Source organism: Pseudomonas sp. SBB6, assembly GCF_024213215.1.
Lineage (GTDB): Bacteria > Pseudomonadota > Gammaproteobacteria > Pseudomonadales > Pseudomonadaceae > Aquipseudomonas > Aquipseudomonas donghuensis.
This window is the reverse complement of record NZ_JANAVH010000005.1, coordinates 55,617-111,980: the sequence shown is the minus strand read 5'-3', so window position 1 is coordinate 111,980 and position 56,364 is coordinate 55,617. Positions and strand designations below refer to the sequence as shown.

Annotated in this window: 53 protein-coding genes (1 of these 53 cut by a window edge); 25 read left to right on the top strand and 28 right to left on the bottom strand. The window is 63.7% G+C overall.

Translation table 11 applies throughout. The annotated features are described in order from the left end of the window. Nucleotides 1-64 precede the first annotated feature (64 nt). The 3 genes from NLX68_RS12005 to NLX68_RS11995 form a co-directional block, all read right to left on the bottom strand. Nucleotides 65-649: a DUF3156 family protein gene (locus NLX68_RS12005; RefSeq protein WP_254284166.1), complete on the bottom strand. Its 585-nt coding sequence runs from the start codon at nt 647-649 to the stop codon at nt 65-67. Then, nucleotides 609-2,111: an APC family permease gene (locus tag NLX68_RS12000; protein ID WP_254284165.1), complete on the bottom strand. Its 1,503-nt coding sequence runs from the start codon at nt 2,109-2,111 to the stop codon at nt 609-611. Before NLX68_RS12000 ends, NLX68_RS12005 begins: the two co-directional genes overlap by 41 nt. Nucleotides 2,112-2,216: 105 nt before the next feature. Next, nucleotides 2,217-2,666, bottom strand: a complete 450-nt coding sequence (locus NLX68_RS11995; protein ID WP_254284164.1) for a helix-turn-helix domain-containing protein — start codon at nt 2,664-2,666, stop codon at nt 2,217-2,219. Between the two features lie 92 nt (nt 2,667-2,758). Here NLX68_RS11995 and NLX68_RS11990 point away from each other — a divergent pair, with 92 nt between their 5' ends. Then, nucleotides 2,759-3,967 (top strand): MFS transporter, encoded by a 1,209-nt coding sequence (locus NLX68_RS11990; RefSeq protein WP_254284163.1) that lies wholly within the window; start codon nt 2,759-2,761, stop codon nt 3,965-3,967. Here the strand turns inward: NLX68_RS11990 and NLX68_RS11985 are convergent. From NLX68_RS11985 to NLX68_RS11955, 7 genes are all read right to left on the bottom strand, one after another. Then, the gene (locus tag NLX68_RS11985) at nt 3,931-4,896 is read right to left on the bottom strand and encodes a spore coat U domain-containing protein (protein WP_254284162.1); all 966 of its coding nucleotides are present in this window, start codon (nt 4,894-4,896) and stop codon (nt 3,931-3,933) included. The two genes, NLX68_RS11990 and NLX68_RS11985, sit on opposite strands and share 37 nt — an antisense overlap. Further along, complete coding sequence (locus NLX68_RS11980; protein WP_254284406.1) at nt 4,893-7,208, bottom strand: fimbria/pilus outer membrane usher protein; 2,316 nt, start codon at nt 7,206-7,208, stop codon at nt 4,893-4,895. The genes NLX68_RS11985 and NLX68_RS11980 overlap by 4 nt, the downstream gene beginning before the upstream one ends. A gap of 73 nt (nt 7,209-7,281) precedes the next feature. Continuing rightward, nucleotides 7,282-8,073: a molecular chaperone gene (locus NLX68_RS11975; protein WP_254284161.1), complete on the bottom strand. Its 792-nt coding sequence runs from the start codon at nt 8,071-8,073 to the stop codon at nt 7,282-7,284. Between the two features lie 40 nt (nt 8,074-8,113). Next, on the bottom strand, nt 8,114-8,617 hold the full coding sequence (locus NLX68_RS11970; protein WP_254284160.1) for a spore coat U domain-containing protein: 504 nt from the start codon (nt 8,615-8,617) through the stop codon (nt 8,114-8,116). Nucleotides 8,618-8,620: 3 nt separating this feature from the next. After that, the gene (locus NLX68_RS11965; protein WP_010221823.1) at nt 8,621-9,154 is read right to left on the bottom strand and encodes a spore coat U domain-containing protein; all 534 of its coding nucleotides are present in this window, start codon (nt 9,152-9,154) and stop codon (nt 8,621-8,623) included. 17 nt (nt 9,155-9,171) lie between these two features. Beyond that, nucleotides 9,172-9,699, bottom strand: a complete 528-nt coding sequence (locus NLX68_RS11960; RefSeq protein ID WP_254284159.1) for a spore coat U domain-containing protein — start codon at nt 9,697-9,699, stop codon at nt 9,172-9,174. Nucleotides 9,700-9,731: 32 nt separating this feature from the next. Continuing rightward, a complete protein-coding gene (locus NLX68_RS11955; RefSeq protein ID WP_010221821.1) occupies nt 9,732-10,190 on the bottom strand; it encodes a spore coat U domain-containing protein in 459 nt (152 codons plus the stop codon). A gap of 311 nt (nt 10,191-10,501) precedes the next feature. Between NLX68_RS11955 and zapE the strand changes: the two genes are divergently transcribed. Next, a complete protein-coding gene (zapE, locus tag NLX68_RS11950) occupies nt 10,502-11,599 on the top strand; it encodes a cell division protein ZapE (RefSeq protein WP_254284158.1) in 1,098 nt (365 codons plus the stop codon). A gap of 134 nt (nt 11,600-11,733) precedes the next feature. Here zapE and NLX68_RS11945 read toward each other — a convergent pair whose 3' ends face one another. Beyond that, nucleotides 11,734-13,623 carry a propionyl-CoA synthetase gene (locus tag NLX68_RS11945; protein WP_254284157.1) on the bottom strand — a complete coding sequence of 630 codons (1,890 nt, stop codon included), beginning with the start codon at nt 13,621-13,623 and terminating at the stop codon, nt 11,734-11,736. 140 nt (nt 13,624-13,763) lie between these two features. Between NLX68_RS11945 and NLX68_RS11940 the strand changes: the two genes are divergently transcribed. Continuing rightward, a complete protein-coding gene (locus tag NLX68_RS11940; RefSeq protein WP_254284156.1) occupies nt 13,764-15,053 on the top strand; it encodes a leucine-rich repeat-containing protein kinase family protein in 1,290 nt (429 codons plus the stop codon). Nucleotides 15,054-15,142: 89 nt separating this feature from the next. Here the strand turns inward: NLX68_RS11940 and NLX68_RS11935 are convergent, their stop codons facing one another. The 3 genes from NLX68_RS11935 to NLX68_RS11925 form a co-directional block, all read right to left on the bottom strand. After that, nucleotides 15,143-15,850, bottom strand: a complete 708-nt coding sequence (locus NLX68_RS11935; RefSeq protein ID WP_254284155.1) for a YebC/PmpR family DNA-binding transcriptional regulator — start codon at nt 15,848-15,850, stop codon at nt 15,143-15,145. A gap of 227 nt (nt 15,851-16,077) precedes the next feature. After that, complete coding sequence (locus NLX68_RS11930) at nt 16,078-17,361, bottom strand: Zn-dependent hydrolase (protein ID WP_254284154.1); 1,284 nt, start codon at nt 17,359-17,361, stop codon at nt 16,078-16,080. 45 nt (nt 17,362-17,406) lie between these two features. Further along, nucleotides 17,407-18,894, bottom strand: a complete 1,488-nt coding sequence (locus NLX68_RS11925) for an NCS1 family nucleobase:cation symporter-1 (protein ID WP_254284153.1) — start codon at nt 18,892-18,894, stop codon at nt 17,407-17,409. A 331-nt stretch (nt 18,895-19,225) separates the two neighbouring features. Here NLX68_RS11925 and hydA point away from each other — a divergent pair, with 331 nt between their 5' ends. The 3 genes from hydA (at nt 19,226) to preA (ending at nt 23,433) form a co-directional block, all read left to right on the top strand. After that, on the top strand, nt 19,226-20,671 hold the full coding sequence (gene hydA / locus NLX68_RS11920; RefSeq protein ID WP_254284152.1) for a dihydropyrimidinase: 1,446 nt from the start codon (nt 19,226-19,228) through the stop codon (nt 20,669-20,671). Between the two features lie 119 nt (nt 20,672-20,790). Further along, nucleotides 20,791-22,158 (top strand): NAD(P)-dependent oxidoreductase, encoded by a 1,368-nt coding sequence (locus NLX68_RS11915; protein WP_254284151.1) that lies wholly within the window; start codon nt 20,791-20,793, stop codon nt 22,156-22,158. After that, the gene (gene preA, locus NLX68_RS11910) at nt 22,159-23,433 is read left to right on the top strand and encodes an NAD-dependent dihydropyrimidine dehydrogenase subunit PreA (protein WP_254284150.1); all 1,275 of its coding nucleotides are present in this window, start codon (nt 22,159-22,161) and stop codon (nt 23,431-23,433) included. A 55-nt stretch (nt 23,434-23,488) separates the two neighbouring features. Here preA and NLX68_RS11905 read toward each other — a convergent pair whose 3' ends face one another. Continuing rightward, nucleotides 23,489-24,118, bottom strand: coding sequence for a LysE family translocator (locus NLX68_RS11905; protein WP_010221809.1), 630 nt, complete (start codon nt 24,116-24,118; stop codon nt 23,489-23,491). A gap of 124 nt (nt 24,119-24,242) precedes the next feature. Here NLX68_RS11905 and NLX68_RS11900 point away from each other — a divergent pair, with 124 nt between their 5' ends. Then, complete coding sequence (locus NLX68_RS11900) at nt 24,243-24,626, top strand: DUF2784 domain-containing protein (protein WP_010221808.1); 384 nt, start codon at nt 24,243-24,245, stop codon at nt 24,624-24,626. Here the strand turns inward: NLX68_RS11900 and tam are convergent. Further along, on the bottom strand, nt 24,623-25,387 hold the full coding sequence (gene tam / locus NLX68_RS11895) for a trans-aconitate 2-methyltransferase (RefSeq protein WP_254284149.1): 765 nt from the start codon (nt 25,385-25,387) through the stop codon (nt 24,623-24,625). The genes NLX68_RS11900 and tam overlap by 4 nt on opposite strands. 63 nt (nt 25,388-25,450) lie before the next feature. Further along, nucleotides 25,451-26,905, bottom strand: coding sequence for a PLP-dependent aminotransferase family protein (locus tag NLX68_RS11890; RefSeq protein WP_254284148.1), 1,455 nt, complete (start codon nt 26,903-26,905; stop codon nt 25,451-25,453). A 90-nt stretch (nt 26,906-26,995) separates the two neighbouring features. On the opposite strand from NLX68_RS11890, the gene NLX68_RS11885 reads away from it, so the two are divergent. The 5 genes from NLX68_RS11885 to NLX68_RS11865 all read left to right on the top strand — a co-directional run bounded on the left by NLX68_RS11885 (nt 26,996) and on the right by NLX68_RS11865 (nt 32,681). Then, on the top strand, nt 26,996-28,207 hold the full coding sequence (locus tag NLX68_RS11885; RefSeq protein ID WP_254284147.1) for a multidrug effflux MFS transporter: 1,212 nt from the start codon (nt 26,996-26,998) through the stop codon (nt 28,205-28,207). 34 nt (nt 28,208-28,241) lie between these two features. After that, nucleotides 28,242-28,721, top strand: a complete 480-nt coding sequence (locus NLX68_RS11880) for a GNAT family N-acetyltransferase (RefSeq protein WP_254284146.1) — start codon at nt 28,242-28,244, stop codon at nt 28,719-28,721. A gap of 77 nt (nt 28,722-28,798) precedes the next feature. Beyond that, entirely contained in the window at nt 28,799-29,620 is an 822-nt protein-coding gene (locus tag NLX68_RS11875) for a WG repeat-containing protein (protein WP_254284145.1), read from the top strand. A 44-nt stretch (nt 29,621-29,664) separates the two neighbouring features. Beyond that, complete coding sequence (locus tag NLX68_RS11870) at nt 29,665-31,398, top strand: hypothetical protein (RefSeq protein WP_254284144.1); 1,734 nt, start codon at nt 29,665-29,667, stop codon at nt 31,396-31,398. After that, complete coding sequence (locus NLX68_RS11865; RefSeq protein WP_254284143.1) at nt 31,395-32,681, top strand: hypothetical protein; 1,287 nt, start codon at nt 31,395-31,397, stop codon at nt 32,679-32,681. Before NLX68_RS11870 ends, NLX68_RS11865 begins: the two co-directional genes overlap by 4 nt. Nucleotides 32,682-32,722: 41 nt before the next feature. Here the strand turns inward: NLX68_RS11865 and NLX68_RS11860 are convergent, their stop codons facing one another. Next, complete coding sequence (locus tag NLX68_RS11860) at nt 32,723-33,343, bottom strand: TetR/AcrR family transcriptional regulator (protein WP_010221800.1); 621 nt, start codon at nt 33,341-33,343, stop codon at nt 32,723-32,725. A gap of 159 nt (nt 33,344-33,502) precedes the next feature. Between NLX68_RS11860 and dkgB the strand changes: the two genes are divergently transcribed. Then, nucleotides 33,503-34,306 carry a 2,5-didehydrogluconate reductase DkgB gene (gene dkgB / locus NLX68_RS11855; RefSeq protein WP_254284142.1) on the top strand — a complete coding sequence of 268 codons (804 nt, stop codon included), beginning with the start codon at nt 33,503-33,505 and terminating at the stop codon, nt 34,304-34,306. Here dkgB and NLX68_RS11850 read toward each other — a convergent pair. Continuing rightward, nucleotides 34,303-34,545, bottom strand: coding sequence for a DUF2790 domain-containing protein (locus tag NLX68_RS11850; RefSeq protein WP_254284141.1), 243 nt, complete (start codon nt 34,543-34,545; stop codon nt 34,303-34,305). The two genes, dkgB and NLX68_RS11850, sit on opposite strands and share 4 nt — an antisense overlap. Nucleotides 34,546-34,704: 159 nt before the next feature. Here NLX68_RS11850 and NLX68_RS11845 point away from each other — a divergent pair, with 159 nt between their 5' ends. Next, the gene (locus tag NLX68_RS11845; protein WP_254284140.1) at nt 34,705-36,135 is read left to right on the top strand and encodes a PLP-dependent aminotransferase family protein; all 1,431 of its coding nucleotides are present in this window, start codon (nt 34,705-34,707) and stop codon (nt 36,133-36,135) included. A gap of 102 nt (nt 36,136-36,237) precedes the next feature. Further along, the gene (locus NLX68_RS11840) at nt 36,238-36,675 is read left to right on the top strand and encodes a carboxymuconolactone decarboxylase family protein (RefSeq protein WP_254284139.1); all 438 of its coding nucleotides are present in this window, start codon (nt 36,238-36,240) and stop codon (nt 36,673-36,675) included. 47 nt (nt 36,676-36,722) lie between these two features. Here the strand turns inward: NLX68_RS11840 and NLX68_RS11835 are convergent, their stop codons facing one another. The 3 genes from NLX68_RS11835 to NLX68_RS11825 all read right to left on the bottom strand — a co-directional run bounded on the left by NLX68_RS11835 (nt 36,723) and on the right by NLX68_RS11825 (nt 39,681). After that, complete coding sequence (locus tag NLX68_RS11835; protein ID WP_254284138.1) at nt 36,723-38,153, bottom strand: TIGR00366 family protein; 1,431 nt, start codon at nt 38,151-38,153, stop codon at nt 36,723-36,725. A 143-nt stretch (nt 38,154-38,296) separates the two neighbouring features. Further along, a complete protein-coding gene (locus NLX68_RS11830) occupies nt 38,297-38,953 on the bottom strand; it encodes a CoA transferase subunit B (RefSeq protein ID WP_010221795.1) in 657 nt (218 codons plus the stop codon). A gap of 29 nt (nt 38,954-38,982) precedes the next feature. Next, nucleotides 38,983-39,681: a CoA transferase subunit A gene (locus tag NLX68_RS11825; RefSeq protein ID WP_010221794.1), complete on the bottom strand. Its 699-nt coding sequence runs from the start codon at nt 39,679-39,681 to the stop codon at nt 38,983-38,985. A 137-nt stretch (nt 39,682-39,818) separates the two neighbouring features. Here NLX68_RS11825 and NLX68_RS11820 point away from each other — a divergent pair, with 137 nt between their 5' ends. Beyond that, nucleotides 39,819-40,724 (top strand): LysR family transcriptional regulator, encoded by a 906-nt coding sequence (locus NLX68_RS11820; protein ID WP_254284137.1) that lies wholly within the window; start codon nt 39,819-39,821, stop codon nt 40,722-40,724. Then, nucleotides 40,712-41,539 (top strand): aldo/keto reductase, encoded by an 828-nt coding sequence (locus NLX68_RS11815; protein WP_254284136.1) that lies wholly within the window; start codon nt 40,712-40,714, stop codon nt 41,537-41,539. The genes NLX68_RS11820 and NLX68_RS11815 overlap by 13 nt, the downstream gene beginning before the upstream one ends. Nucleotides 41,540-41,630: 91 nt before the next feature. On the opposite strand, the gene NLX68_RS11810 is transcribed toward NLX68_RS11815, so the two are convergent. Together NLX68_RS11810 and NLX68_RS11805 are read right to left on the bottom strand one after the other, a co-directional pair. Further along, nucleotides 41,631-42,134 carry a putative natural product biosynthesis protein gene (locus tag NLX68_RS11810; protein WP_367949529.1) on the bottom strand — a complete coding sequence of 168 codons (504 nt, stop codon included), beginning with the start codon at nt 42,132-42,134 and terminating at the stop codon, nt 41,631-41,633. Between the two features lie 392 nt (nt 42,135-42,526). After that, complete coding sequence (locus tag NLX68_RS11805) at nt 42,527-42,907, bottom strand: DUF2946 family protein (RefSeq protein WP_254284134.1); 381 nt, start codon at nt 42,905-42,907, stop codon at nt 42,527-42,529. A gap of 268 nt (nt 42,908-43,175) precedes the next feature. Here NLX68_RS11805 and NLX68_RS11800 point away from each other — a divergent pair, with 268 nt between their 5' ends. The 5 genes from NLX68_RS11800 (at nt 43,176) to NLX68_RS11780 (ending at nt 47,144) form a co-directional block, all read left to right on the top strand. After that, on the top strand, nt 43,176-43,880 hold the full coding sequence (locus NLX68_RS11800) for a hypothetical protein (RefSeq protein WP_254284133.1): 705 nt from the start codon (nt 43,176-43,178) through the stop codon (nt 43,878-43,880). Nucleotides 43,881-43,944: 64 nt separating this feature from the next. Then, nucleotides 43,945-45,615, top strand: coding sequence for an ABC transporter ATP-binding protein (locus NLX68_RS11795; protein WP_254284132.1), 1,671 nt, complete (start codon nt 43,945-43,947; stop codon nt 45,613-45,615). After that, nucleotides 45,608-46,516: a cupin domain-containing protein gene (locus tag NLX68_RS11790; protein ID WP_254284131.1), complete on the top strand. Its 909-nt coding sequence runs from the start codon at nt 45,608-45,610 to the stop codon at nt 46,514-46,516. Before NLX68_RS11795 ends, NLX68_RS11790 begins: the two co-directional genes overlap by 8 nt. 2 nt (nt 46,517-46,518) lie before the next feature. Then, nucleotides 46,519-46,758, top strand: coding sequence for a DUF2164 domain-containing protein (locus NLX68_RS11785; RefSeq protein WP_254284130.1), 240 nt, complete (start codon nt 46,519-46,521; stop codon nt 46,756-46,758). Further along, nucleotides 46,755-47,144, top strand: coding sequence for a nuclear transport factor 2 family protein (locus tag NLX68_RS11780; protein WP_254284129.1), 390 nt, complete (start codon nt 46,755-46,757; stop codon nt 47,142-47,144). Before NLX68_RS11785 ends, NLX68_RS11780 begins: the two co-directional genes overlap by 4 nt. Nucleotides 47,145-47,236: 92 nt before the next feature. On the opposite strand, the gene NLX68_RS11775 is transcribed toward NLX68_RS11780, so the two are convergent. The 4 genes from NLX68_RS11775 to lexA are packed head-to-tail and all read right to left on the bottom strand — an operon-like array spanning nt 47,237 to nt 52,973. Continuing rightward, nucleotides 47,237-50,341, bottom strand: a complete 3,105-nt coding sequence (locus NLX68_RS11775; protein WP_254284128.1) for an error-prone DNA polymerase — start codon at nt 50,339-50,341, stop codon at nt 47,237-47,239. After that, complete coding sequence (locus NLX68_RS11770; RefSeq protein WP_254284127.1) at nt 50,317-51,732, bottom strand: DNA polymerase Y family protein; 1,416 nt, start codon at nt 51,730-51,732, stop codon at nt 50,317-50,319. Before NLX68_RS11770 ends, NLX68_RS11775 begins: the two co-directional genes overlap by 25 nt. Nucleotides 51,733-51,738: 6 nt before the next feature. Next, nucleotides 51,739-52,356, bottom strand: coding sequence for a translesion DNA synthesis-associated protein ImuA (gene imuA, locus NLX68_RS11765; protein ID WP_254284126.1), 618 nt, complete (start codon nt 52,354-52,356; stop codon nt 51,739-51,741). Continuing rightward, a complete protein-coding gene (gene lexA, locus NLX68_RS11760; protein WP_254284125.1) occupies nt 52,356-52,973 on the bottom strand; it encodes a transcriptional repressor LexA in 618 nt (205 codons plus the stop codon). Before lexA ends, imuA begins: the two co-directional genes overlap by 1 nt. Nucleotides 52,974-53,050: 77 nt before the next feature. Between lexA and NLX68_RS11755 the strand changes: the two genes are divergently transcribed. From NLX68_RS11755 to NLX68_RS11745, 3 genes are all read left to right on the top strand, one after another. After that, nucleotides 53,051-53,707, top strand: a complete 657-nt coding sequence (locus NLX68_RS11755) for an HAD family phosphatase (RefSeq protein ID WP_254284124.1) — start codon at nt 53,051-53,053, stop codon at nt 53,705-53,707. A gap of 182 nt (nt 53,708-53,889) precedes the next feature. Further along, complete coding sequence (locus NLX68_RS11750) at nt 53,890-54,609, top strand: thioredoxin family protein (RefSeq protein ID WP_254284123.1); 720 nt, start codon at nt 53,890-53,892, stop codon at nt 54,607-54,609. Between the two features lie 101 nt (nt 54,610-54,710). Beyond that, nucleotides 54,711-56,364 carry the 5' portion of a hypothetical protein gene (locus NLX68_RS11745; RefSeq protein ID WP_254284122.1) on the top strand. Its footprint extends 176 nt past the window's final position, so 1,654 of the gene's 1,830 nt are visible here — the first part of the coding sequence; the start codon lies at nt 54,711-54,713; the stop codon falls past the right edge of the window.

Genomic DNA, 56,364 nt, shown 5'->3' with positions numbered 1-56,364 from the left:
CTATGTGCGCGCAACTTGCGTCAAGCAGCCAGGGTGAAAGCAGGTTTGATGCCAGGTGGCCGGGTCAGAGCCCGGCCACTAGCGCCGGCAAGCCTTGCAGCGCGGCCAGCAGGTGCTGGCGTTGCTCGGGGCTCAGGCGAATGTAGCGACGAAAGGCCGGCAGGCGGTTGACCACCTCGCTGGCGCCGATGTGTTCGAGGCTCAGGGTCCACTGACCGTCGCACCGTTGCAGCAACAGGCGCTTGAAGTCCAGCGGCATCAACGCTTGCAGCAATGCGCTATCTGCCTGCAGGCGGCGTTGCAGTTCAGCCTGCAATGCCAGCTCGCCCTTGCGCAGGCGAACCTGCAGCCCGGTGCGCCGCAGTGACCCGCTGTGGTGCAGTTCCAGGCGGGCGTTGCCCTGCCCTGTGGCAGGCAGGGTCAGGCTGAACTCGGTCAGCACCAGGTGCATGAGCAATTGCGCTTCACAGCGCTCGCGTACCTGCACCGCCTGCCCGGCCCAGTCGAAGCAGCCCAGGCCGGGGGCGACGACCTCGAAGCGCTCCAGGCCCAGGTTGCGCCGCACCCGCTCAAGGGTCAGCCCCGGCCGATAGCCGGCCGGCGCCCGTTCAGACAGCTTTTGCCACAGTTGGCGCAGGGCAATAGCCATGAGCAGTCCCCGGTTGATGAGCGAATTCGCGCGCCAGCACCTCTTCCACCGAGGCCGGCTTGAACGGATTGACCTTCTGCACCACCAGGGTCCAGAACAGCGCGTACACCGCCGTACCGGCCAGCATCAGGCCGAAGGGCACGTAGATGTCGGCCGGGTCCATGCCTGGCGGGGTGATGAACCACATGCCCAGGACAATCCCCACGCTCGACAGGATCTGCGGCAGCGGGAACAGCGGCGAGCGGTAGGCCCGTGGCAGGTCCGGGCGGCGGATGCGCAGGATCACCACCGACAGGGTCACCAGCAAATACGCGGTACTCCAGGCACACACCGCCGCCAGCACCAGGTGCATGATGCGGTCGGTGTTGCCACCCAGCCACAGGGCATGCAGGCATGGAATCAAGGCGGCGACGAGGATGCACAGCAGCGGCGTTTTAAAGCGCGGGTGCAGGTAGGTGAAGACTTTGGGCAAGGCGCCGTCGACGGCCATGCCGTAGAGAATCCGCGGTACCCCGGCCATCAGCGTGTTGATGGTCGCAGCACCGGCGAACAGAAAGCCGATACCCAGCCACAGCGGGCCGATATCGCCCATCACCTGTTCGGCAAACCGCGGGATGGCCATGGGCGTATCCAGCAGGTGCACGCCGCTGGCGGCATCGAGCACCAGGTTCTCGACCTGGCGCTTCATCGCCGCGCCGTAGATGAACATGCACGCCGCCACCCCGAGCAGGCCCAGGGCCATGGCTCGCGGCATGCTGCGCGCCGACTGGCGCAGGTCCGGGGCCAGCGGCGTGACGAACTCGCAGCCGACGAACATGAACATCGCCATGCCCACCAGCGAGAGGATGGTCACCAGGTCCGTGCCCACCAGCGACACCCCGAACCAGCCCTCCAGCTCCACGGCCGGCGCGGCAACCAGGCCGAGCACGCCAAAGACCATCAGCGTGGTCCACATGCCGAAGGTGAGGATGATCTCGGCCTTGCCGAACGCGCTGACGCCGAAGGCATTGAGGATGGCGAAGATGATCACGAAACCCACCCCCAACAGCCACGAGCCACCGGCCGACTCGGCCAGGGTGTTGAGGTGCTCGAAGTTCACCAGGGCCATGACCCCGGCCAGCATGGTCTCGGCGGTGCCGGCAAAGACGTGGACAATCAGGTAGGCCGACAGCGTGCCGGTAATCGCGAAAAAGCGCCCCATGCCGCAGTTGATGTAGTCGTAGACCGCGCCGGTGGTCGGCAGGATCGACGCCGCCTCGGCAAAGGTGGTCGCCTGCGCCAGCATCATCACCACGGCAATCAGCATGGCCACGGCGAAGGCACTGCCGCCAATACCGAAGCCCATGGTCGCAGTGAGGATCACCGGGCTTGCCATGATCAGGCCGATGGTACTGGCAAGGGCGGTGGGAAAGCCGACCGTGCCGCGATTCAGGTGCGCACTGAGCGTGTCGTTGAGCGACATGGCAAAAGACCTCGAGCAGAAGGATGACAGTGGTCCTACTCTGCGCGTTGAGGCAATGGCCGTCTTGCCCGTGGCTGCCGTGACGGTTGTAGCTGGCTGCCAGGCTTAGCCCTGGGCCGGCAGGCGCACGCAGTCGTGCGGGCCGAGCAGGCGGCCGTCGGCGGCGCGCAGCTCCAGGGCCTTGACCGGTTGGCCGTGTTGACGGTCGACCAGCTGCGAATGGGCCTCGCCCTCGGCGAAGTAGAACGCCTCGCCCCACTGGCGCAAGCCGACGATCAACGGGAACAGGCCCAGGCCTTTTTCGGTGAGCACGTATTCCTGATAGGCGCTGCCCTCGGACACCGGCACCAGTTCGAAGATCTGGTGCTCGACCAACTGGCGCAGGCGGGTGCTGAGGATGTTCTTGGCCAGGCCGAGGTTGCGCTGGAATTCACTGAAGCGCTTCAAGCCATCGAAGGCATCACGCACGATCAGCAGCGACCACCAGTCACCAATGGCGTCGAGGGAACGGGCCACCGGGCATTCGGCGTCTTGCAGGCGGGTGCGTTGGACCATGGGAAATCTCGCCAATGAAAGTGGTTGCAATATAAAACCAGTTTATCTAGCGTACAACTGGTTTCATTATGCAACCAGAAGGATTGAACCCCATGCAGCCCGCACATCGATTGTCGTCCGCCGTCGTCTTGCTGTTTTCCGTGGCCTGCGCTTTGGCGGTGGGCAATGTCTATTACGCGCAACCCTTGCTGGAAGCCATGGCCCGGGAATTTGCCATCGACCCGGGCCTGGTCGGCCTGGTGGTGACCCTGACCCAGGTCGGCTATGGCCTGGGCCTGTTGCTGCTGGTGCCGCTGGGCGATCGTCTCAACCGGCGGCGGCTGATTGTCGGCCAGTCACTGCTGTCGGCCCTGGCCTTGCTGCTGATTGCCTGGGCACCGAGTACCCCCTGGCTGCTGCTCGGCATGGGCTTGAGCGGCTTGCTGGCAGTGGTCACGCAAGTGCTGGTGGCCTATGCCGCCACGCTGTCGGCGGCCAGCGAACGCGGCCAGGTGGTGGGGGTGATCACCAGCGGTATCGTGATCGGCATCCTCCTCGCCCGCACCTTGTCCGGGGCCATGGCCGACCTGGCCGGCTGGCGCTCGATCTACTGGCTGTCGGCGGCACTGACGCTGGTGATCGCCGCGTTGCTCTGGCGCGTGCTGCCGCGCCAGGAACCGGCGCAGGCGCCCACCCGTTACAGCGAACTGATCCGCTCATTGGCGCTGCTGTTGCGCGATGAGCCGCTGCTGCGCCGACGCTCGCTGCTGGCCCTGCTCAGCTTCGCCTCGGCGATGGTGTTGTGGACGCCACTGGTGCTGCCCTTGAGCGCCCCGCCACTGTCGTTATCGACCCGTGAAGTCGGCCTGTTCGGCCTGGCTGGAGCGGCCGGCGCACTGGCCGCGGCACGGGCCGGAGCGCTGGTGGATCGCGGCCTGGGCCAATGGGTCAGTGGTGGCTCGTTGCTGTTGATGCTGGGGTCCTGGGCGGCCATCGCCCTGACCGGCTACTCATTGTGGGCGCTGCTGCTCGGCGTGGTGCTGTTCGACCTGGGCCTGCAGGCCGTGCACGTCGCCAGCCAGAGCCTGATCTACCGCTTGCCCGAAGCCACCCACAGCCGCCTGACTGCCGCCTACATGCTGTTCTATTCAGTGGGCAGTGCCTTCGGCGCGCTGACCTCGACCCTGGTCTACGCCTGGGGCGGCTGGCTGTGGGTGTGTGCCTACGGCGCCCTGCTCAACGCCCTGGCCCTGGGTTACTGGTGGCTGACTGAAGGGGTGCGGGCTCAAAACTGCACGTCGAGTATCACGTTGTCCAGGTAGGTACCGGCTGGGGGTGTACTCTGGTCGGTGTAGACCTTGGCGTTGTAGTTGAACACCTGGCTGCCGGTGCCGGTGCCCGCGCCGGGATTGATGTCGGCATCGGTGCTGGCCCGACGGGCAGTGGTAACGCTGCCCCAGCGCACGCTGCCGGCGCTCTTGAAGATGTCATAGGCGAGGTAATTGTTGGCCGCCGATTTCATTCGCCGCCGCCCGGCGGAAACGTTCTGGCCGTCGTCCAGGCCCACGCTGTAATTGCTGCCCTTGGTGCAGGAGACGTTGACGTTGCTGTTGACCGTGCTGAAGCCGCCGACCACCGGCGCACTGCCGAAGCTGATATTGGGGCTGGTGATCTGGCAGTCATTGGTCACGGTCAGGCTCACGGTCAGGTTGGTGGTGCCGGTGAGGTTCTGCCGGCCCAGACAGATATTGCCCACGCCCAGGCCCCAGCAGTAACTGATGTCCCAGTACACCGAGAAGGTTTCTTGATAGAGACCGGCGGCGACGTTGCTGCCGGTCAGGCTCTTGAGGTAGATCGGCACCGCCTTGGGTGTGGTGCCGTTGAGCAGGCCGAGGGCGTCGATGATGCCGTTGCGGGCAAAATCGTAGGGCAGGCTGCGGGCGATCGGGAAGTTGCTGGTGTTGTTGGCGTACAGGGTATAGGTGATCACATCGCCGGTGGGCCCGAGCAAGCCGGTACTGCCTGCGGGCGGGGTGAAGGTGGCATAGAAATGATCGTCGCTGGCCAGCAGGCTCGCCAGGGAACCTGTGCATTGCAGCCCGGCATTGAGGGTCGAAGCCGACTGTACGGTGGTGCGCACCAGGGTCGAGCTGACGCTGCCAAAGCTTGCCGGCGCGGTATCGACCACCGAGCACAGCGCCTGCGCCTGCTGGCTGAGCAACAACGCCAGCAGCACGAGCAGGCGCTTCATTGGCACACCAGCGGGCCGATCAGCGGCACCTGGTCCTGCTCGGGCGCCAGCGTGAACTGCACCCGGCAACTGCCGCCATTGGCGATCTGCACCTGCAGGCTGTTGTCCGCAGCCAGCCCCTCCAGATACACCAGCCCGTCCCAACCGACCACCGCCAGCGCCCCGCTCTGCTCGTGGCGCACCTGGCTGCCCAAGGGCAGTTCCTGGTGGTGGCCATCGACCAGGACGATGCTCGCCGCCACCACCCGTTGCAGGGGGAACTCCAGCAGGTAGCCGCTGCCACGACGCACGGCCACGCGCTGCTCGACCTCAGGGGTCTGGACATTGGCCGGCAGCTCCATGGGGTCGATCTCGTACTTGGCCCGGTAGTAGGCGCTGCTCCAGGGCACCAGCAGGTGGCCGTTGCGGTCGGTGCGACCGACCAGCTGGTTCTCGTAACGCACCGGCACCTCGGCAAAGCCTTCGGTGCTGACCACCACGAAGGCATCGTCGATGCGGTTGGCGGCGAATACCCCGGCGTCCATCCACACCAGCGACCCGCTGGCATCGGCCCAGCGGGTCATGCTGGCGCTGCTGCCATAGGCGCCGGCCTGCAGTTGCACGGACTGCAGGCGCCAGGTGACGTCGGCCTGGCGATAGGCTTCGCGGTCGCCATCGGCGTAACCGAGGTTGAAACCGACCCCGCCTTCGCTGGGCACCGCGCGGCTGTAGTTGACCCGTTGCTGGCGCTCGCCGTCCTGGTTGCGCTCGACGCTGAAGCTCAGGGTGCCACGCAGGTCGAACGGGACCACCAGTTGCGCCTGCAGCGCCCACTGGCTGTCACCGATTTCACGGTTGGCCGACAGGTACAGGCTGCTATTGCCCCACAGTGGCTTGCTCCAGCTGAGGTTGAGCAAGCGGGTCCGCGAGTTGTCGCCGGCACGTACATCAAAATAGCCGGCACCGAGGCTACCGTAACGTTCCAGGTTAAGGCTCAAGGTCACCTGCTCGCTGCGCTGGCTCAGGCGCGTGTAGGGGCTGTCGACCAGCGACAGGTCGGCGTAGTCGCCCCGCCGTTGCAGGCGCTGGTAGTTAAAGCCCAGGCGCTGGCTGTTGTACTGGTAGCCGAAGCTCAGCTGCTCGCCGCTGCGGCTGTCGAAACGGCTTTGGCTCAGGGCCGTGTTGACCACGCCCCAGTTGCCCACCTGCCAGTTGCCGCCCAGCCCGCCGAGGGCCAGGGCCTCGGCCGCCTCGGCGTGGCTTTCGAGGGTGAAGCTGTCGCTCAGGCCATAGCGCAGGCTGGCGGCGGCAACCCCCGGGCCGTAGGCAAAGTCGCGAATCGCGTAATCCCGGCGCAGGCTACCGGCAGCGACCGAGAAATCCGCCAGGCCCTGCTGCAACAGGCTGCTGGTGACATAGAACGGCAAGGTGGTCGAGACCTGGCGGCCCAGGGCATCGGTGGTCACCACCACGGCCTCACCGGCACCATTGATGAACGGCACATTGGTCAGGGTGTAAGGGCCCGGTTGCAGCTCGGCGCTGGAGCTCTTGTAGCCGTTGATGAACAGGTCCACCGAGGACGGCACCGCCGCTTCACCGGCAAAGGCCGGCAACGGGTAGGTGACCAGGTCCGGGCGCACGGCAAAATCACGCGACAGTTGCAGGCCGCCCAGGCGCACCGAGCCGGTCCAGGGCAAGGCGCCACTGATCACGTCGCCGACCTCCAGGGTCAGCAGGCGCGCTTCGTCGGTATAGCGCCAAGTGCTGTCGTAGCGGCGAAAACCTTCCTGGCTGGCGGCGTAATCGTTGCCACCCAGGGACTGGCGCCACTGGCCGGTGGTCGACAGCGTGCCCCAGCTGTCGAACAGGCGCAGCTCGTTCCAGGCCGCGAGATAGCGACCACCGTCGTCGGTGTCGTTGAGGTACAGGTCATAGTTGAGCAATGCACCGAAGCTGCTGCGCGCTTCGCTGGCCGGGTACAACTGGCGGCTGCCGATGCGCTGGGTCGGCAGCCAGTTGGCCGGCACCTGCAGGAGCAGGCGCTGGCCCTGGCTGTCGTAGTCGGTATGCAGCCCGGGGATGCTGTCCAGGGCCACTTCGGCGCCGTACTCGCCAGGCAGTTCGATACCGGCCGCGTGCAAATCGGCCGTGGCCATGTACAGGCGCCCGGCGCGCTGCTGCACCGCTACCAGCTCAGGGCTGCTCATCTGGTTGACCAGCAGTTCCAGGAACAACGGCGCATCGGCAACCGCTTCGAGGCTGGCCGGGGGCGGCGGCAGTTCGCCGGCCAGCAGCGAGCCACAACCCAGCACGGTCAGGCCACAGGCCTGCAGCGCCGAAAAGAGCCTCACACACCGTATCCGACCATTACCGGGTCCTCCCTGGCCCCTTGCTGCTAGCAGTGGTTCATTGGCCCTGACTCAGGGTTTGCGCCGGCTCCTGGCCATTGACCCGGCCCTTGAGCACCGAGGCGGCGCTCATCGTCTGCGGCGCCGGCCAGCGCATGACCGCGCCGGGCAGTACATAGCCGAGCAGGCCCTCGACCAGCGGCCGGCTCTGGCCGCCCTGCTGCAGCACCACATCGGTCAGGCGAGCGTGCACCGGCCCGCTGTTGCGGATTTCCACATAGGGCTTGCCCTGCACCGACACCTGGCGCCAGCTCAGCGCCGGCTTGCCCACCCCGCTGTCGCCGCGCTGGCCGCTGGCGTCCGGTTTGCCCCACAGTCCCTCGCCATAGACAAACAGCGGTACCGAGTAACGCATCTGAAAGCGGATCGCCGCCTGGGCCTTGTCGGCGCTGGCCACCGCCGGCAAGGCCGGGGGAATTTCATCGATGATGATGCGGTAGGCCTGCTCCTGGCCGACCGGCGAGTTGCCGGTGCGGGTCAGGCGGATCAACTGCTTTTGCCCGGGGGCGATATTGGCCACCGGCGGGCTGCCGATGATCTCGCGTTGGGCCTGGTACTGATCGTCGAACTCGCCCTGGCGCCAGGCGAACACCCGGACCTGCAGGTTGGCCGGTGCGTCGCCGCGGTTTTCCAGCCACAGCGCCCCGGCTTTCTGATTGGCCTCCAGCACGGGATCGATCGGCCAGATCAGTACCGAAGTGGCCGCCTGCAACGGTGCACTGCCCAACAGGGCAACCGCGCAAGCCAAGAGCTTGTAGCTCAAGCGCGAACTGCCAGCGCCTACTCCCATGCACACACTCCTTATTGTCCAAGTCATTCAGCGGCGCGGCTCAAAAGGTCAGCACCACCTGCACCACATCGGTATAGCTGCCGGCCGGCAGAGTGCCGGTCAACTGGGCCCGGGCGTAAACCGGCAAGCTGATTGCCGCAGGGTCGCTGTAGCTCACCGCCACGCTCTGGTTGATGCCCAGGCTCTGGCTGAAGCCGGCATCGCGAAACAGTTGATAGGCCACCAGCGAAGTGCCGCTGCTGCGTTTGAGGTTGCGCGTGCCACTGGCGCTGTTTAATCCGGCATCGACGCTCATGCTCAGGCTTACCCCCGGCGTGCATTGCAGGGTCACCGTCGTTCCGCCCAGGGCGGTGCTCACGCTGCTGGTCGACAGCGCCGAATAACTGCCGAAATCCAGGTTGCCGTAGTTGCTCACCCCGCCCACCACCAGGCAACCGGAGGCCACCGTGGCACTGACCTGAAAGGTGCTGGTGGTGACCGCCGCCAATGGCAACGGCACGCTGCCGGCGACCAGGGCCAGCAGCGCCGGCAAGACGCGGTGCACGGCTCAAAAACTCAACTCGACCGCCACCGTGTCGGTGTACACCCCGGCCGGCAGGCCCGCCTTGCCTTTGGCCAAGCCATAAAGGTTGACCGTCTGCGCCGCACCGGTACTGGTCGGCAGCGTGATGGTGTCGTCGATAGCCAGCAGTTGGCTATGCCCTGAATCGGTGTAGAAGTCATAGGGCACGTAGTTGCCGACGCCGTCGTAAAGCGCCCGGCTACCGCCGGCTGACTGGCTGTCATGAGCACCGGCGCGCACCTTGATCACCGGTACCGTACCGCTGGAGCAGAGGATGCTCATGGCGCCACCGCCACCGCCGAGCACTTGCCCGGGGGCATCCGTGAACAGCGCTTCCTGGGTGCCGAAGTTCAGCGTACCGAAGTTCAGGCCGCTGGCACCGCCGCCACCGTTGACCTGGCAACTGGCGATCAGCGTCAGGGTGGCGGTGATATTGCCGGTTACTGTGGCTGCCTGGGCCTGGGCAGCAAGCGCCAGGCCGATGCCGGCGAAAATCAAGCGTGAGAGGTTCAAGTGCATGAGTCACTCCTTGCGTGCTACCAATCCAGGGTCACCATCAGGGTGTCACGGTAAATGCCGGCCGGCAGCGCCTTGGGATGGGCGACTACTGCACCATAGATCGGAATCGGAATCTGTGCGGCGCTGCTGACCGAAAAATTGCGGGTCTGGCCAATGGCGTAACGGGCCCGGCCTGAAGGGTCGGCGGCCAGCTCATAGGGAATCAGCTCGCGGCCGTTGCTCAGCCTTCGCGTGGCACCATCGCCGTTGGTACCGCCGTTGATGCTCACGGTGAAAGCCCGCACCTGCGGGTTACAGCGCACGTGCAGGTTGCCGTCACCGGTGCTGTTTTCGATGCCGGAGTGCAACGGGCTGGTCCAGCTCGGGCCCTGGCGGCCAAAGTCCAGCACACCGCCACCCGGGGTTTCCAGGGAGCCAGGGCCGGCGCTGATCTGGCAGGCGCTGCTGATCACCAGCTGGGCCTGGATATGCCCGCTCATGGCCGCAAAGGCATCGTGGCTGAGCAACAGCAGTGGGCCAACACTCAACAGCAATACCCGTTTCATCCTGCCAGTTCCTTTAGCAAGCGCCGCCCCGGCTACCAGGTGACGGTGACTTTGAGCAGATCCGAATAACGCCCCACCACCGGTACGTAGGCCAAGCGGTCGATACGCGCATACAACGGCAGCGCCACCGAGCCCGAGTCGGGCACCCGGGCGTGCTGGACGACATTGACCGGCAGCGGCATGCGCCAGGCCGGGTCCTGATACAAACGGTAGGGGATAGGTCGGGCTGTCGGCTGGTTGCTGGCCAGGTAACGCACCTCGCCGACGCCACCGTGCTGACCGCCATCGACCTGTACCTGATAGGCGGTGTCGGGGTTGCATTCCAGGCGTGGTGCACGCACGGCAACCAGCTGGCTGCTGAGCGGGCCGGCCGGGTCGTCCAGCCGCGCGGTGCGGCCGAAGTCGAGCACGCCCAGGGCCTGGGCGCCGGCATCACGGGGCTGGTGAATGAGTACACAGCCGCGTTGCACCTGCACTTTGACTTCAACCATGAAATCGGCGGCGCCTGCCGTGCTGGCTGAGAGCAACGCGAGCAGCGTTGTCAAAGAGCGTCCCTTCACCGTGTCATCCTTCAATGCAGGGTTTATCTGACCTTGAGGGTAGCAGTGAAGGAAAAACCTGCCAGTTCGCAAGGAAATGTATAAGTCGCGTACAAGATTTCTCTGTAGGCGCGAGCTAGCCCCGCGATAAACATCGCCACCTATCCCCTGTCGAGATCACTGGCCGCCTTCAATCATATTGGTTAAATTGGCCGCCCTCGCTCAAGCTGGCCCTTGAGTCCCATCGCCCCGAGGAGCCCGGTTTGCCTGCCCTGCCCCCTTCCTGGATACGTTCGCCCTTGCGCGCCTTGCGCCGCTTGAGCACGCCCGCGGCTGATCACAGCGCCCTGGCGGAGACCGTTCGTCAGCATTTTCGCACCCAGGCCACAGCCCGCGGCTACACCCTGAGCGCCGGCCAACTGCGCGTCATCGAACATATGGCCGCCCAGGCGGCACAACTTGAAACTGGCCAGGCGCGCAGCTTGTACCTGTATGGCGCGGTCGGGCGCGGCAAGAGCTGGCTGCTCGACGGTTTCTTCCAGGCCCTGCCCCAGGCCCACAAGCGCCGCCTGCACTTTCATGACTTCTTCGCCCGCCTGCATCAGGGCATGTTTGACCATCGCCATCAGGACGATGCCCTGGCCTGCACCCTGGATGAACTGCTCGAAGACTGCCAGGTGCTGTGTTTCGACGAGTTCCATGTGCACGACATTGGCGATGCCATGCTCATCACCCGGCTGTTTCAGGCCTTGTTCGCGCGGCGGATGTTTTTGCTGGTGACCTCCAACCACGCACCGCAAGGCCTGCTGCCCAACCCGCTCTATCACCAGCGTTTCGAGCCGGTGATCGGCCTGATCAACCGCCGTATGCACGTGCTTGAAGTCGGCGGCGAGCAGGACTTTCGTCGCCTGCCCAGCGCTGCTGGCCAGCAGCGTTTTACCCAGGGTCATTACTTGTGGCCGGGCAGCCGCGAACAGCGCCAGGCCTTGCAGTTGCCTGAGCCGGGTGACGCGCCGGTTTTGCTGGAGGTAGGCAAGCGCACGCTGCGCGCACACCTGAGCGAGCAGCGCACGGTGGGCTTTGACTTTGTCGAACTGTGCGAGCAGCCCACGGCGGTGATCGACTACCTGGAACTGGCACGGCATTTTGATCACTGGATCATCGACCGTTTGCCAAACCTTGAAGACTGTTCGGTCGCCGCCCAGCAGCGCTTCATCAACCTGGTGGATGTGCTGTACGACCAGGACAAGCACCTGGTGCTGATCGGTAGCCGGCCGCTGGCCGACAGCCTCGGCGGCAGCGCCAGCGACCTGGCCCGCACCCGCAGCCGCCTGGGGCAATTGCGCCAGGCTGGCTGCTGAGACCTGAACTACGAGCGCTTCGCGCTCGATCGCCGGCAATGCCGGCTCCCACAGGATTGGCAGTGTTCTCAAGGTTGGTGCAAGACCTGTGGAAGCTGGCTTGCCAGCGATGAGGCCACCGGGGTAGTACCTGCTTACCCCGCCCGCGCCAGGCTCGCCAACACCGCCTCGATCTCCACCAGCACCGCCGGATCATCCAGGGTCGAGGGCGGTGTATATGGCTGCTGATCGGCGATCTTGCGCAGCACCGCGCGCAAGATCTTGCCCGAGCGGGTCTTGGGCAGGCGCTTGACCACCCGTACCTGGTTGAAGCACGCCAGGGCGCCAATCTGCTCGCGCACGCTGGCCACCAGTTCACTCTGCATCTGCGCCTGCGGGATGTCCTGGCCGTCCTTGAGCACCACCAGCGCCAGCGGCACCTGGCCCTTGATCTCGTCGTGCACGCCGATCACCGCACACTCGGCCACGGCCGGGTGGCGGGCGACCAGGTCCTCCATCTCGCCGGTGGACAGGCGATGGCCGGAGACGTTGATGACGTCGTCGGTGCGCCCCATGATGTAGACGAAACCGTCTTCATCCAGGTAACCGCCGTCGCCGGTGTGGTAATAGCCGGGGTAGGTCTTCAGGTAGGCATCCAGGTAACGCTGGTGATCGCCCCACAAGGTCTGGCTGCAACCGGGCGGCAACGGCAAGGCAATGACGATCGAGCCTTGCTGGTTGGCGCCAAGCAGGTGGCCATCCTCGTCGAGCACCCGCACGTGATAACCCGGCACCGCACGGTTGCTCGAACCCGGCCGCGCCGCACTGCCTTCAAGACCTACGCAAGGCGCGGTCACCGGCCAGCCGGTTTCGGTCTGCCACCAGTGGTCGTGCACGGTCTTGCCGCTGGTTGCCTCCAGCCATTGATGGGTACTGGAATCGAGCTTCTCACCGGCCAGGAACAACTGCCGCAGGGAGCTCAGGTCATAGCGGCGCAGCAGTTCGCCGTCGGGGTCTTCCTTGCGGATCGCGCGCATGGCGGTGGGCGCGCAGAACAGGCCGTTGACCCGGTACTGCTCGACCACCCGCCAATAGGCCCCGGCGTCCGGCGTGCGGATCGGCTTGCCTTCGTAGAACACCGTGGTGCAGCCGTTCATCAACGGCCCGTAGACGATCAGCGAATGGCCGACTACCCAGCCGACATCAGAAATACCCCACCACACATCGCCGGCCTGCATGCCGTAGATGTGGCGCATGGCAAAACTCAAGGCCACGGCGTTACCGCCGTTTTCACGGACGATACCTTTGGGTTTGCCGGTAGTGCCGGAGGTGTACATGATGTACAGCGGGTCGGCGGCGTCCAGCGCCACCGGCGCCACCGGGCTGGCGCCGGCCACGGCAGCGAGCCAGTCCAGGTCGCGGCCTTCGACCAGCGCTGCCCGGGCTTGCGGGCGTTGCAGCACCAGCACCTGACGTGGCTGGTGCTTGGCCAGTTGCAAGGCGCGGTCAACCAGCGGCTTGTACGCGATGACCCGGTCGAACTCCAGCCCGCACGAGGCGGTCAGCAGCAGCTTGGGGCGGGCATCGTCGATGCGCAGGGCCAACTCGTTGGCGGCAAAGCCGCCGAATACCACCGAATGCACCGCGCCGATACGCGCGCAGGCGAGCATGGCCATGGCCGCCTGCGGCACCATGGGCATGTAGATGATCACCCCGTCGCCCTTCTCGACCCCAAGGCTGCGCAACAGCCCGGCCAGTTGCGCCACCTCGTCGCGCAACTGGCCGTAGCTGAACTGTTGCTGGCTGCCGGTTACCGGCGAGTCGTAGATCAACGCGGTCTGCTCGCCCCGGCCTTGCTCGATCTGATGGTCGAGGGCCAGGTAGCAGCTGTTGAGCCGGCCGTCGGCGAACCACTGGTGGGTACCATCGGCATTTTCAACAAGGGTGTGCAGGGGCTTGCGGTACCAGGCCAGGTGGTCAGCCTGTTCGGCCCAGAAGTTGGCTGGGTCGGCGATGGAGCGGGCGTAACTGTGCTGATAAGTCATCGAATGAAAACCCTGAACTTGTTGTTATTAATAAAGGGCGAACTTCGAGTATGGACCGCAGCGGCCAGTCTGCCATGGGACTTAAGTCGCATCTTGCCGGTATGATGAGCGCCGTTTATTTTTGAGCCTGCCACGCCCCCATGCATACCCTTGAAGACCTCAAAGCCGGCCGTCTGGCGGGCATTGCCCGCCTCGACCTGGCCTGCGGGCTGGAACAGTTCCCGCGGGAAATTTTCGACCTGGCCGACAGCCTGCAAGTGCTCAACCTGACCGGCAATCGCCTCAGCGATTTGCCCGAGGATCTGGGCCGCCTGGGCAAGCTCAAGGTGCTGTTCTGCTCGCAAAACCGCTTTCGCCACCTGCCCGAAAGCATCGGCCAGTGCCAGACGCTGGAGATGGTCGGGTTCAAGAGCAACCAGATCGAGCAGGTCAGCGGCGCCGCTCTGCCCCCGCGTTTGCGGGCGCTGGTGCTTACCGATAACCGTATCGAACGCTTGCCCGAGGCATTGGGCGATTGCCCGGACCTGCAAAAACTGATGCTGGCCGGTAACCGCCTGCGAGCCCTGCCAGCCAGCCTGGCGCGCTGCACCAAGCTGGAGCTGCTGCGCCTGTCCGCCAACCAGTTGCCAGCCCTGCCCGAATGGCTGCTGCAGATGCCGCGCCTGGCCTGGCTGGCCTATGCCGGTAACCCCATGGCGGCGGGTTACTGCACGCCGCAAGACCCTGGCCATTGCAACATCATTGACTGGCAGCAGATCACCCTTGAACAGGTCGTGGGCCAGGGCGCTTCCGGTGTCATCCATCAAGCCCGCTGGCAACACCAAGAAGCGCCGGTGGCGGTCAAGGTGTACAAGGGCGAGATGACCAGCGACGGCTTGCCGCTCAACGAGATGAGCGCCTGCATCGCTGCTGGCGACCACCCGCAACTGGTACGCCTGGCCGGACGCATCGACAACCACCCGCAGCACCTACCGGCGCTGGTGATGCAGCTGATCGAGCCGAGCTGGTTCAACCTCGCCGGGCCGCCAAGCCTGGATTCCTGCACACGGGATACATACCCGCCACGGCGCTTGAGCCTGGCTTGCGTGCGGCGTTTGGCCGGCGCCATTGCTGGCGTGGGCGCGCACCTGCATGGGCACGGGATTACCCATGGCGATCTGTATGCGCACAATGTGCTGTGCGATGAGGAAGGCGATTGCTTGCTAGGGGATTTCGGCGCGGCGTCGTTTCATCCGCTTGATAGCAGTGTGGCGGCCGCCGCGTTGCAGCGGATCGAGGTATTGGCGTTTGGGGTGTTGTTAGGGGAGTTGCTGGCGTGTTGCGAGGGGGATTGCGAGGGATTGAGGGCGGTGCAGCGGGATTGTGTACGGCCTGAGGTGATGCTGCGCCCCAGTTTTGACGGGGTTTGTCAGCAGCTGCGCGGCGTCTGAATCGCCGGCAAGGCCGGCTCCCACAGGTACAGCATGCACCGTACTTGTGGGAGCCGGCCTTGCCGGCGATAGGGCCCTGAAGGCTTACATCAACCCGCCAGACCTACATAAACGTTCTGCACGTCATCGTTATCGTCAATCGCCTGCAGGAAGGCTTCAACCTCGGCCATCTGTTCGTCGTTCAAACTGCTGACCGGGTTTTTCGGGGTGTAGCCGATTTTCGCCGAAACCACAGTGAAACCCTGACCCGGCAGGGCTTTCTGCACGGCATCGAGGTCGGTGGTGTCGGTGATGAACAGGGTCGCGCCCTCTTCTTCGCCTTCGGCAAAATCCTGGGCACCGGCTTCGATGGCGGCCATTTCCGGGTCAGCCTCAGGGCTGTTCGGCGTGGCCTCGATCAGGCCGACATGGTTGAAGTCCCAGGCCACCGAGCCAGAGGCGCCCAACTGGCCCTTGCGGAACAGCACGCGGATCTGCGCCACGGTGCGGTTGACGTTGTCGGTCAGGCACTCGACGATCAGCGGCACCTGATGCGGGGCAAAGCCTTCATAGGTCACAGCGGTGTACTGCACCGCATCGCCATCCAGGCCGGCACCCTTGCGGATCGCGCGCTCCAGGGTCTCACGGGTCATCGAGGCCTTTTTGGCTTGCTCGATGGCCAGGCGCAGGCGCGGGTTCATGTCCGGGTCGGCGCCGGACTTGGCGGCGATCTGGATCTCCTTGGACAGCTTGCCCATGATCTTGCCTTTGGCGTTGGCTGCTTCTTCTCTATGCTTGGCTTTCCACTGTGCGCCCATCTCGACTCTCTTGATTCAGGTGCCGGTTCAGGTAGCGACCGGCCAAAGTGGGTGCAGTTTATACGCTCTGCAAGCCATCGACAAAAAAACCCTTCAGCCCTTGTCGGCCTTGCATGCAGCGGATGGCTGGCTCTGAACCGCGGCGCGGCCATCGCTGGCAAGCCAGCTCCCACAGTGGCTCCTGCTTACCCTGTGGGAGCTGGCTTGCCAGCGATGGGGCCTTCAGCTCAAGCCGCCTCCCTGCCCCGCGCCACTGCCTGCGCCGCCGCCAGCATCGAGCGCAACAACACCGCGCAACCATCGGCCAGGTCTTCAGGCGCGGCATTCTCGATCTCGTTGTGGCTGATCCCGCCTTCACAGGGCACGAAGATCATCCCCGCCGGGCCCAGTTCAGCGACAAAGATCGCATCATGCCCGGCGCCACTGACAATATCCATGTGCGACAGCCCCAGGCCCTTGGCCGCGCTACGCACCGCCTCCACGCAACCCTGGTCAAAGTACAGCGCCGGGAAATCCGCAGTCGGTGTCAGGGTATGCGTCAACCCATGCTGCTGGCAGGTGCTGCTGATCACCGCCTTGACCTGGGCAATCATCGAGTCCAGCCGCTCCGGCTCCAGGTGACGGAAATCCAGGGTCATGCGCACCTCGCCAGGGATCACGTTGCGCGAGCCCGGATAGGCCTGCAGGCAACCGACCGTGCCGCAAGCGTGAGGCTGGTGCTCCAGGGCCACGCGATTGACCGCCGCCACCACTGCGCTGGCGCCGACCAGGGCATCCTTGCGCAGGTGCATCGGCGTAGGCCCGGCGTGGGCCTCGACGCCGCGCAGGGTCAGGTCGAACCACTTTTGCCCGAGGGCCCCCAGCACCACACCGATGGTCTTGTGCTGGTCTTCCAGGATCGGCCCCTGCTCGATATGCGCCTCGAAGTAAGCGCCCACCGGATGGCCGCTGACCGGCCGTGGCCCGGCATAGCCAATGGCGTTGAGCGCCTCGCCAACGCTGATGCCTTCGGCATCGGTCTTGGCCAGGGTTTCGGCCAGGGTGAATTTCTCGGCAAACACCCCCGAACCCATCATGCACGGAGCAAAGCGCGAGCCCTCCTCGTTGGTCCACACCACCACCTCCAGCGGCGCTTCGGTTTCAACCTTGAGGTCATTGAGAGTGCGCAGCACTTCAAGCCCGGCCAGCACGCCAAAGCAGCCGTCGAACTTGCCACCTGTAGGCTGAGTGTCGATATGACTACCGGTCATCACGGGCGGCAGTTGCGGGTTGCGTCCCGGGCGGCGGGCGAAGATGTTGCCGACGCCGTCAATGGTGACGGTACAACCAGCCTCCTCGGTCCATTTGACGAACAGGTCACGGGCCTGGCGATCGAGGTCGGTCAGGGCCAGGCGGCAAACCCCGCCCTTGACCGTGGCGCCAAGCCGGGCCAGGTCCATCAGCGACTGCCACAAACGTTCGCCGTTGATATGCCGTTGGGTCGATTGCAGAACATCCTGAGCGGTTTGCATGTGCTTCTCCTGCATCACGTGCCTGGCCTCTGCGGGCCATAGGGGTTACACGGTGGGTTTGAGGTTGGTCGCGCGGGCCGCACTGAGGCTGCCGAGGGCGTAGTAGATCAGCCCGCCCAATGCGGAGCCGGTGAACCAGCCAAAGTCGTAGAACCAGCTGAAAGCGGTGCTGTGCAGCGACAACAGGGTCAGCACCACCGGTACGCCGAAGGCGATGAAGCCGGCGGCGTTCCAGGCCGGATAGACGTCGTCGCGGTACAGGCCGGCGAGGTCCAGGGTCTGTTTGCGGATGATGAAGTAGTCCACCACCATGATCCCGGCAATCGGCCCGAGCAGGCTGGAATAGCCCAGCAACCAGTTGGAATAGAGGCTTTCCAGGCTCACATCGCTGACGATCCAGCCAAGCTTTTTCAACAGTTCATGGCCCATCAGCAACAGCCCCACCAGACCGGTGAGCAGCACCGCAGTGGTACGCCCGATCCATTTGGGCGCCAGGTTCTGGAAGTCGTTGGTCGGCGAGACGATGTTCGCCGCCGTGTTGGTCGACAGTGTGGCGATGATGATCAGGGCCATGGCCAGTGCGACCCACAGCGGGCTCTGGATATGCCCGATCAGGCTGACCGGGTCGGACACGGTTTCGCCGACCAGCGAGGCAGAAGCTGCGGTCAGCACCACGCCGAGGGCGGCGAACAGGAACATGGTCAGCGGCAGGCCGAAGATCTGCCCGAGGATCTGGTCTTTCTGGCTTTTGGCATAGCGGCTGAAGTCAGGAATGTTCAACGACAGCGTGGCCCAGAAACCGACCATGGCGGTCAGCCCGGCAAAAAAGTAGCCATACACGCTGGCGCCCTCGGGCCGCTTGGGCGGCTGGGCCATCAGCTCGCTGATCGACACATTGGGCAAGGCCCACACCAGCAGCCCGGCGCCCACCAGCACCAGCAACGGCGCCGACAGGGTTTCCAGCCATTTGATCGACTCGGCGCCGCGCAGCACCACCCACAGGTTCAGGCACCAGAACAGCATGAAGCCGATCACCTCGCCGGTGCCGCCCAGCGCCTTCCAGTCCGCCGACAGCGAACCGAGAAACAGGTGAATGGCCAGGCCGCCGAACAGGGTCTGAATGCCGAACCAGCCGCAGGCCACCAGGGCGCGGATCAGGCACGGCACGTTGGAGCCGAGGATGCCGAAGGACGCGCGCAGCAGCACCGGAAAGGGGATGCCGTACTTGGTACCGGGAAACGCATTCAAGGTCAGCGGAATCAGCACCACGGTGTTGGCCAGCAGGATCGCCAGCAGCGCCTCGCCCACCGTCAGGCCAAAATAAGCGGTGAGCACGCCGCCGAGGGTATAGGTGGGCACGCAGATCGACATGCCGACCCACAGCGCGGTGATGTGCCATTTGTTCCAGGTGCGCTCGTGCACCTTGGTCGGGGCGATGTCGTGGTTGTACCGGGGGCTGTCGAGGACGTCGCTGCCGGCGTCGAGTTCATACAAGCCGTCGCGTTCGCTCACCTGCGATCTGGTCTGCTGCATGGCCGCTCCACTGTTGTTGTGTTTTTGGGAGTTGGTTGCATTGCACTGGCATGTGGGCAATCACGGCTGCCCATGAGAAATCTTGACCATTTCCACAACCTGTCAAGAACGACAGGACCACTGGTCGTTTTTCTTGAGCCCGAAATAGTCCATATAACCCTTGTAGATCAGCCATTTAACCTATCTGTAGGTCTATAAACTAATTATTTGCCCTATCCGAAATCGCAGACTAGATTCATTTCCTGACAGCGATGACAGGTTTTCGCCTACGCTGAAAAAAGTACAAAACCTAGAACCGGTAACAACCGGTCAAGCCTGCGAGGAGCATCTGATGACGCTTATGATTCGTGGCGCCACCCTGATTACCCATGAAGAAAGCTACCGTGCCGATGTGTTGTGTGCCGACGGCGTGATCAAGGCCATCGGCAGTGACCTTGAGGTCCCGGCCGGCTGTGAAGTGCTCGACGGCAGCGGCCAGTACCTGATGCCCGGCGGCATCGACCCGCACACCCACATGCAGCTGCCCTTCATGGGCACCGTGGCCAGCGAGGACTTCTACAGCGGCACCGCCGCGGGCCTGGCCGGCGGCACCACCTCGATCATCGACTTCGTGATTCCCAACCCGCAGCAGTCCTTGCTCGACGCCTTCCACCAGTGGCGTGGCTGGGCCGAGAAGTCGGCCAGCGACTATGGCTTTCACGTCGCCATCACCTGGTGGAGCGAGCAGGTGCGCGAAGAGATGGGCGAGCTGGTAAGCCTGCACGGAATCAACAGCTTCAAGCACTTCATGGCCTACAAGAATGCGATCATGGCCGCCGACGACACCCTGGTCGCCAGCTTCGAGCGCTGCCTGGAACTGGGCGCGGTGCCCACCGTGCATGCCGAGAACGGCGAGCTGGTCTATCACCTGCAGCATAAGCTGCTGGCCCAGGGCATAACGGGCCCGGAAGCGCACCCGCTGTCGCGTCCCTCGCAGGTTGAAGGTGAAGCCGCCAGCCGCGCCATTCGCATCGCCGAGACCCTGGGCACGCCGCTGTACCTGGTGCACGTCTCGACCCGTGAAGCCCTGGATGAGATCACCTACGCTCGCAACAAGGGCCTGCAGGTCTACGGCGAAGTACTGGCCGGCCACCTGCTGCTGGACGACAGCGTCTACCGCCACCCCGACTGGCAAACCGCCGCCGGCTACGTCATGAGCCCGCCGTTTCGCCCGCGCCAGGACGGCCATCAAGAAGCACTGTGGCACGGCCTGCAATCGGGCAACCTGCACACCACCGCCACCGACCACTGCTGCTTCTGCGCCGAACAGAAAGCCGCCGGGCGCGACGACTTCAGCCGCATCCCCAACGGTACCGCCGGCATCGAGGACCGCATGGCAGTGCTCTGGGACGAAGGGGTCAACAGCGGCAAGTTGTCGATGCAGGACTTCGTCGCCCTGACCTCGACCAACACCGCGAAGATCTTCAACCTGTTCCCGCGCAAGGGCGCCCTGCGCGTCGGCGCCGATGCCGACCTGGTGCTGTGGGACCCACAAGGCACACGGACCATATCGGCCGCCACGCACCATCAACAGGTGGACTTCAACATCTTCGAAGGCAAGACCGTGCGTGGCATCCCCAGCCACACCATCAGCCAGGGCAAGCTGGTCTGGGCCAACGGCGACCTGCGCGCCGAGCGTGGTGCCGGGCGCTACATCGAGCGGCCGGCGTACCCGGCGGTGTTCGATCTGCTCAGCAAGCGGGCTGAGCATTCAAGGCCGGTTGCCGTGAAGCGCTGAAGAGCATCGCTGGCAAGCCAGCGCCCACAAGGTCCGGTGCATGCATGACCTGTGGGAGCTGGCTTGCCAGCGATGGAAGGCAAAGCCTTCCCCAAAAAATAAAAAAAGAGGAACCCACCGTGATCGATTCCCTCAACCACCTCCCCCGACCGCCCCAGAACAACGCCACCCTCGCCGAGCACTTCAGCGACCTGGCACCGCCCCTGACCGCCCGCCAGGCCGCCCTCGAAGCCTCCCGTTGCCTGTACTGCTACGACGCCCCGTGCGTCAATGCCTGCCCCAGCGAGATCGACATCCCCTCGTTCATCCGTAACATCCACCAGGAGAACGTCCAGGGCGCGGCGCAGAAAATCCTCTCGGCCAACATCCTCGGCGGCAGCTGCGCGCGGGTCTGCCCCACCGAGATCCTCTGCCAGCAGGCCTGCGTGCGCAACAACCACCAGGAATGCGCGCCGGTGCTGATCGGCTTGCTACAGCGCTATGCGGTGGACCATGCCGACTTTGCCCAGCACCCGTTCCAGCGCGCCGCCAGCACCGGCAAGCGCATTGCCGTGGTCGGCGCCGGCCCGGCGGGGCTGTCCTGCGCCCACCGGCTGGCCTGGCACGGCCACGACGTGGTGATTTTCGAAGCCCGGGAAAAAGCCGGCGGCCTCAATGAATACGGGATCGCCAAGTACAAGCTGGTGGACGACTTCGCCCAGCGCGAGGTGGATTTCGTCCTGCAGATCGGCGGCATCGAGATCCGCCACGGCCAGGTACTGGGCGACAACCTCAGCCTGGCCGAGCTGCAACAGCAGTTCGACGCGGTGTTCCTCGGCCTTGGCCTGAATGCCGTGCGCCAGCTGGGCCTGGCCAACGAGGCTGCGCCGGGCATGCTCGCCGCTACCGCGTACATCCGTGAACTGCGCCAGGCCGATGACCTCACCACCCTGCCCGTCGCCGACCGCTGCATCGTCCTCGGCGCCGGCAACACCGCCATCGACATGGCCGTGCAGATGGCCCGCCTCGGTGCCCGCGACGTCAACCTGGTGTACCGCCGCGGCGTCGAGGACATGGGCGCGACCGCGCACGAGCAACACATCGCCAAGGAAAACCAGGTACGCCTGCTGACCTGGGCCCAGCCTGAGGAGGTATTGCTCGACGATCAGGGCCGGGTGCGCGGCATGCGTTTTGCCCGCACGCACATGAGCGATGGCCGCCTGCAGCCAACCGGGGAAACCTTCGAACTGGCCGCCGATGCGATCTTCAAAGCCATCGGCCAAGCCTTCGATGACAGCGCCCTGGGTGACAGCAGCGGGCAACAGCTTGCTCGCGACGGCGAGCGTATTCGTGTCGACCAACAGCTGCGCACCAGCCTGCCCGGCGTGTATGCCGGTGGCGACTGCACCCAGCTCGGCCAGGACCTCACCGTCCAGGCCGTGCAGCACGGCAAGCTGGCCGCCGAGGCCATGCATGCGCACCTGATGCTCAATGTGGAGGCTGCATAGATGGCTGACCTGTCGATCGAATTCGCCGGCATCAAGGCGCCCAACCCGTTCTGGCTGGCCTCCGCGCCGCCTACCGACAAGGCCTACAACGTGGTCCGCGCCTACCAGGCCGGCTGGGGTGGCGTGGTCTGGAAAACCCTCGGCGAAGACCCGGCCGCGGTCAACGTCTCGTCGCGCTACTCGGCGCACTACGGGGTCAACCGCGAGGTCATGGGCATCAACAACATCGAGCTGATCACCGACCGCTCGCTGGAAATCAACCTGCGGGAAATCACCCAGGTGAAGAAGGACTGGCCCGACCGCGCGCTGATCGTGTCGTTGATGGTGCCCTGCGTCGAAGCCTCCTGGAAAGCCATCCTGGCGCTGGTCGAAGCCACCGGCGCCGACGGCATCGAGCTAAACTTCGGCTGCCCCCACGGCATGCCCGAACGCGGCATGGGCGCGGCGGTCGGCCAGGTGCCGGAGTACGTCGAACAGGTCACCCGCTGGTGCAAGACACACGGTTCGCTGCCGGTGATCGTCAAGCTGACACCGAACATCACCGACATCCGCCAATCGGCCCGCGCCGCCCATCGCGGCGGTGCCGACGCGGTGTCGCTGATCAACACCATCAACTCGATCACCAGCGTCGACCTCGAACGCATGGTCGCCCATCCCATCGTCGGCGACATGAGCACCCACGGCGGCTACTGCGGCTCGGCGGTCAAGCCGATCGCCCTGAACATGGTCGCCGAAATTGCCCGCGACCCGGCCACTCATGGCCTGCCGATCTGTGGCATTGGCGGTATCGGCAGCTGGCGCGATGCCGCCGAATTCGTCGCCCTCGGCTGCGGCGCGGTGCAGGTGTGCACGGCGGCGATGCTGCATGGTTTTCGCATCGTCGACGAGATGAAGGACGGTCTCTCACGCTGGATGGACAGCCAGGGCTATCGCAGCCTCCAGGAGTTCCAGGGGCGCGCCGTGGGCCACACCACCGACTGGAAGTACTTGGACATCAACTACCAGGTAGTGGCCAAGATCAACCAGCAGGCGTGCATCAACTGCGGCCGCTGCCACATCGCCTGCGAAGACACCTCGCACCAGGCCATCGCTAACCTCAAGCAGGCTGACGGCAGCCACCGTTACGAGGTGATCGACGCCGAATGCGTGGGCTGCAACCTGTGCCAGATTACCTGCCCGGTGCAGGACTGCATCGAGATGGTCCCGCAGGACACCGGCAAGCCGTTCCTCGACTGGCAGCATGACCCGCGCAACCCCTATCACGAAGCATCCTGAGGCCGAGGTAAAAACAACGAGGGAGGATCATTGATCCTCCCTCGTTGGCTTTCGCTCAGCGCAAATCACTGCGCCGGTACAGGCTCAAGCCCACCGCCAGCGCCGCCAGCATGCCGGCGCAGCTGCGGTTGATCCACTGCATGGTGCGCGCCGAAAAGCGCCGCATGGCGTGCCGCCCGCCATAGGCGTAAACGGCCATCATCAGCCCGTCGATCGCCGCGCTGGTGATCGCCAACACCAGGTACTGCTCGGCCACCGGTTGCTCGGGGCGAATGAACTGCGGCAGGAACGCCGAGAAGAACAGCAAGCCCTTGGGGTTGGACAAGCCGACCAACAAGGCCCGCAAAAAGGCTGAACGTCCCGTGGCGCCAGCGCTCACCGCGCTACGTTGCAAGGCGCTGCTCGGCGCCCGCCAAAGCACCCAGGCCAGGTACAGCAGGTACACCGCGCCCACCCACTTGACCACGCTGAACAGCTGCTCCGACGCCTGCAGCAACGCCCCCAGGCCGCAGCCCACCGCCGCAATCAACAGCAGGTCGGAGAGCATCGCCCCGGCCATGCCGAAACCGGCCACGCGCATGCCGTGGGACGCACCATTGTTCAGGGCCAGGAGCATCGCCGGGCCGGGAGTGATCATCACCGCGCTGGCGGCGATAACGTAGAGCAGCAGGGTCGAGGCTTGCATGGCAGGCTCCGTGGGCAGAAAGGCCCAAGCATGCCTTGGCCAAGCGGATCATGGCAATCGTAGCGGCCCGAGAATGCCTATATCATGGTGGCTAGAGGAACATATCCACGAGGAAGGAATCGTCATGCTGTACCGCCTGGGCGCCGATGGTCTGGTGCTGTTTCACCTGTTGTTCATCCTGTTCGTGCTGTTTGGCGGTTTGCTGGTACTCAAATGGCGCGGTGCAATGTGGTGGCACTTACCGGCGGTGTGCTGGGGGACCGCCGTGGAGTTCTTTCACCTCACCTGCCCGCTCACCGAATGGGAAAACCGCCTGCGCCAGGCCTCGGGCCTGGCCGGTTACGAAGGCGGTTTCATCGAGCATTACATCTGGCCGATCATCTACCCGGCCGGGCTGACGCCGGGCATCCAGCTGGTGCTCGGCTCGGTGGTGGTATTGGTCAACGGCCTGGTCTACCTGCGCGTGTTGCGCCAATGGCAGGCGCGGCGCCAGCAGCGTATTGCCTAGCGTGTGGCGACGATGAACAAGCGCGGAAACGGTAACAACACTGTGCCATCCGCCGCCGGCGGATAAGCCTGCTCCATGGCCTGCAGGTAGTACTGTAGAAAGTCTGCCTGCTCCTGCGCATCCAGCGCCGCCAGATACGGCCGCAGCGCCGAGCCCTTGAACCACTCCACCACCGCCGGCGCACCGCCCGCCAGCGGATGGTAGTAGGTGGTGCGCCAGACATCGACCCGCCGGCAATGGGGGCTGAGCACATCGTAGTAGTAGGCAGCGGTGTGCCGTGGCGGCAGCTTCAGGTCAGCGACCTTGCTGGCCCACGCGCCACGCCTTGCGATCTCGCGAATCTGCCGGTGGGCCGGTTCATCGAGGTTGTCCGGGGTCTGGATGGCCAGGCTGCCACCGGCCACCAGCTGGCGCACCAGGTGCGGGTACAGCTGGGCATGGTCGGGCAACCACTGCAGCGAGGCGTTGGCCAGGATCACATCGACGCCTTGCTCGGCGGTCCAGCTGGCGATATCGCCCACGTCGAACGCCAGCTGCGGCAAGCGCTGACGGGCGGCGGCGATCATGTCTGCAGAGCTGTCCAGGCCGGTGATCTGCGCCTCGGGGTAGCGGCTGGCAAGCACTTGCGTGGAGTTGCCCGGGCCGCAGCCCAGGTCCACGGCGCTGGCCACCGCCTGGTTGGGCAGCGCCGCCACCAGGTCGCGCACCGGGCGCGTGCGTTCGTTCTCGAAAGTGCTGTACTGCGCGGCGGACCAGGTCATCGCAGGTTCCTTGAGTGGCCTTGGGAATTCGAGCGTGGCCCTAGCATGCCGGTTACCCGCCGATTAGGAAACCTCACGCAGCAGCGCCGCGAGCTTGCGCCCGGCAAAACGCAGCTGCGCCGCTGTCAGGGCGGTGAAGCCAATCATCACCGCCGGTCTCAGGTGCACCTGCTGGCAGAAGCTGCTGATCGGCTGTAGCTGCAAGCCTTGATTGGCCGCGCGCTGGCAAAAGTCCTGCTCATCCGTCCCCTCTGGCAACCACAGGACAAAGTGCAAACCGGCTTGCTGCCCGCTCACCTCATAACCGCTCGGCGCCTGCTCGGCCAGGCACTCGAGCAACAGATCACGGCGTTGCTGATAGGCCTGGCGCGCCTGCCTCAGGTAGCGCACGAAGCTGCCATTGGCCATGTACTCGGCCAGGCCCAGTTGCTCGGTGACCCCAACCGCGCCACCGGTGCCCTGCAGGGTGGCCAGCAACGGCTCGCGCAGGCTGGCCGGCACCAGCATGAACCCTACGCGCAGGCCGGCGAACAGGGTCTTGTTGAAGCTGCCGCAGTAGATCACCCGGTCGCTGTGATCCAGGGCCTTGAGCGCCGGCAGCGGCGCATTGTTGTAGTTGAACTCGCTGTCGTAGTCGTCTTCGACGATCCAGGCGTCGGCACGCTTGGCCCAGTCCAGCAACATCAACCGTCGCGACACCGACAGGGTCACGCCCAGCGGCGACTGGTGCGCGGGGGTCACGCAGGCCAGGCGGGCATCAAGGTGGCGCTCGAGCAGCTGGTCATCGATACCCTCGGCCGTCACCGGCACTGCGACCACCTGCGCCCCGGCCCGCTCGAACAGCAACCTGGCGGTGCGGTAGCCGGGGTCTTCGACGCAGGCCTTGTCGCCTGGGCAGATCACGCTGCGCGCCACGAGGTCGATGCACTGGCGAATGCCGCTGGTGACGATCAGGTCCTGGGCATTGCAGCGTATGCCGCGATAGCTGCGCAGGTAGTTGGCAATCCGTTCGCGCAGGGCCGGCAGGCCGGCCGGGTCTGGCGAACTGAGCAAGGCTGTCGGCGCGCAGGCCAAGGCCTTGCCCAGGGCCTGGGACCAGGCCTTGACCGGGAACAGTGCCGGGTCGGCCAGGCGCGCGACAAACGGCACCCCCACCTGCACACCGGTAAGGCGCGAGGCTGTCGGCTCGCTGACCGGCTGCTGCGCCAGCGCCAGCGGCGGGCCGCTGCCGGCAGCGATGAACAGGTCAGGAACGACCGCGCAGACCCGCGTACCGGAGCCGGCCACCCGGCTGACATAGCCTTCATCGCGCAAGCGCTCGAACACCAGTTCCAGGGTGCCGCGCGACAACTGCCAGCGCTCGGCCAGGGTTCGCGTCGAGGGCAAGCGGGTGCCGGCCGGCAGGCGCTTGTCGAGTATCGCATCGCGCAAGGCGGCATAAGCGCCTTGCTGCTTACCCTGGGCCAATGCCGGTGGCAGCGGTAGATCGAGGGCGATGGCGGCTTTGCCGGTACGCATAGTGGTCCAATCCAATTCGCTCTTAATGGCGCTGCCGATTAAACCACATTGGCCGTTAAGGTCTGCGCATCGACAACAAGGAAATGTTCCATGTGCACTACCCCCTCGCCCGGCCCACGAACCTGGTTGCTGTTGCTGCTGATGATTGTCTGCCTGCCGCGGGTGGCCCTGGATATCTACCTGCCCGCCCTGCCCGATATCGCCACGGCCCTGCACGCCAGCGACGCCCAGTTGCAACTGACGCTGACCCTGTACATGGTCGGCTACGCCCTGAGCATGCTGATCAGCGGCCCACTGTGCGACCGTTTTGGCCGCCGCCCGTTGTTGCTGCTCGGCGGCACTATTTACCTGCTGGCGAGTCTGGCCTGCAGCCTGGCCAGCAGTGTCGAGGTGATGATTGCCGCGCGCCTGTTCCAGGCCCTGGGCGGTTGTTGCGGGGCCGTCATCGGCCGGGTGATGGTGCGTGACCACTTCGACCGCCAGCAACAGGGCCACCTGCTCGGTTACCTGTCCATGGGCATGGCGCTGTCGCCAATGATCGCGCCACTGCTGGGCAGCCTCATTGAAACCACCCTGGGCTGGCGCTGGATTTTCCTGCTGCTGAGCCTCAGCGCCGCCCTGAGCCTGCTGCTGATCGCCCTGCGCCTGCCGGAAACCCGCCCGCCGCACGCTGCCGGACAGCGCCACGAGCCAGTGCTGAAGGTTTACCTGCGGCTGCTTGGCGACGGCTACTTCATGCGCTATTCACTGGCGATTGCCTGCGTGTATTGCACCTACTTCCCGTTCATCGCCGAATCCTCGACCCTGCTGCAACGCAACCTGGGCCTGAGTTCGCTGCAGTACGCCGCGGTCTTCGCCGTCACCGTCGGCGGCTACCTGGCCGGCTCGCAGCTGTTTCGCCGGCGCAGTGGGCGCTACAGCGCCGATGCCTTGCTCGGCCAGGCCATGTTCCTCAACCTGGGTGGCGCGCTGCTGCTGATGCTCGCCACCCGCCTGTGGCCCGAGGCATTGCTGGCGATCGTCCTGCCGATGCTGCTGATCATGCTTTCGGTGGGCCTGGCCATTCCGGCCTGCCAATGGGCGGTGCTGCAACCCTATGCGACCATCGCCGGCAGCGCCTCGGGGTTGTTCTTCTTCATCCAGATGGCCTTCACCGCCCTGTGCAGCCTGGTCATCGGCCAGTTGTCCGATGGCAGTGCCGGGCCCTTGGCGGGCATGACCGCGCTGGCCAGCCTGGCCTTTGCCCTGGTGCTCAAGCGGTTGCGCAGCGAAGCGATTACCCTCAAGGCCAGTTCCGGCTAACATGGGCGATTACCTCACTTGCCGGAAGCCTGCCATGAGCCTGACCATCCGCCCTGCCCGGCGCGACGACGCCGCCCAGATCCTCGCCTTCATCACTGAACTGGCCGACTACGAACGTGCCCGCCACGAGGTGATCGCCTCCGTGGCCGACATCGAGCGCACCCTGTTCGATGACGGCGTCAAGGCCCTGAGCCTGATCTGCGAGCGCGACGGCCAGGCCATCGGCTATGCGGTGTACTTCTACAGCTATTCGACCTGGCTGGGGCGCAACGGCATCTACCTCGAAGACCTGTACATCACCCCCGAGCAACGCGGTGGCGGTGCCGGCAAACAGCTGCTGCGCCATATTGCCATCGAAGCCTGCGAGAACGGCTGCGGGCGCCTGGAATGGAGCGTGCTGGATTGGAACGAGCCGGCCATCCAGTTCTACAAGTCCCTGGGTGCCCTGCCCCAGGATGAATGGGTCCGCTACCGCCTCGAAGGCGCCGGCCTTGAGGCCTTCGCCCGCGGTTGAGTGGCTGGGCAAGGCCGGCGCAATCGGCTAAGGTGCGCGCCTTGCCCTGCTCTCGCCTTGCCAAGGAATGCACTGAATTGAAGGCTTTATTTCGCTCCCTCCCGTCATTGTGCCTGGGTGCTGCCCTGGCAGCCTGCAGCGCCACCCCCGCCGACCCGGTCAGTTTTGAAGAAAATGGCCTGTATGGCCTTAAAGACCCCAGCGGCAAGGTCATCGTTGCGCCGTCCATCGAGCTGCAACCGGTTTACCACGAAGGCATGGCAGCCGTTCGCATCAACAACCAATGGGGCTACATGGACCGCAAGGGGCAGTTGGTCATCCCGACCCTCTACAAGCGCCCCGGGCCGTTCAGCGATGGCCTGGCAGGCGTCTGCCTGACGTATTCCGAGTGTGGCTACATCGATACCCGGGGTCGCACCGTGGTGCCGTTCGACTATGACTGGGTAGAGGGTTTCGACGAAGCCAAGGACGGCCTGACGGTAGTCGCCAAAGGCAACCTGTTCGGCATGATCAACCGCAAGGGCGAGCAGGTGATCCCCCTGCGCTTCAGCTCGCGGCCCATTACCGAGAAGGGCTATGTGCTGCTGAATGACAACGACAGCAAAAAAAGCGGCCTGATGAACACATCCGGCAAAGTGGTGCTGCCTTTCGAATACGACGGCATCGCCTACAATACCTGGGGCGGACGGCTGATCAACGACAACCTGCTGAGCGTGGCCAAGGAAGGTAAATGGGGGTTTGTCGACCTTAGCGGCAAGGTGGTGCTGCCCTATCTCTACGACAGACCCGGTTTTTTCCGTGACGGCCAGGCCATCGTCCAACGCGACGGCAAGCATTACCGGATCGACCGCCAGGGCAATGAAACACCCTTGGAATACGAGCCGTTGAAGCTACCCTGATAGCAGTTCCGCTGATTTGAACCTGGTGCGCAGGAGCATTGCCCATGGTCGTGAAAGCCAATAGCCAGACCTTCACCATCCTCGCCCAGGACCCGGCGGTGCGTAATGCCCGCGGCGAGCTGCTGTTCGCCCGGGTCAGCGTGCCGCGGGAAAGCCTCGGCCTGGGGCCCACCGGCTACCGCCTGAAGGTGGTCGACTTCGATGCCTCGCGCAACCAGCTGTATCACGCCCACGCCTACCAGCAGGACGCGGCCAGCGGCTGCATGATCGACCCCTTCGACCCGCCCGGCGAAGCGCTGCTGGGCAATCCGGCGTTCCATTGCCAGCACGTTTATGCGGTGGTCATGCGCACCCTGGCGCGTTTCGAGATGGCCCTCGGGCGCCGGGTTGGCTGGGGCTTCGATGGTCATCAGTTGCATGTGGTGCCGCATGCCTTCGTCGAAGCCAACGCCTTTTACTCACGGGCTGACCGGGCGCTGATGTTCGGTTACTTCAAGGGCCTGGACGGCCAGCATGTGTTCACCTGCCTGTCCCACGACATCGTCGCCCACGAAGCCACCCACGCGATTCTCGACGGTTTGCGCGGCGGCTTCATGAACGCCTCGGGGCCGGACCAGGCGGCCTTCCACGAAGGCTTTGCCGATGTCGTGGCCCTGCTGTCGGTGTTCTCCCTGCGTGAAATCATCGAGTTCGCCCTGACCAATGGCGGGCGCATCGAACTGACCGTGCAGGGCGACCGGCGCCTGCTCAATGGCGATCAGCTAAGCCCGCAGAACCTCGCCGAATCGCTGCTGTTCGGTATCGGCGAAGAGTTCGGCCAGCAGCTCGAAGGCCTGCGTGCCAATGCCCTGCGCCGCTCGGTGATGCTGCCGCCGTCGACCGATTACCTTAGCGGCGAGCAGTTTGCCGAGGCCCACAACCGTGGCGAAGTCTTTGCCGCCGCCATGCTGCGCAGCATGCTCGCCCTGTGGGTGGCGCGCCTGGGCGAGCTGGGCAATTTTGGCGACAACCTGTACAACCTGCGCGAAGTGGTCGCCGAAGGCGCCAAGGCCGCCGACCAGTTGCTGACCATCGCCATCCGCGCCCTGGACTACTGCCCGCCGCTGGACCTGGAGTTCGGCGACTACCTGGCCGCCCTGCTCACCGTCGATGCCCAGGTGGCTCCGGATGACTCGCGCTACGACTACCGGCTGATCATCCGCACCACCTTCGAAGCCTTCGGTATTGTCCCGCCAGCGGCGCGCACCGACAGTGACGGCTGCTGGCACGGCTTTGCCGACAACGACCAGGTGCAGTACCGCAACAGCCACTTCGACTCGATGCTGCGCGACGACGAAGAAGTGTTCCGCTTCCTCTGGGAGAACCGTGCGGTGCTGGGCATCGACGAGCGGGCCTACACCCAGGTGGTGTCGGTGCGCCCGAGCATCCGCCTGGGCACCGACGGCCTGCTGCTGCGCGAGAGCGTTTGCGAATACATCATGAAGGCCAACATCTTTGGCGCCGAGCTCAAGAGCGTGTGCAACATCAGCCCGCGCCCGGCCTGGATCAAGACCACCGACGCCCTCACCGTCTACGGCGCCGGCACGCTGATTTTCGATCAATACGGGCGCATCAAGTACCACGTCCAGCGCCCGCTCAATGACGGCCAGTGGCAGTTGCGCCGCTTGAGCTACCTGGCGGGCCTGGACAACGGCGAGCTGGACCTGCGCAACCCGCTGGCCCAACTGCACCGCCAGCGCGCCTGGCAGGTGGGCCCGCTGCGCGAGGAGCAAGCATGAGCCCGACCAGCCTGACCCTCTATGCCTACCAGGTCGGTTTTGGCGACTGTTTCCTGCTGCGCTTCAACTACCCCGGCGCAGTGCGCCGCCATGTGCTGATCGACTTCGGTTCCATGGGCATGCCCAAGGGCGTCGCCCAGGGCCAGCGCCTGCTGGCCATTGCCGAGGACATCAAAGCCAAGTGCGCGGGCAAGCTCGATGCGGTGGTCGCGACCCACCGGCATGCCGACCATATCAGCGGCTTTGCCACCAACCGCGCCGGCACCGCCAGCGGTGATGTGATCCGCAGCCTGGCGCCGGAGCTGGTGCTGCAACCCTGGACCGAACAGCTTGAGCTGGCTGAAGACGCCAGCGCCCCCGAACAACCCGGCTTGCTCGGCGCACGCAGCATGGCCCAGACCCTCAAGAGCATGAATGCCCTGGCCAGCACCGTGGTCAAGCTGCTCGATCAGGGCAAGCACGGGCTGTCCGAGGAGCTGACCCGGCGCCTGGGGTTTATCGGCGCAGACAACATCTCCAACGCCAGCGCGGTCAACAACCTGGCGAGCATGGGCACCCGCAACGCTTATGCGTTTTTCGGCAGCGAGGACGTCCTGGCCGAGCTGCTGCCCGGCGTGCGCACGCACATTCTCGGCCCGCCCACGGTCGAGCAGAGCGCCTCGATCCGCAAGCAACGCAGCCGTGACCCGGCCGAGTTCTGGCACCTGCACCGGCAACTGCTCGATGCCCAGGTCAACCCGCCGGACGACGATCAGGGGCCCTTTGCCGACTACCCGGCGATTCGTGGCAGCAAACTGCCCATGAGCAGCCGCTGGATCGCCCGACGGGTGCGCGAAGCCCGTGGCGAGCAACTGCTGCAGATCGTCACTGCGCTGGACAAGCAAATGAACAACACCAGCCTGATCCTGCTGTTCGAAGTGGCGGGCAAGAAGCTGCTGTTCCCGGGCGATGCGCAGATCGAGAACTGGAGTTATGCCTTGAGCCACCCGGACATTCGCCAGCTGCTGGCGGATGTCGACCTGTACAAGGTCGGCCACCATGGCAGCCTCAATGCCACGCCAAAAAGCCTCTGGGGTGGTTTCAACAAGCGGGGCAAGGCCGGGACGGCGCAGCGTTTGACCAGTGTGTTGTCGACCATGCCCGGCAAGCATGGCAACCCCGAGGCTGGCACCGAGGTGCCGCGGCGGCCGTTGCTGGAGGCGCTGGGCAAGGAGAGTGAGTTGCACAGTACCGATGGGTTGGAACCGGGAGCCTTGTATGAGGAGCTGGAGTTCAGCTTCTGACGGTCAGGGCCCTATCGCTGGCTTGCCAGCGATGCTTTTGATCAGGGCTCCAACCCGATACCCCTGAGGATCACACTGGTCACCGTCTGCACCGCCCGCTCGAACTGCAGCTCCGACAATGGCTGGTGGTCATTGAGCAGCCCCACCTGGTGACTGAAATCCGCATAGTGCTGGGTCGAGGCCCAGATCATGTACAGCAAGCCCGATGGCTCCACCGGCAGGATTCGCCCATCCTCGATCCACTGGCGGATCTTCGCCTCCTTCATCTTCGCCCAGTCGTACAGCGGGTCATCCAGTGCTGCGCCAAGGTTCGGCGCGCCATGGATGATCTCGTTGGCCCAGACCTTGGAGCCATGGGGCCGGGTGCGCGAATGGTTCATCTTGGCACGGATGTAACTGCTCAGCACAATGCGTGGATCGTCGTACAGCTCGAAGCACAGGGCATCCTGTTTCCACACATCGAGCAGGCCGAACAGCACCGCCTGGTACAGCTCGGCCTTGGTGCTGAAGTAATAGTGCACGTTGCTGCGCGGCAGGTCGGCGGCCTCGGCGATGTCGGCCATGGCCGTGCCGGCGAAGCCTTTTTCAGCAAAGACCTTTTCGGCGGCAAGAAGAATATTGTCAACGTTGCGTTGACGAATGCTGAGCTTGTGCTGGGCCATGGGCGAATCCGCTGCGACTGACCCTGCAAGGCTACCACTGCCGGGGCATTCGTGCGCTGCAGGCAAAAAGGTTGTGCCGCGATGGGCATTTTTCTGCGTGTGCACAGTCGCAATACTGCACGCCTTGTTTATCAACGCCCGCACTGGAGGAACCCGCTAATGACTATTCCCGCCCTCGGCCTCGGCACCTTTCGTCTCAAGGATCAGGTGGTAATCGATTCGGTGGCCACCGCCCTGGAGCTCGGTTACCGCGCCATCGATACCGCGCAGATCTACGGCAACGAAGCCGAAGTCGGCCAGGCCGCGGCCGCCAGCGGCATCGCCCGTGACCAGCTGTTCATCACCAGCAAGATCTGGACCGAGAACCTGGCCGCCGACAAGCTGATCCCCAGCCTCAAGGACAGCCTGAGCAAGCTGCGCAGCGACTACCTGGACCTGACCCTGATCCACTGGCCATCGCCCAAGGGCGCAGTGCCCGTCAGCGAGTTCATGGGCGCTCTGGCCGACGCGCAACAACAGGGCCTGACCCGGCAGATCGGGGTGTCCAACTTCACCATCGACCTGCTGCGCCAGGCCATCGAGGTGGTCGGCAAAGACGCCATCGCCACCAACCAGGTCGAGCTGCATCCGTACCTGCAGAACCGCACGCTGGTGGACTTCATGCACAGTCAGGGCATTGCCGTGACCTCGTATATGACCCTGGGCTACGGCAAGGTCCTGCAAGACCCGGTGATCCAGCAGATCGCCGCGCAACACCGTGCCACCCCGGCGCAGGTGACCCTGGCCTGGGCCATGCAGCAGGGCTATGCGGTGATCCCGTCCTCGACCCGGCGCGAGAACCTGGCCGGCAACCTCAAGGCCCGCGAGCTCAAGCTGAGCGATGAGGACATGGGCAAAATCGCCGCCCTCGACAGCGGCCTGCGCCTGACCAGCCCCGAGGGCCTGGCGCCGGCCTGGGATTAACCGCGGTCGGTGCAGACCCGGGCCAGTTTCAGGTACTGCAGGTTGTGTTGCTGGCCAGCCGAGTCGACGTAGACCATGCTGGCCAGCACCACATCGCAGGTGTCGCTGGCCGGTTCGCTCAACTGCAGCACCCGGGCGACATCCAGGGGCATGCCATAGTGGTAGACCGGGGCCGGTGTGGCGGCCAGGGCCGTCGCCGCCAGCAACAGGCTCAGACCCGGCAGATAACGCAGGCTCATGGTGATTCTCCTGTGCACGCAAGTGGTTCGCCGCCGTGCCGGTGAACCTCGACCTTTTGAGTGTGGCGTGCCGCGGGCATTGGCGTTGCGCCGGGGGATCAACGGCGCCGAATCAGGTAACCTGAGCAGCAGACCAACGCCTGCGGACGCACCCCCACCATGGAACTCCATATCAGCCTGCAAGGCCGCAAGGGCCTGGCCGAGCAGCTTTACCAGCAGTTGCGCGACGGCATCGACAGCGGCCGCCTGGCCGCCGGCACACAACTGCCGCCCAGCCGCCTGCTGGCCGAACAACTGAGGGTGTCACGCAAGACCGTGGCCGAAGCCTATTCGCGCCTGACCTATGACAACCTGCTCAGCGGCCAGGTGGGCAAAGGCACCTTCATCACCCCGGCCACGACCCGCAGCCCCTCGCCTATCGCCAGCATCCCCCTGGCCAGCGCCGCGACCCTGGCCAAATGGCGAGCCCGCGCCAACCCGCTGGCGGACCTCAAACTGCCCACCCTGCGCTACGACTTCATCGGCGGCGCCTCAAGCAAGGTGCAGTTCCCCTTCGATGACTGGCGCCGCTGCAGCCAGTACGCCCTGCGCCAGATCCGCCACAGCAGCGCCCGCTACAGCGCCCATCAGGGCCTGCCAGAGTTGCGCGAGGCGATTGCCCGGCATATCGCCTTTGCTCGCGGCGTGCGCTGCAGCAGCCAGGATGTGCTGGTGTGCAACGGTGCCCAGCAAGCCCTGGACCTGATCGCCCGGGTGCTGATCGAGCCCGGTTGCCAGGTGGCCATGGAAGACCCCGGCTACACCCCGGCGCGCCAGTTGTTTCTGGCCCAGGGCGCCGAACTGCAGTGCGTGCCGGTCGACGCCGAGGGCATGTGCGTCGAGCAGATCGCCCAAGGCACGCGGCTGATCTATGTCACCCCGTCACACCAGTTCCCGCTGGGCATGCCGATGAGCCCGGCGCGGCGCCAGGCCCTGCTGGAGCGCGCGGCACAGCTTGGCGCGATCATCATCGAGGACGACTACGACAGCGAGTTTCGCTATGAAGGGCGGCCCACCGACTCGTTGCAAAGCCTCGACCGTCATGGCCTGGTGGCCTATGTCGGGACCTTCTCCAAGACCCTGCTGCCAGAACTGCGCCTGGGTTACTGCATCGCCCCTCAAGCGCTGCGCGAAGCGCTTTGCATTGCCAAGCAACTGACCGACTGGCACACCCCGACCCTCAACCAATGGGCCCTGGCGCAGTTCATCAGCGAAGGCTCGTTGCAAAAGCACATCCGCCGCGTGCACGAGGTCTATGCCGCGCGCCGCGAACGCATCCTGGCACGTCTGTACGGCGACCTGGCACCGTGGTTCGAGGTGGTGCCGGCCACTGCCGGTTATCACCTGAGCGCCCTGGCCAAGGGGGATCTGGATGTGGAATTTCTCATCAGCATGGCACGCAAGGTCGAGGTCGGCCTGTATTCACTGGCGCCCTTCCATGCCCGGGTACCGGTGCGCCAGGGCTTGTTGCTGGGCTTTGGCGCCATCGATCGGCTGGACATCGACCCGGCCCTGGACCGGTTGCGCGACGTCCTCGAGGCCCTGGGCTGATTGGCCTCCTGACAAAGGGCAAAATTGGCTATTCGAGCTGGCCCGACCTGGCGCTAAGGTAGCGCCATCGCCGCCTGTCGCGGACCTTACCGGAGAGCAACAATGAGCAACCGTATCGAATGGGCCAAACACGCCCCCGAGGCTTACAAGGCGATGGTCGGCCTGGAAATGGCCCTGGGCAAGTCGGGTCTTGAGAACTCGCTGCTGGAGTTGGTGCGCCTGCGCGCCTCGCAGATCAACGGCTGCGCCTACTGCGTCAACCTGCACGCCAACGATGCCCGCAACAGCGGCGAAAGCGAAGCGCGCCTGCAGACCCTGAGCGTCTGGGACGAGACCGCATTCTTCACCCCGCGCGAGCGGGCAGCACTGGCCTGGGTCGAAAGCCTGACCCGCCTGCCCGACCAGCGCGCCCCGGAGCACCAGTACCGCGCCCTGCTCGAGCACTTCAGCGAAGCCGAGGTGGTCAACCTGACCCTGGCCATCGCCACCATCAACGCCTGGAACCGTTTTGGCGTCGGCTTTGCAATGATCCCAAGCTGATCTGGGTTTGGACACAGGCTGTGGGAGCGGGCCTTGCAGTGTTTCAATCAACCCGCCGGGGTCGGCATCACCGGTGGCGTGTACTGCAAGGTAGTGCCGAGGATCCACAGCAGGAACAGCACCAGCGGCACGTGCACCAGCAACTGCACGAACGAGAAGCCGATCAGGTCGCGGGCCTTGAGCCCCAGCACGCCCAGCAGCGGCAGCATGTAGAACGGGTTGATCAGGTTCGGCAGCGCCTCGGCGGCGTTGTAGATCTGCACCGCCCAGCCCAGGTGGTACTGCAGGTCATTGGCCACCAGCATCACGTAGGGCGCTTCGATGATCCACTTGCCGCCACCCGACGGAATGAAGAACCCCAACACCGCCGAGTACACGCCCATCAACAAGGCGTAGGTATCGTGAGTGGCGATCTGTACGAAGAAGGTCGAGATATGGTGCGCCAGGCTTTGTGCATCGGCGCCCTGGACCTGGATCAGGATCGCCGCGATCGAGCCGTACAGCGGGAACTGGATCAGCACCCCGGTGGTGGTCGGCACCGCCCGGGCCACTGCGTCGAGAAAGCTGCGCGGACGCCAGTGCAGCAAGGCGCCGGTCATGATGAACAGCAGGTTGTAAGTGTTCAGCCCGGAAATCGCAGTGATCGCAGGTTTGCTCGAGAATTCGTTGTACAGCCAGCCGGCTGCCAGCGCCACCAGCAACAGGATCAGGATCGGGCTGTATTCCAGCCACTCGCCCGGGCGGGTGCGCTGGGGCGGCGGCGGCGCCGAGAAGCTCGGGTCGACGCCACAGGCTTCGGCGCTGCGGGCGCTGCTCGGGCCGGGTGCGGTGGCATAGGCCACGACCAGCGAGACCACCACCAGGGCGGCGAGCATCACCCCCGACTGCCAGAGGAAGATGGTTTCGGTGAACGGGATCACCCCGGTAATCGCCAGGATCGATGGCGGCAGGCTGGCCGGGTTGGCCTGCAATTGCGCGGCCGAAGACGACAAGCCCAGGGCCCAGACCGCGCCAAGGCCCAGATAGGCGGCTGCGCCGGCAGCACGGTAGTCCATTTTCAAATCGCTGCGGCGCGCCAGGGCGCGGACCAGCAGGCCGCCGAACACCAGCGACAGGCCCCAGTTGAGCAAGGACGCGACCATCGAGATCAGCGCCACCCAGCACACCGCCGAGCGACCGTTCTTGGGGATTCGCGCCAGGCGGTCGATGAGCTTGACCGCAGGCGGCGAGCTGGCCACCACATAACCACCGATAACCACGAAGGCCATTTGCATGGTGAACGGGATCAAGCTCCAGAAACCGTCACCGAAAGCCTTGGCAGTGTCGGTGGGCTTGGCGCCCATGGCAATGGCGGCGAGCGCTACCAGCACCACGGCCAGCGCGGCGAACACCCAGGAGTCGGGGAACCAGCGTTCGGCCCAGTTCGAACAACGCAGGGCAAAGCGGGCGGAGCGGCTGTCTTGAATATCAGCGGCCACGGAAATTTCCTTTTATTGGCTTTATCGAAACGGCACAAGGCCCCATCGCTGGCAAGCCAACCCCCACACGGTCGTCTGTACACCGAACCTGTGGGAGCTGGCTTGCCAGCGATGAGGCCAGCAAGGTCTACACGAAACTCAAATCAGAAGGTCATCTCTTTGACATCGTCCGCCACAATCAACTTGCCAGCGGTCTTCTCGATGATCTCTTCAACCGACACCCCCGGCGCGGTTTCGCGCAGGATGAAGGCGCCGTTTTCGATCTCAAGGTAAGCCAGGTCGGTCAGCACCTTGCGGATGCAACCGGCACCGGTCAGCGGCAGGCTGCAGCGCGGCAGCAGCTTGGACTCACCGTCCTTGGAGGCGTGGGTCATGGTGACGATGATGTTGTCGGCACCGGCCACCAGGTCCATCGCACCGCCCATGCCCTTGACCAGCTTGCCGGGGATCATCCACGAGGCGATATTGCCTTCCACGTCCACTTCAAAGGCGCCCAGCACAGTGAGGTCGACGTGACCGCCGCGGATCATGGCGAAGGACTCGGCCGAGTTGAAGATCGAGGCACCCGTGCGGGCGGTCACGGTCTGTTTGCCGGCGTTGATCATGTCGGCGTCCAGTTGCCCTTCGGTTGGGAATTCACCCATGCCGAGCAAGCCGTTTTCCGATTGCAGCATCACGTCCATATCGGTCGGGACGTAGTTGGCCACCAGGGTCGGGATGCCGATGCCGAGGTTAACGTAGTAGCCGTCCTTGAGTTCGCGGGCTACGCGTTGTGCCATTTGTTCGCGGGTAAGTGCCATGGTCAGGATCTCTTTATTGTTCTATCGGGTCAGGCTTTGACGGTGCGTTTTTCGATACGCTTCTCGAACGTGCCGACGATGACCCGGTCGACATAGATGCCCGGGGTATGGATTTCGCTCGGCAACAGCACGCCCGGTTCGACGATCTCTTCGACCTCGACCACGGTGATCTTGCCGGCGGTGGCGGCCAGCGGATTGAAGTTCTGCGCGGTGTTGCGGTACACCACGTTGCCGTAGTGGTCGGCCTTCCAGCCCTTGACGATGGCGAAGTCACCGGTGATGGCTTCTTCGAGGATGTACTTGCGGCCGTTGAACTCGCGCACTTCCTTGCCGTCGGCCACCGGGGTGCCGTAGCCGGTGGCGGTGAAGAAGGCCGGGATCCCGGCGCCGCCGGCGCGCATCTTCTCGGCCAGGGTGCCTTGCGGGGTGAGTTCCACTTCCAGCTCGCCGCTGAGCAACTGGCGCTCGAACTCGGCGTTCTCGCCGACGTAGGAGGCGACCATCTTGCGGATCTGGTGGTCTTCGAGCAGCACGCCCAGGCCAAAGCCGTCGACACCGCAGTTGTTGGAGACTACGGTCAGGCCCTTGACACCACGGCGCTTGATTTCGCCGATGAGGTTTTCCGGGATGCCGCACAGGCCGAAACCCCCAGCCAGTACCGTCATGTTGTCGGTCAGGCCTTCAAGAGCCTGTTCATAGGTTGCTACGCGCTTGTCCAGTCCGGCCATGCTGATCCGCCTTTTGTAGTTGTTGATCCGACAGGGGTGTCGGCGAGCGTTTGCGCCATCTTCACCCCTGGGCACTTATTTGTTAATTTTGTTTTTATGATCGTTTAATAAATTTTCCAAAACAATAGTCCAGTCCGATGAACGTCAAACAGTTGCGCGCTTTCGTTACCGTCGCCAAGTACCAGAGCTTTGCCCAGGCGGGCGAACGCCTGCACCTGTCGCAGCCGGCCTTGAGCCTGACCATCAAGGCCCTGGAGGACAACCTCGGCGGCGCCCTGCTCAGCCGCACGACCCGCAGCGTCAGCCTGACCCCGGAGGGCGAAGTGTTGCTACCCCTGGCGCGGCAACTGCTGGCCGACTGGGACAACACCGAAGAACTGCTGCGCCAGCGCTTTACCCTGCAGCTTGGACGGGTGTCGATTGCGGCCATGCCGGCCTTTGCCGGTAACCTGCTGCCAGCGGCGCTGAAGGTGTTTCGCCAGCGCTACCCACGGGTCAACGTCACCGTGCACGATGTGATCAACGAACAGGTGCTGGAACTGGTCCGCCACCGACGCGTCGAACTGGGCATCGGTTTCGAGCCTGAAGCCAGCGAGCCACTAAGCTTCAAGCCGCTGTACCTGGACCGCTTCGTCGCCGTGGTACCGGCCGACTCGCCGCTGGCGCAACAGGCCCAGGTGAGCTGGCGCGAACTGCTGGCCGAAGACTTCATCGCCCTGCAACGCCCCTCGGCAGTGCGCTTGCTGCTCGAACAGCACCTGGCCGCTGAACACGGCAAGCTGGCGGTGGCGTTCGAAAGCCACCAACTGTCGACCATTGGCCGTATGGTTGCCAACGGCTTGGGCGTGAGTGCCGTGCCGGCGCTGTGCATCGGCCAGATGCAGGAGCTGGGCGCGCGTTGCGTGCCGCTGGTGGAGCCGAGTATAGAGCGGCGCATTGGCGTCACGATGTTGGCCGACCATAAACTCTCGGCAGCGGCCCAGGCGCTGCTGGACGTATTGCTTGAACATATCCGCCCACAGGAGGTGACATGCGTACCGTGAAACTTGCCGAACACAACGTCCCGGCCATCGGCCAGGGCACCTGGTACATGGGCGAAGACCCGGGCCGGCAGCCCGCCGAAGTCGCCGCCTTGCAGCACGGCATCGAGCTGGGCCTGAGCCTGATCGACACGGCCGAGATGTATGCCGAAGGGGGTGCGGAAAAGGTCGTCGGCAAGGCCATTGCCGGGCGTCGCGACCAGGTGTTTCTGGTCAGCAAGGTGTACCCGCACAACGCCAGCCTCAAAGGCATTCCGGCAGCTTGCGAACGTAGCTTGCAACGCCTTGGCACCGATCATATCGACCTGTACCTGCTGCACTGGCGCGGCCAGTACCCGCTGGCGGAAACCGTCGAAGCCTTCGAGCGCTTGCGCGTCGAGGGCAAGATCGGCCGTTGGGGGGTGTCCAACTTCGATGTCGATGACCTGCGCGAGCTGTATCAGGTGAGCCGCGATTGCGCCGTCAACCAGGTGCTGTACAACCCGGCCCAGCGCGGCATCGAATACGACCTGCTGCCCTGGAGCCACAAGCGCCAGCTGCCGACCATGGCCTACTGCCCGCTGGCCCAGGCCGGGCGCTTGCTCAAGCACCCGACCCTGGCCGAGATTGCCGAGCGCCATGGCGCGACGCCGGCGCAGGTGAGCCTGGCCTGGGGGATTCGCCAGGACGGTGTGATCGCCATTCCCAAGGCGGTGAACCTTGAGCATGTGCGCCTGAACGCGGCGGCGGCCAACCTGGTACTCAGCCATGAAGACTTGCGGGCGATAGACCGGGCCTTTGCGCCGCCGACGCGCAAGCAGCATCTGTCGATGGTTTAAGGTACTTCTCAGCACCTCGTCGCTGGTGACCCAGGGTATCGGCTTCATCATCGTGGGTTATCCGCCGACGAACCAGGAACCAGCGGCACATTTATCCAGGTACGGGTAACCATCGACGAAAACCGGCGCCGCCCCTACCCGTCAGCGGACTCCAGGAGAAGTTCCAGGGGGGCGCAGGTAGCCCTTCACTGTCATCGATAACCGCCTTCCCCCGCGCCCCCGCCTTCCACTCGATAATCAGCGTCGACATCGGCTGCCAGGCAAGCACCAGTCCCCGGGCCTCGGAAACATCAGTGGCCACCCACATCGCAGCGGCCGCCACCATGAAAGCTTCAATATGCTCGGCCGTCACACGGTCGCGGTAGGGTGAAGTCAACAGCCAGCGGCAAACGCTTACATAGTAGGTCCAGTCCAATGCTGGATGATTCCGATAGGCCCAGATCATGAAGCGCCGAAACAGCTCAAGGCCTTCTGGCGGATCGACTTTCAAAAGTCCCGGGCATATATCGAAGAGTGTGTGCCAGTACGGCAACAAACCTGCGTCCAGACGCACGAAACTGCGGGCATTGCAGGGGTAGTCCGGAAATGGCAGCAAGCCCCCCCTGCTACACGAGGAACGGTAACGAACGCCCTTTGAAGCTGCCAACACGGGGACAGTTCCGGAGTTCAAAGCGCGAGGCATCTCGTGCTTCCCTCCAGAAGTAATGGTTGTGCACGCAAGCTTGCGAGACAGCGCCCGGTCACCAGCCCATCTTGTGCAACGTGCCGCACCAAACGGTTGCGAATTCTTGAAAACCGCTCAATAGCGATCGACAGCTTCCTGACTTCCATGCCAGGGCCCTCCAGCCAACAGTCCCGATTTTTTAGTGCACGTGACGTTGCCGGGCCACCAACGTCCGGAGTATCAGACGTGGCAGACAGCGGGCATGCGCGCACTCTCCTGGGAACCAGGCGTAAACCGGCCCCAGCAAACAACCGCAGGTACGATCAGCGTGGAGACGCGCGAGGATTGGCCGAAGGCCATGAATAGCGGGGAGGAGGCTCGAAGCGTAAATCACGGAAAAAACGCCGACGGGACACCCTGGACAATAACCCTGCCAGTCCGATCAGAAAGAGCACGCTGAGGAAGTTGGCCACGCAGCATGGGCAAACATACTGGCCGACCCCACTGTTATCGGACATCAAGGCGATGCCCTTGTTCTCAAGCGCTGAGGTATCTGTGCTGGTAGTGCAAAAACCACCCCCTATGCTGTTGAGTCCCAGGCCAAGCATTTGCCCGTGGCCCAGGCCACAGCAAACTACATTGAACAGGACGCTGAAATACAGCGCCCAGGCAATAAGGGGACGTCGCGATGGAGGCAGGTTCATGGCGGCGACTCTAGCACCGAAATTCACCCGGTAGAAGCCTGAAGCCCAGGGAAAGAACCCCTTGCCTGCGACATTCTACCGCACCCCCTGCGGGCTCCAGCAGAATAGGTGTACGGGGTACCCGTCTGCGGCAGATTGTCGCACTGAAGGTTTTTTTTCACGCTTGCTAGCATCCACTCGTTGAATGCAGACAAGCCATTATTCTGCACTTGCAAGTTCCGGCTCTGTGTTAACAAAAACAAATCACTCGAACACCCAGGAGTTACAAATGTTGCAACAACGGATGCTGAGCCAGGTCAACCATGGGCCACTGAAAGTAGCTTCCTTGCACGATGTTCTTCAGTACCAGAACAGCGACATTACCTTGAAATTCTGCAAGGAGTGGGACGTCAGCCGAAGCGAGGCGGATGATATTTTTACAGAGACCAAAAAATTCCTCTATCTTGCCGCACATTGCCAAACCGAGTGCTTTACAGTTTCCATCTACCAACCGCTTCAAGTTATTGATGAAATGTGGCACACGTTTCTTCAATTCACCGACCAGTATTACCACTTCTGCGAGCATTACATGGGAGGCTTCCTTCACCACTTCCCCTTTACCAGGACCATGTTGCAGCAGGAAATAAAAAGTGTCTCGCTGGCCGGCACAAGCTTTGAAAAATACAAAAAAGAAGCGTTCCTGGCACAAATCAACAAAACCAAGGAAATTCTCGGGGACGAGACCATCATCAAATGGTATGGGGAGTATGCGCACCACTACAGCATTGACCGACTCAATGCACTTCGCAAACCCCTGGCGGCAAGCGAAACCAGCCGGCATAGTGAAAACCTAATCTCCGCTGAAGTACTCGCCATGCCCAAGGAGCAGATTCTCAAGTTCATCATGGATAGACAATCCATTGTCAGTGTCACCTGTGGATGCTCTGGCAAAGGCTGCGGCGCCGGTTGCGCGTGCAACTCTGGGCACGTCTGACACGCGTCAAGCCCGCCGACGGCGGGCTACTGATATCCAGGCAACCGTATCATCAGGGACGATCATGACCCCACTTGAAAAACGCATATTACAAGGAAGCACATACAGGCAATTGCTTGTGGCTTCATTAACCTTGCTTGCCTCTTTCCTATTCATCTCTTTCGGCCTTCTGGTCAAGTACGCTGTTGATCATCCAGCGTTCTTCGCCAGCACCACGGGCATTGTGACATTTTGTGGTTACTTTCTGACCATCCGTCTGGCTATGCCGCTGACCTATGCGCTCATTGAACTATTCGTACACAACTATTGCGTCGAATCCGAAGCTGCGCTACGGACTGACGGATTCGCACACATCAGCTATCTTTACGCCGAAGACCTGGAAGCCGGTAGCAAACGTGAGCTGGTCGCAGTCTTCGACTCAGCAATGGGCTCTGTTGGCAACTACATCAGAACTGTATGGAGCGACAGCTTACCCATCATCTTCCAAACCCTGTTCATTATTGGCTCTGTCTCTATCTACCTGGGAAGTGCTACCGCCATGGCCTTTTCAGCGGTCGTGGTCGCTTATGTCATTATCGTTATCAAGATGACCAGCGCTCGTTTTCCCTTGATGCGCAACGTTGCACTGTCTCAAAAGAAAATGACCGCAACACTTCATGAGCTGTGCAGCGTACACCTGGCGGGAAAGGTATATAACACTGTTGGGAGAAGCCGCCACCGTTACCGGGCTTCGCTGGAGCGCTACACCAGCGCCCAACGCAACATCAGAAATGAATTCTTCAGATTCGGAGCACTCACCGCCGTACTTTCAGTTACCGGCAGCAGCATTGTTCTCGTTACCGCTTCATCGAGTTTTTTTGCCGGTGAGATTTCCCTCGGCAGTCTCATCATGTTAGCGACCTTTCTCTTCCAGGTCTTTCTACCGCTCAACCGAATGGGCGTCCTTTGGCGTACCTTGAACAAGGCGCGCATTGACTTTCAATTACTGGACGAGGCGCTATCGAGTTACTCACGGCATGGCCCACCCACTATTGCCCCCCCCCCGCCTTGCACGGGGCTGTCCATCCAGTTGAACGATATTGGCAAACGCAAGGGCAAGCACATCATTTTTTCCGCGCTGAATGGCGAAATCTCCTTCCGCCCTGGCCTGCCTACCCTGCTGTGCGGCAAAAATGGAATTGGCAAAACATCGCTTGCTCGCATGATTTGCGGCGTTGACAAACCGGAGAGCGGCACCTTGTACTTCAACGCCATTGCCGTCAACGAAAATGAGTATGGTTGCAGCCGTAATGGCGTCACGTTCTGCGCGCCGTCCTTCGCGTTGCTGAATGACACCGTTCAGCACAACATCACGTTTTTCCTTGAGACGTTCAACGAAAGGACATTTCATGACCTGGCTGACAAACTAGGGTTCGACAAATGCCTGACGTCTGTTATTGGCGAACAAGGACGAAACCTGTCAGCCGGTGAGCAGCAAAAGCTCAACATCATCATATCATTGCTCAGTGAAGCAAAACTCCTGGTCCTGGATGAGCCCACTACCCATCTCGACCCAAACGCTGCCGCAGCATTTAAAGAAATCATCTCGGCATGCGCCACGACTGCCCATGTGCTCATCATCACTCATGATCATGACTTTATTAATGCATTCCCAGGCGCCGAGATCCTGAATGTCGGTGAGCACACCATCAGCCCTTCCAATACCACCACACCACAGGCTCTTCGTCATGGATGACATGCATTTCGGACTGGACGACATTGACACATTTATCCAAACCGCCTTTCAACAGGAACCTTACATTTTCAAGTCGGTCAGCGGCTATGACTTGCTCGACTGGCAAGACATCAACCATCTCCTCGAACAGGATTTCTTGGACTACCCACGCATTCGCCTTGCCAACGACAGCAATCCAGCCATACGTGGTTATAAAGGGTTTTTGACCTATAGCACCACCGTGACCGGCGAGCTCTCTGCGCACATTAATCGCTACAACTTGCTCAAAAACCTGCAATCCGGAAGCACGCTGATCATTGACAGGTGCCATGCCTTTCTCCAACCCGTCAGGGAGGCGACACACTATATCAGTGAAAAACTAAGGTGCCGCGCCAGTGCAAATGTCTACTGTGCCTGGAGCTCAACACCCAGTTTTGGCAAGCATTTCGACAATCACGACGTTATCGCAATCCAGATTGAGGGAAGCAAGAGGTGGGATATCTATCCCCCCACACTCCCCTATCCACTACTTACCGACAAAAGCTTCGATCATACGCCCCCACACGGTGAGCCGATCATGTCTGTCACACTCTCACCCGGCCAGGCTATCTATCTTCCTGCAGGGTACTGGCATAATGTCTCAACCGTGAGTGATCGTTCGCTGCATTTATCGTTCCCCATCGTCAGGCCCAAAAAAATTGATGTGATCAAAATGGTTCTTGAATCCCTTGAGAAATACCCTCAACTCAGGGCACCTGTATCATACTGCAGTAACAGCATGGAAAATGCTGAAATCCACGAACTCATCAATGCCTGCCTTTCAGAGATAAATATCGATGACTGGGAGTCTGCCATCGTTGACGACTGCATGCAGGGAAGATATATTAAATTCAACCTGCCCAGCATAAGGACTCGAGACTAGGAATGTCAAAAATCAACGTATCAACTGCCGACCAGGTTCACATCCGCGAACAGCTAAAACACTATTGCCTGAGCCAGTTCGATCTGCACTTAGGTCAATTTGACGCCGACTTCTTTGCTGACTTTATATCTAAACAGATAGGCCCGATCTTCTTTAATGCCGGCATCGAGGAAGCGATTAGAACGCACGCTTTTTTTAGTGAGCGGATACAAGAAGAAATCGATTTGAAGAGGATACTTTGAAGATCGCCTCCCGCCTTCAGCTTATGAGAAAAGAGTGGTATCACGCCTTCTACGCTCTCGACATCCAACAGCTTGACTACTTAGAGGCCGAATGGTTCTTCTCGACCAATGGAAGCAAGCTGATGTACAAAAAAAATCAGTTGCAAAAGCTTGGTTTGCTCAAACGCCAAAACCCCTCGGCTTTTTCGGCTTTGCACAGGGAGGAGCGGGAGGTGGTGACTCGGGAACTCGGTAACCTTGCGACGGTCAGTGGCGTTGCCATCGTCAAGGGCGCGGAAGGTACAAAATGCGTCAGCTTTATCGAGAACTGGATAAAGATCAATGACGCCTGGAAACTGCAGTTTCTAACGTTCGAAGAGGATCAATTTACCTTGGACGCACATTAGTTCCTCTCCTTGAACCGAGTCCCTACCCTGTTTCATGATGCATGGGAGTTCTCGATACCCATCGAGAACGATGGGCTGCGTAGCAGCCCCAATCAATGGAAATCCCGGCTACGCACATCCAGCCCCTGCAACAGCGGGCTGAGATCCTCCAGGCGCTGGGCAATCAGGTGGCGCACCCCGCTCTCGCACTCCAGGCGCCCAGTCACCCGCAACAGTTGCGAGCCCACCAGCACCCGGCGCTGACGCTCGGCCAGGTCGCGCCAGACCACCACGTTGACATTGCCGAACTCGTCTTCAAGGGTCACGAAGGTCACCCCGCTGGCCGTCCCCGGGCGCTGGCGCCCGGTCACCAGCCCGGCCACGCTGACCCGGTCGCCGTGTTCGGCCTGCTCCAGCGCCTGCGCACTGCGACAGCCCAGGGCCGTGAGGCGGCGGCGCAGCAAGGTCAGCGGGTGCGGGCCGAGGGTGGTGCCGACACTGGCGTAGTCGGCGAACATGTCTTCGCTCAGCGACGGCTGCGGTAAATCCACCGGTGCTTCCAGCGGCGCCTCGATGCCGACGAACAACGGCAGTTGCGCCTGCACCGCCGCCACGCTCCAGCGCGCCCGGTAGCGGTCGCTGGCCAGGCCACGCAAGGCCCCGGCATCGGCCAGCAGCTCACGGGCGCGGGCATCCAGGTGCGCCCGTTGGCACAGGTCACTGACATCGCGCCAGCCGCGCTCGGCCCGGGCCTGTTCGATACGCTGGGCATCCTGCTGACGAAAGCCGCGCACCTGGCGCAAGCCCAGGCGAATGGCCAGGGCCTGCCCTGCCCCCGGCTCCAGGCTGCAGTCCCAGTCGCTGTGGCAGACATCCACCGGGCGGATCTCGATACGGTGACGGCGGGCGTCCTGCAAGATCTGGTCGGGGCTGTAGAAGCCCATCGGCCAGCTGTTGATCAGCGCGCAGGCAAAGATCCCCGGCTCGTGGCACTTGAGCCAGCAACTGGCGTAGGTCAGCAAGGCGAAGCTGGCGGCGTGGGACTCGGGGAAGCCATAACTGCCAAAACCCTTGATCTGCTCGAAGATACGCTCGGCAAATTCTGCGCTGTAGCCGTTGTCGAGCATACCCCGGGTCAACCGCTCGCGGTGCGGCTCAAGGCCACCGTGGCGCTTCCAGGCGGCCATGGCCCGGCGCAACTGGTCGGCCTCGCCCGCCGAGTAACCACCGGCGACCATGGCCAGCTCCATCACCTGCTCCTGGAACAACGGCACGCCGAGGGTGCGCTCGAAGACCTTCTGCAAGGCTTCGGACGGATAGTTCACCGGCTCAAGGCCCTGGCGCCTGCGCAGGTACGGGTGAACCATGTCGCCCTGGATCGGCCCGGGGCGAACAATCGCCACCTCGATCACCAGGTCGTAGAAGTTCTTCGGCTTGAGCCGCGGCAGCATGGCCATCTGCGCCCGCGACTCGATCTGGAACACGCCGACGGTGTCGGCGCGGCCGATCATTTCGTAGGTTGCCGTGCAGTCGGCCGGAATGCTGGCCAGGGTCAGCTGGCGGCCACGGTGGCGATACAGCAGGTCGAAACAGCGGCGCAAGGCGCTGAGCATGCCCAGGGCGAGGATATCGACCTTGAGCAGGCCGACCAGGTCGAGGTCGTCCTTGTCCCACTGGATCACCGTGCGATCCTCCATGGCGGCGTTTTCCACCGGCACCAGGCTGTCCAGCGGCTGCTCGGAAATCACGAAACCGCCCGGGTGCTGGGACAGGTGGCGGGGAAAGCCGATCAGCTCGCCGGTCAACGCCAATACCCGGCGCAGCAGCGGGCTGTCGGGGTCGAAACCGGCTTCGCGCAGTTGCTCGGGCGGCGGCAAGCGGTCGCTCCAGCGCCCGCAGCAATCGGCCAGGGCGTTGATCTGCTGCGCCGGCAAGCCCAGCACCCGGGCGATATCGCGCACCGCACCGGCGGCGTGGTAGGTGCTGGCCACCGCGGTGAGCGCCGCGCGGTGGCGGCCATAACGGCGGAACACGTACTGCAGCACCTCTTCGCGGCGCTCGTGCTCGAAGTCGACGTCGATGTCCGGCGGCTCGTCGCGCTCGCGGGACAAGAAGCGCTCGAACAGCAGATGGCTTTTCAGCGGGTCCAGTTCGGTAATGCCAAGCACGTAACACACCACCGAGTTGGCCGCCGAGCCGCGCCCCTGGCAGAGAATGCCCTGGCCCCGGGCGAAGTTGACGATGTCGTGAACGGTGAGGAAGTAGCTTTCGTAGTTGAGCTCGGCAATCAGTTCCAGCTCATGCTCAAGGGACTGGCGTGCGTTGTCGCCGATACCTTCGGGCCAACGCCAGCGCTGGCCCTGCTCGCACAGATGACGCAGCCAGGCGCTGGCCGTCTGGCCTTCGGGGACCAGCTCGCGGGGGTACTGGTAGCGCAACTGGCCAAGGTCGAAACGGCACCGCGTGGCAATGCGCAGGCTTTCTTCAAGCAGGGCTTGCGGATACAGCTCGGCCAGTTGCGCCAGCGGGCGCAGGTGCCGCTCGCCATTGGCGAACAGCCGCTGCCCGGCCTCGGCAACGCTGCAGTGGTGGCGGATGGCGGTCATGCTGTCCTGCAGGGCGCGGCGGCCACGGGCGTGCATGTGCACATCGCCACTGGCCACGGCGGCGATGCCGAGGCTGGCGGCCAGGCCCAGCAGCTGTTGCAGGCGCCGCGGGTCATCCGGGCCACGGTGCAGCTCGACCGCCAGCCACAGCCGCTGGGCGAACACTTCGCGCAACCAGCGGCCGGTGGCCAGGTCATCCTCGGCGGCGTCCGGCAGCCACAGCGCCAACAGGCCCTCCAGGGGCTTGTCGAAATCTTCGCGCAGCAACTGGTACTCGCCCTTCTTCGCCCGTCGCCGGCCCAAGGTGATGAGCTTGCACAGGTGCTGGTAACCGCTGAGGTTCTCCGCCAGCAGCACCAGCTTGGGGCCGTTGTGCAGGCGCACTTCGCTGCCGACGATCAGCGCCAGGCCCGTCGCCCTGGCCGCCTGCCAGGCGCGGACGATACCGGCCAGGGTGCACTCGTCGGTGATCGCCAGCGCCTGGTAGCCATGCTGGCGGGCGCGCTGGAACAGCTCCTGGGCACTGGAGGCGCCACGCTGGAAGCTGAAGTTGGACAGGCAGTGCAGCTCGGCATAACCCGGCGTGCTCATGCGAACCAGCCCTGCAGCCACAACGGGCCGTCTTCACCGAGGGTGCGGTAGGCCCAGCCCTGCAAGCCGCTGGCGGTACGCACCCGGTAGTAGTCGCGGCGCACATCGCCGCCGTCCCACCAGCCGGACTCGATGCGCTCGGCGCCGGTCAGCAGCTGCACGCCGATGCCGGGCAAGGCCTGGGGCTCGACCAGCAGCCAGCCCGGACGCGGCGCACTCGACACTGGCGGCGCCTGACGCGGCCCGTTGCCGCTGTACCAGGCGCATTCCGGGCGGTGATCGGCCTGGGCCGTGAGGCCGCGCACCGCCTCGTCGCCAAGCCGTGCACGCAGGCGTTCGCGCAGTTGCTCCCAGGGCTGGTTCTGCTGCGGGCGTGGGTCGAACAATTCGCTACGTTGCGGCACGAAGGCCGGCAGGTCTTCGGCCAGCAGGCGCAGGTTGCGCACCGGCGCGGCAATTTGCAGTTGCTCAAGGCGGCCACGGGCCAGTTCGAACAGCAGCGAAGGGTCGCGCTCGGCCGCCAGCAGGCCGACCGGCACACACGTATCGGGCCCTTCGGCATGTTCCAGGTGCAGGGCAAAACGCTGCACGCCACTGTCACGCCCGGCGAGGAAGGCGGCAAGGTCGTTGATCAAGCGGCGCAGGGGGAACAGCAAGGCCTGATGGGATTCGACATCGAAGTTCAGCTCCAGGCGCGCATCGAAACGGTCCGGCGGCACATAGAATTCCAGGGCCATGGGCCGCCGCCCGAGCAGGCGGTCCAGGTGCAGTTGCACCGGCGCGGCAAAGCGCCGGGCCAAGGCGTCACGGGGCAAGGCCAGGACCTGGCCGAGCTGGCGCAGGCCCATGCGGGCAAAGGCGCTGGCGGCCTCGGCGGGCAGGCCGACACGGTCGATGGGCATCTGCTCCAGCGCCGCGCGGGTTTGCTGCGGGCACTCCAGAGCCAGGCCATCGTGAACATTGGCGAGCATGCGCGCCGCCACCGGGTTGCTGGCCAGGACAATACGGTGACGAAAGCCCAACGCCCGCAGCTCGGCGCGCAGCCGCGCTTCAAAGGCCGGCCAGGGCCCGAACAGGCCGAGGCTGGATTCGACTTCGAGCAACAGCACCCGCGGGTAATGCAGGCTGACCTGGGAGCTGAAGCGGTAGGCCCAGGCGGCCAGAAACTGCTGCAGCTGCTCGATGGCCGCCGGGTCGTGCTCGACGCAGGTAAAACTGCCGGCCAGGGCCTGGGCGGTGGTCAGCGACTGTCCGGCGCGCAGGCCCAAAGCGGCCGCCGGTGGGTTGACCGCCTGCAAGACCCGGCGCTGGGCCGGGCCGCTGAGCAGCGCCAGCGGCGTGTCGGCGTCGTCGCGGGCGCGCAGTACGGCGTCGAGTGCCAACTGCGGCAGCAGGATACAGGCCCAGAGCATGATCCATCAGCCTCGCCCGGGGCAGGCAATCGGCGTGGCCGGGGCCAGGCCACCGCGGCACTTGAGCACTCGCCACTGGGCCGGCAGGGCATCGACGGCAATGCGCAGTGCCGCCGGTGACGGGTTGAGCGCAGCCTGTTGCGGGCGACAGGCAAAGGCCAGGGTCTGGCCGCTTTCGGCAGCGACCTGCAAGCGGCGCAAGGCGCGGTCATCCGCTTTATGCGGCCAGCACAGCACGGCGCTGCAACTGCCCGAGCGCAAACACTGCTCGGCGGCCCAGAGCACCTCACTAGCCCCCGCCTGGACCACCGCCAACCACTGCAGGTTGACCCCCGCCGCCTGCCAAGCCGGTGGGTAGGGAATGAACGGCGGGGCAATCAGCACCACCCGCTCGCCGGCCTGGGTCAGGCGCGCCAGGCTGGGCCACAGCAGTTGCAGCTCGCCACAGCCTTCGGCCGCCAGCAACAGCTCGGTCAGCGCCCCGGCCGGCCAGCCGCCACCGGGCAGCGCCGCGTCCAAGGCGGCATGGCCGGTGGGCTGCAGGCCCTGGGGCAAGGCCTGCGGCCGGCCCTTCCAGACCCGTTGCTGGTCGAGCAGGCCGTCGAGGCTGACCACCGCGCCCATCAGCCGCGCCTCACCAGGCCGCAGAACACCCCTTCGATGACGAAGTCGTGCTCCGGGCCGACCTCGATGGGGGCATACGCCGGGTTGCGCGGCAGCAGACGGTAATGCCCGCCAGCGCGTTCGAAGCGCTTGATGGTCACCTCGCCGTCCAGGCGCGCGACGATGATCTGCCCGTCACGGGCGTCGGCCTGCTGCTTGATGCCGACCAGGTCGCCGTCGAGGATGCCGTCGTCGATCATCGAGTCGCCCCGCACCTTGAGCAGGTAATCGGGGGAGCGGCTGAACAGCTGCGCGTCGAGCATCAGTTGCTCGTGGATATCCACGTCCGGGCCGATCGGCCGGCCGGCGGCGACCTGGCCGAGCACCGGGATCTCCAGCACCTCGGGGCGGCGCAAGGCGCCGGCCAGGCGAATGCCACGGGCCTGGTTGGGGGTGACCGCGATGAAGCCGGCCTCGGTCAGCGCCTGGATATGCTTGCGCGCGACACTGCGCGAGGCAAAACCGAAGGCCGTGGCGATATCGGCCAGGCTCGGCGGCTGGGCCTGATCGGCGATGCGCTGACGAATGAAGTCGAGGATAGCGCGGCGTTTGGGCGATAGTGTATTCATGGAGTACATTTGTACTCTTTTCCTGCGTATCTGACCAGCCCCGCTGATCCGGTTATCATGGCCGGCCACCGCAGCGGAAGCCGACCATGCTTGATGCCCTGTTGTTCGACCTCGACGGTACCCTGACCGATACCGACAAACTCCACCTGCTGGCCATGCAACAGCTGTTGCTCGAAGAAGGCCGGGTGTTCACCGAAGCCGAGTTCGATGCCCACGTCAGCGGCCGGGCCAATGCCGACCTGTGCCGTTACCTGTTCCCGGACCGGACGGTGAGCGAGCACCAGCGATTTGCCGAGCGCAAGGAGGCGCGTTTCCGCGCCCTGTCACCCACCTTGCAGCCCATCGCTGGCCTGCTGCGCCTGCTCGAACATGCCGAGCGCCGGCGCATCGGCGTTGCCGTGGTCACCAACGCGCCGCGGGCCAATGCCGTGCACATGCTCGACGCCATGGGCCTGAATGAACGCTTTGCACATGTACTGGTGGCCGAAGAGCTGGCCCGGGCCAAGCCCGACCCGCTGCCCTACCTCACCGGCCTTGAGCGCCTGCAGGCACGGGCGGCGCATTCGCTGGCGTTCGAGGATTCGCTGCCGGGGGTGAAGGCGGCCAGTGGCGCGGGGATCTTCACCGTCGGGCTGTCGACCAGCCAGCGGCCTGAAGCTTTGCTTGAGGCCGGTGCGCAGCTGGTGGTGAAGGATTTTGAGGATGAGCGGCTGTGGGCGTTGATCGGGCGGATGTCTGGCTGAAGACTGCGGTGCACCCATCGCTGGCAAGGCCAGCTCCCACAGGGTCCCGGTGCATACAGGTCTCTGTGGGAGCCGGCCTTGCCGGCGATAGCTTCACCACCGTTCATCAGCCCTGCACTCACCCCTGTCGAATCCCCAGCCCGGCAATCGACCATGAGTACATCCCCAGCGGAGCGTACCCCATGGACAACTATCAAAACCCCCAGGTGGTCTCGCGCAGCGAATGGCTCAGCGCCCGCCGCCAGCTGTTGCTGCATGAAAAGGCCCTGACCCACCAACGCGATGAACTGAGCAAGGCCCGCCGCGCCCTGCCCTGGGTACGGGTCGAACAGGACTACCGCTTCGAAGGCCCCGAGGGCCGCCTGAACCTCGCCGAGCTGTTCGCCGGCCGCAGCCAGCTGCTGGTCTACCACTTCATGTTCGGCGAAGGCTGGGAGGAAGGCTGCCCCGGCTGCTCGTTCCTGGCCGACCACTTCGACGGCGCCAACCTGCACCTGGCCCATCACGATGTGTCGCTGGTGGCGGTATCCCGTGCACCGTACGCCCAGTTCCAGGCGTTCAGGCAACGCATGGGCTGGAAGTTTCCCTGGGTCTCGTCCCATGCCAGCAGCTTCAACCAGGACTTCGGCGTCGGCGGCAAGGGCAGCGATCAGTACAACTACGAGCCGTATTCGGGCGAGGAAACCGAGCTGCCGGGCCTCAGCGTGTTCTACCGCGACGCCGACGGCACGCTGTTTCACACCTACTCAAGCTTTGCCCGCGGCCTGGACATTCTGGTCGGCACTTACAACTTCCTCGACCTGATGCCCAAGGGCCGCAACGAGGAAGGCACCATGGACTGGGTGCGCCACCATGACCGTTATGAAGGTGCCGTCCAACCCCCACACTGCTGCCATGAATAGTCGAGGTACCTGGTATTTTTGTCAGTAGTCAGCACGCCCTGCCGGTGCTCGAATGCACCGAGACCTGTCGACCGACAGGCACCACCCCGGAGGCAGGGCGTATGGAACTGTTTATCGATCACACCGGTTTCGAACCTGATGATGGAAAGGATCCCTGGAATGATTGGTTTGAGAATTCAGATGAGCCAGCACTGGATCTGACGACCCATGAAGGCAACAGCTACGCTCACTTCAGGAATTTCCAGGGCAGCCTACAAGGCGAGATCATCAGCAAGAACCTCCTGGGCCTTACCCCGGGGCAAGTGTACAAGGTATCGCTGCGGGTAAAGCGCAACCGCCGGAGCTCGAAAACCCCGACCCTGACTTTCGCTCTGGATGACGCGTCGCTCATGGGCAGCTTTGCGGTGATCGAACCTTACTGGCGTACCGCGAGCTGGACCTTCCAGGCCTCTGAACACCAGCACCGGCTAACCTTGAGCGGCCACGACGACAGTGGTTACAGCGATGACGACGGCGCCGACTTCAGTTTCGATGACATCTGGATCAAGCCCGAGACAATCACGGAAAACTTCGATAGCCAGCCTGACCAATTGATTGGCCTGGGCGAAAGCCTGGAACTGCCAAGCCTTACCATTCACCCGTTGTCAGGCCCTTCGGATACCAAGCTAACCGGGATTGTGAACCTGGCTTCGATGCCCGGCATGCGCGAAGGCCCCGCCATTGTCCTGCAGTACAAATCGTACAACCAGAATAGCCGACCTGTACGAATCGACTTGAATGCCCCCTGCGACAAGATCAGCTTTATCTGGAGCATCCCCTACGGTACAGGGCATGTCAGCTTTCATGATGAAGAGCACCAGGTGCTCAGAGAAATATCGTACAGCAGCCCAGCCAACCATGAAATCAGCTTCCAGGCACCTGCCGGACATCGCATCGCCTCGATGCACTTCAACGGTAGGTATGAATCGTACCTGGACTTTTTCACCTTGTGGCAGACCCCCGCCCAGGAACGCCCGCTCCTGTACATCGACCACAGCAACTTCGAACCACACCCCAGCCAAGACCCCTGGAATGGCTGGCGCAAGGGTCCCAACGGGCAGGCACTGGTCCTGACCAGCGACCAGGAAGACAACTTTGCCCAGTTCGAAAACTTCCAGGGCAGCCTGCTCGGCGTGGTGCTTGGCAAAAATATTCAGCGGCTCACTCCCGGTACCGACTACAGCCTGTCGATGCGGGTACGGCGCAGGGGCCAAAGTTCGAAAACTCCGACGCTTTCCTTTGACCTTGACCATGCGCCTATCGATGGCAGCTTTGCCGTGACCGATAACCAATGGCTGAGGCTTCACTGGCAATTCACCGCCTGCAAGGAAACCCATCGGCTCGAGCTGATCGCTCGCGACGATATCGGTGACGGCAGCGACCCGGGTGCGGATTTCTGCTTTGACGATATTCGTATTCAGCCGGCGGTCGTTCACGAACACTTCGACGGTGTGCTTGAACGAAGGATGGAGGTCGAAGAAAGTGTTGAACTGTCGACCATGCGCATTACCGTACTGCCAGGTTCCACCCCACCCTTGCTGATACGCGACAAACACACCAATGAAGTTCCCGGCATGCAGACGGAAGGCGGATTGCGGCTTATATCCAATCAAGTCCAGCCCTATCCACCAAGATACCAGCAGGTACGCCTTGACCTGACAGCACACTATGCAGCCGTCAAATTTGCCTGGACGTGGCTCAAGGTACCTGCACAGG

What these genes read in the sequence shown, in the direction of transcription:
- NLX68_RS11975 (WP_254284161.1), bottom strand. Translation starts at nt 8,073, where the DNA reads ATGGGAGTAGGCGCTGGCAGTTCGCGCTTGAGCTACAAGCTCTTGGCT.
- lexA (WP_254284125.1), bottom strand. Translation starts at nt 52,973, where the DNA reads ATGTACTCCATGAATACACTATCGCCCAAACGCCGCGCTATCCTCGAC.
- NLX68_RS11935 (WP_254284155.1), bottom strand. Translation starts at nt 15,850, where the DNA reads ATGGGCGCACAGTGGAAAGCCAAGCATAGAGAAGAAGCAGCCAACGCC.
- NLX68_RS11995 (WP_254284164.1), bottom strand. Translation starts at nt 2,666, where the DNA reads ATGGTCCAACGCACCCGCCTGCAAGACGCCGAATGCCCGGTGGCCCGT.
- NLX68_RS11750 (WP_254284123.1), top strand. Translation starts at nt 53,890, where the DNA reads ATGGACAACTATCAAAACCCCCAGGTGGTCTCGCGCAGCGAATGGCTC.
- NLX68_RS11990 (WP_254284163.1), top strand. Translation starts at nt 2,759, where the DNA reads ATGCAGCCCGCACATCGATTGTCGTCCGCCGTCGTCTTGCTGTTTTCC.
- hydA (WP_254284152.1), top strand. Translation starts at nt 19,226, where the DNA reads ATGACGCTTATGATTCGTGGCGCCACCCTGATTACCCATGAAGAAAGC.
- NLX68_RS11840 (WP_254284139.1), top strand. Translation starts at nt 36,238, where the DNA reads ATGAGCAACCGTATCGAATGGGCCAAACACGCCCCCGAGGCTTACAAG.
- NLX68_RS11860 (WP_010221800.1), bottom strand. Translation starts at nt 33,343, where the DNA reads ATGGCCCAGCACAAGCTCAGCATTCGTCAACGCAACGTTGACAATATT.
- NLX68_RS11885 (WP_254284147.1), top strand. Translation starts at nt 26,996, where the DNA reads ATGTGCACTACCCCCTCGCCCGGCCCACGAACCTGGTTGCTGTTGCTG.
- NLX68_RS11965 (WP_010221823.1), bottom strand. Translation starts at nt 9,154, where the DNA reads ATGCACTTGAACCTCTCACGCTTGATTTTCGCCGGCATCGGCCTGGCG.
- NLX68_RS11785 (WP_254284130.1), top strand. Translation starts at nt 46,519, where the DNA reads ATGTCAAAAATCAACGTATCAACTGCCGACCAGGTTCACATCCGCGAA.
- NLX68_RS11945 (WP_254284157.1), bottom strand. Translation starts at nt 13,623, where the DNA reads ATGACTTATCAGCACAGTTACGCCCGCTCCATCGCCGACCCAGCCAAC.
- NLX68_RS11790 (WP_254284131.1), top strand. Translation starts at nt 45,608, where the DNA reads ATGGATGACATGCATTTCGGACTGGACGACATTGACACATTTATCCAA.
- NLX68_RS11820 (WP_254284137.1), top strand. Translation starts at nt 39,819, where the DNA reads ATGAACGTCAAACAGTTGCGCGCTTTCGTTACCGTCGCCAAGTACCAG.
- NLX68_RS11850 (WP_254284141.1), bottom strand. Translation starts at nt 34,545, where the DNA reads ATGAGCCTGCGTTATCTGCCGGGTCTGAGCCTGTTGCTGGCGGCGACG.
- NLX68_RS11985 (WP_254284162.1), bottom strand. Translation starts at nt 4,896, where the DNA reads ATGAAGCGCCTGCTCGTGCTGCTGGCGTTGTTGCTCAGCCAGCAGGCG.
- NLX68_RS11865 (WP_254284143.1), top strand. Translation starts at nt 31,395, where the DNA reads ATGAGCCCGACCAGCCTGACCCTCTATGCCTACCAGGTCGGTTTTGGC.
- imuA (WP_254284126.1), bottom strand. Translation starts at nt 52,356, where the DNA reads ATGGGCGCGGTGGTCAGCCTCGACGGCCTGCTCGACCAGCAACGGGTC.
- NLX68_RS11755 (WP_254284124.1), top strand. Translation starts at nt 53,051, where the DNA reads ATGCTTGATGCCCTGTTGTTCGACCTCGACGGTACCCTGACCGATACC.
- NLX68_RS11925 (WP_254284153.1), bottom strand. Translation starts at nt 18,894, where the DNA reads ATGCAGCAGACCAGATCGCAGGTGAGCGAACGCGACGGCTTGTATGAA.
- NLX68_RS11825 (WP_010221794.1), bottom strand. Translation starts at nt 39,681, where the DNA reads ATGGCCGGACTGGACAAGCGCGTAGCAACCTATGAACAGGCTCTTGAA.
- NLX68_RS11815 (WP_254284136.1), top strand. Translation starts at nt 40,712, where the DNA reads ATGCGTACCGTGAAACTTGCCGAACACAACGTCCCGGCCATCGGCCAG.
- NLX68_RS11805 (WP_254284134.1), bottom strand. Translation starts at nt 42,907, where the DNA reads ATGAACCTGCCTCCATCGCGACGTCCCCTTATTGCCTGGGCGCTGTAT.
- NLX68_RS11870 (WP_254284144.1), top strand. Translation starts at nt 29,665, where the DNA reads ATGGTCGTGAAAGCCAATAGCCAGACCTTCACCATCCTCGCCCAGGAC.
- tam (WP_254284149.1), bottom strand. Translation starts at nt 25,387, where the DNA reads ATGACCTGGTCCGCCGCGCAGTACAGCACTTTCGAGAACGAACGCACG.
- NLX68_RS11830 (WP_010221795.1), bottom strand. Translation starts at nt 38,953, where the DNA reads ATGGCACTTACCCGCGAACAAATGGCACAACGCGTAGCCCGCGAACTC.
- NLX68_RS11960 (WP_254284159.1), bottom strand. Translation starts at nt 9,699, where the DNA reads ATGAAACGGGTATTGCTGTTGAGTGTTGGCCCACTGCTGTTGCTCAGC.
- preA (WP_254284150.1), top strand. Translation starts at nt 22,159, where the DNA reads ATGGCTGACCTGTCGATCGAATTCGCCGGCATCAAGGCGCCCAACCCG.
- NLX68_RS11905 (WP_010221809.1), bottom strand. Translation starts at nt 24,118, where the DNA reads ATGCAAGCCTCGACCCTGCTGCTCTACGTTATCGCCGCCAGCGCGGTG.
- dkgB (WP_254284142.1), top strand. Translation starts at nt 33,503, where the DNA reads ATGACTATTCCCGCCCTCGGCCTCGGCACCTTTCGTCTCAAGGATCAG.
- NLX68_RS11845 (WP_254284140.1), top strand. Translation starts at nt 34,705, where the DNA reads ATGGAACTCCATATCAGCCTGCAAGGCCGCAAGGGCCTGGCCGAGCAG.
- NLX68_RS11900 (WP_010221808.1), top strand. Translation starts at nt 24,243, where the DNA reads ATGCTGTACCGCCTGGGCGCCGATGGTCTGGTGCTGTTTCACCTGTTG.
- NLX68_RS11890 (WP_254284148.1), bottom strand. Translation starts at nt 26,905, where the DNA reads ATGCGTACCGGCAAAGCCGCCATCGCCCTCGATCTACCGCTGCCACCG.
- NLX68_RS12005 (WP_254284166.1), bottom strand. Translation starts at nt 649, where the DNA reads ATGGCTATTGCCCTGCGCCAACTGTGGCAAAAGCTGTCTGAACGGGCG.
- NLX68_RS11940 (WP_254284156.1), top strand. Translation starts at nt 13,764, where the DNA reads ATGCATACCCTTGAAGACCTCAAAGCCGGCCGTCTGGCGGGCATTGCC.
- NLX68_RS11880 (WP_254284146.1), top strand. Translation starts at nt 28,242, where the DNA reads ATGAGCCTGACCATCCGCCCTGCCCGGCGCGACGACGCCGCCCAGATC.
- NLX68_RS12000 (WP_254284165.1), bottom strand. Translation starts at nt 2,111, where the DNA reads ATGTCGCTCAACGACACGCTCAGTGCGCACCTGAATCGCGGCACGGTC.
- NLX68_RS11955 (WP_010221821.1), bottom strand. Translation starts at nt 10,190, where the DNA reads ATGGTTGAAGTCAAAGTGCAGGTGCAACGCGGCTGTGTACTCATTCAC.
- NLX68_RS11930 (WP_254284154.1), bottom strand. Translation starts at nt 17,361, where the DNA reads ATGCAAACCGCTCAGGATGTTCTGCAATCGACCCAACGGCATATCAAC.
- NLX68_RS11800 (WP_254284133.1), top strand. Translation starts at nt 43,176, where the DNA reads ATGTTGCAACAACGGATGCTGAGCCAGGTCAACCATGGGCCACTGAAA.
- NLX68_RS11795 (WP_254284132.1), top strand. Translation starts at nt 43,945, where the DNA reads ATGACCCCACTTGAAAAACGCATATTACAAGGAAGCACATACAGGCAA.
- NLX68_RS11770 (WP_254284127.1), bottom strand. Translation starts at nt 51,732, where the DNA reads ATGCTCTGGGCCTGTATCCTGCTGCCGCAGTTGGCACTCGACGCCGTA.